At 55.3% G+C, this 56537-nt stretch carries 57 protein-coding genes (2 of these 57 cut by a window edge); 34 read left to right on the top strand and 23 right to left on the bottom strand.

The window, feature by feature from the left end; all coding sequences use genetic code 11:
• Positions 1–203 carry the 3' portion of a galactonate dehydratase gene (gene dgoD / locus ABLN87_RS18520; RefSeq protein WP_353013151.1) on the top strand. Its footprint begins 931 nt before the window's first position, so 203 of the gene's 1134 nt are visible here — the last part of the coding sequence; its start codon lies beyond the left edge, outside the window; the stop codon is at positions 201–203.
• A gap of 16 nt (positions 204–219) precedes the next feature.
• Positions 220–1725, top strand: coding sequence for an aldehyde dehydrogenase (NADP(+)) (locus tag ABLN87_RS18515; RefSeq protein WP_353013149.1), 1506 nt, complete (start codon positions 220–222; stop codon positions 1723–1725).
• A gap of 37 nt (positions 1726–1762) precedes the next feature.
• Here ABLN87_RS18515 and ABLN87_RS18510 read toward each other — a convergent pair whose 3' ends face one another.
• A complete protein-coding gene (locus ABLN87_RS18510) occupies positions 1763–2506 on the bottom strand; it encodes a FadR/GntR family transcriptional regulator (protein ID WP_353013147.1) in 744 nt (247 codons plus the stop codon).
• Between the two features lie 69 nt (positions 2507–2575).
• Here ABLN87_RS18510 and ABLN87_RS18505 point away from each other — a divergent pair, with 69 nt between their 5' ends.
• From ABLN87_RS18505 to ABLN87_RS18465, 9 genes are all read left to right on the top strand, one after another.
• A complete protein-coding gene (locus ABLN87_RS18505; RefSeq protein ID WP_353013145.1) occupies positions 2576–3346 on the top strand; it encodes an SDR family oxidoreductase in 771 nt (256 codons plus the stop codon).
• A gap of 122 nt (positions 3347–3468) precedes the next feature.
• Entirely contained in the window at positions 3469–4152 is a 684-nt protein-coding gene (locus tag ABLN87_RS18500; protein WP_353013143.1) for an IS6 family transposase, read from the top strand.
• A 402-nt stretch (positions 4153–4554) separates the two neighbouring features.
• Entirely contained in the window at positions 4555–5523 is a 969-nt protein-coding gene (locus ABLN87_RS18495) for a substrate-binding domain-containing protein (RefSeq protein ID WP_353013141.1), read from the top strand.
• A 68-nt stretch (positions 5524–5591) separates the two neighbouring features.
• The gene (locus ABLN87_RS18490) at positions 5592–7100 is read left to right on the top strand and encodes a sugar ABC transporter ATP-binding protein (RefSeq protein ID WP_353013139.1); all 1509 of its coding nucleotides are present in this window, start codon (positions 5592–5594) and stop codon (positions 7098–7100) included.
• Complete coding sequence (locus tag ABLN87_RS18485; protein ID WP_353013137.1) at positions 7093–7953, top strand: ABC transporter permease; 861 nt, start codon at positions 7093–7095, stop codon at positions 7951–7953. Before ABLN87_RS18490 ends, ABLN87_RS18485 begins: the two co-directional genes overlap by 8 nt.
• 163 nt (positions 7954–8116) lie before the next feature.
• Entirely contained in the window at positions 8117–8608 is a 492-nt protein-coding gene (locus ABLN87_RS18480; protein WP_353013135.1) for a VOC family protein, read from the top strand.
• 530 nt (positions 8609–9138) lie between these two features.
• Positions 9139–10182 carry a 2-hydroxyacid dehydrogenase gene (locus tag ABLN87_RS18475; protein ID WP_353013132.1) on the top strand — a complete coding sequence of 348 codons (1044 nt, stop codon included), beginning with the start codon at positions 9139–9141 and terminating at the stop codon, positions 10180–10182.
• 36 nt (positions 10183–10218) lie between these two features.
• Complete coding sequence (locus ABLN87_RS18470; protein WP_353013129.1) at positions 10219–11808, top strand: FGGY family carbohydrate kinase; 1590 nt, start codon at positions 10219–10221, stop codon at positions 11806–11808.
• Between the two features lie 4 nt (positions 11809–11812).
• Complete coding sequence (locus tag ABLN87_RS18465; RefSeq protein WP_353013126.1) at positions 11813–13087, top strand: class II aldolase/adducin family protein; 1275 nt, start codon at positions 11813–11815, stop codon at positions 13085–13087.
• On the opposite strand, the gene ABLN87_RS18460 is transcribed toward ABLN87_RS18465, so the two are convergent.
• The 9 genes from ABLN87_RS18460 to ABLN87_RS18420 all read right to left on the bottom strand — a co-directional run bounded on the left by ABLN87_RS18460 (position 13084) and on the right by ABLN87_RS18420 (position 23346).
• Positions 13084–13923 (bottom strand): sugar-binding transcriptional regulator, encoded by an 840-nt coding sequence (locus ABLN87_RS18460; protein ID WP_353013124.1) that lies wholly within the window; start codon positions 13921–13923, stop codon positions 13084–13086. The genes ABLN87_RS18465 and ABLN87_RS18460 overlap by 4 nt on opposite strands.
• Positions 13924–14389: 466 nt before the next feature.
• A complete protein-coding gene (gene istB, locus ABLN87_RS18455) occupies positions 14390–15127 on the bottom strand; it encodes an IS21-like element helper ATPase IstB (RefSeq protein ID WP_353013196.1) in 738 nt (245 codons plus the stop codon).
• Between the two features lie 383 nt (positions 15128–15510).
• On the bottom strand, positions 15511–16374 hold the full coding sequence (locus ABLN87_RS18450) for an SIS domain-containing protein (RefSeq protein ID WP_353013121.1): 864 nt from the start codon (positions 16372–16374) through the stop codon (positions 15511–15513).
• A 64-nt stretch (positions 16375–16438) separates the two neighbouring features.
• A complete protein-coding gene (locus tag ABLN87_RS18445) occupies positions 16439–17263 on the bottom strand; it encodes an aldo/keto reductase (protein ID WP_353013118.1) in 825 nt (274 codons plus the stop codon).
• Positions 17264–17356: 93 nt separating this feature from the next.
• On the bottom strand, positions 17357–18847 hold the full coding sequence (locus ABLN87_RS18440) for a xylulokinase (protein WP_353013115.1): 1491 nt from the start codon (positions 18845–18847) through the stop codon (positions 17357–17359).
• Positions 18847–19914, bottom strand: a complete 1068-nt coding sequence (locus ABLN87_RS18435; RefSeq protein ID WP_353013112.1) for an ABC transporter ATP-binding protein — start codon at positions 19912–19914, stop codon at positions 18847–18849. The genes ABLN87_RS18440 and ABLN87_RS18435 overlap by 1 nt, the downstream gene beginning before the upstream one ends.
• A gap of 69 nt (positions 19915–19983) precedes the next feature.
• Positions 19984–21423, bottom strand: coding sequence for an extracellular solute-binding protein (locus tag ABLN87_RS18430; RefSeq protein WP_353013109.1), 1440 nt, complete (start codon positions 21421–21423; stop codon positions 19984–19986).
• A gap of 31 nt (positions 21424–21454) precedes the next feature.
• The gene (locus ABLN87_RS18425) at positions 21455–22471 is read right to left on the bottom strand and encodes a carbohydrate ABC transporter permease (protein WP_353013106.1); all 1017 of its coding nucleotides are present in this window, start codon (positions 22469–22471) and stop codon (positions 21455–21457) included.
• Positions 22471–23346 (bottom strand): carbohydrate ABC transporter permease, encoded by an 876-nt coding sequence (locus tag ABLN87_RS18420; RefSeq protein WP_353013103.1) that lies wholly within the window; start codon positions 23344–23346, stop codon positions 22471–22473. The genes ABLN87_RS18425 and ABLN87_RS18420 overlap by 1 nt, the downstream gene beginning before the upstream one ends.
• A gap of 349 nt (positions 23347–23695) precedes the next feature.
• Between ABLN87_RS18420 and ABLN87_RS18415 the strand changes: the two genes are divergently transcribed.
• Genes ABLN87_RS18415 through ABLN87_RS18395 form a run of 5 tightly spaced genes read left to right on the top strand, consistent with a single transcriptional unit; the run spans position 23696 to position 27670 of the window.
• Entirely contained in the window at positions 23696–24316 is a 621-nt protein-coding gene (locus ABLN87_RS18415; RefSeq protein ID WP_353013100.1) for a glucose-6-phosphate isomerase, read from the top strand.
• Between the two features lie 16 nt (positions 24317–24332).
• Positions 24333–24980 carry a bifunctional 4-hydroxy-2-oxoglutarate aldolase/2-dehydro-3-deoxy-phosphogluconate aldolase gene (eda, locus tag ABLN87_RS18410; RefSeq protein ID WP_353013097.1) on the top strand — a complete coding sequence of 216 codons (648 nt, stop codon included), beginning with the start codon at positions 24333–24335 and terminating at the stop codon, positions 24978–24980.
• Positions 24977–25933 (top strand): shikimate dehydrogenase, encoded by a 957-nt coding sequence (locus ABLN87_RS18405; RefSeq protein ID WP_353013095.1) that lies wholly within the window; start codon positions 24977–24979, stop codon positions 25931–25933. Before eda ends, ABLN87_RS18405 begins: the two co-directional genes overlap by 4 nt.
• A complete protein-coding gene (locus ABLN87_RS18400; protein WP_353013093.1) occupies positions 25930–26865 on the top strand; it encodes an NAD(P)-dependent oxidoreductase in 936 nt (311 codons plus the stop codon). The genes ABLN87_RS18405 and ABLN87_RS18400 overlap by 4 nt, the downstream gene beginning before the upstream one ends.
• On the top strand, positions 26855–27670 hold the full coding sequence (locus ABLN87_RS18395) for an MBL fold metallo-hydrolase (RefSeq protein ID WP_353013091.1): 816 nt from the start codon (positions 26855–26857) through the stop codon (positions 27668–27670). Before ABLN87_RS18400 ends, ABLN87_RS18395 begins: the two co-directional genes overlap by 11 nt.
• 169 nt (positions 27671–27839) lie before the next feature.
• Here ABLN87_RS18395 and ABLN87_RS18390 read toward each other — a convergent pair whose 3' ends face one another.
• On the bottom strand, positions 27840–28265 hold the full coding sequence (locus ABLN87_RS18390; RefSeq protein ID WP_353013088.1) for a VOC family protein: 426 nt from the start codon (positions 28263–28265) through the stop codon (positions 27840–27842).
• Positions 28266–28369: 104 nt separating this feature from the next.
• Between ABLN87_RS18390 and ABLN87_RS18385 the strand changes: the two genes are divergently transcribed.
• The gene (locus ABLN87_RS18385) at positions 28370–28963 is read left to right on the top strand and encodes a TetR/AcrR family transcriptional regulator (RefSeq protein WP_353013085.1); all 594 of its coding nucleotides are present in this window, start codon (positions 28370–28372) and stop codon (positions 28961–28963) included.
• 225 nt (positions 28964–29188) lie between these two features.
• Here the strand turns inward: ABLN87_RS18385 and ABLN87_RS18380 are convergent, their stop codons facing one another.
• The gene (locus tag ABLN87_RS18380; protein WP_353013082.1) at positions 29189–29662 is read right to left on the bottom strand and encodes a YybH family protein; all 474 of its coding nucleotides are present in this window, start codon (positions 29660–29662) and stop codon (positions 29189–29191) included.
• A 33-nt stretch (positions 29663–29695) separates the two neighbouring features.
• Positions 29696–30505 (bottom strand): RNA polymerase sigma factor, encoded by an 810-nt coding sequence (locus tag ABLN87_RS18375; protein ID WP_353013079.1) that lies wholly within the window; start codon positions 30503–30505, stop codon positions 29696–29698.
• A gap of 276 nt (positions 30506–30781) precedes the next feature.
• Here ABLN87_RS18375 and ABLN87_RS18370 point away from each other — a divergent pair, with 276 nt between their 5' ends.
• The 12 genes from ABLN87_RS18370 (at position 30782) to ABLN87_RS18315 (ending at position 40168) form a co-directional block, all read left to right on the top strand.
• Positions 30782–30931, top strand: a complete 150-nt coding sequence (locus tag ABLN87_RS18370; protein WP_353013076.1) for a hypothetical protein — start codon at positions 30782–30784, stop codon at positions 30929–30931.
• Between the two features lie 61 nt (positions 30932–30992).
• Positions 30993–32168, top strand: a complete 1176-nt coding sequence (locus ABLN87_RS18365; protein WP_353013073.1) for a substrate-binding domain-containing protein — start codon at positions 30993–30995, stop codon at positions 32166–32168.
• Between the two features lie 69 nt (positions 32169–32237).
• Positions 32238–33002 (top strand): ABC transporter ATP-binding protein, encoded by a 765-nt coding sequence (locus ABLN87_RS18360; RefSeq protein WP_353013071.1) that lies wholly within the window; start codon positions 32238–32240, stop codon positions 33000–33002.
• Complete coding sequence (locus ABLN87_RS18355) at positions 32995–33717, top strand: ABC transporter ATP-binding protein (RefSeq protein ID WP_353013068.1); 723 nt, start codon at positions 32995–32997, stop codon at positions 33715–33717. Before ABLN87_RS18360 ends, ABLN87_RS18355 begins: the two co-directional genes overlap by 8 nt.
• A gap of 1 nt (position 33718) precedes the next feature.
• Positions 33719–34750: a branched-chain amino acid ABC transporter permease gene (locus ABLN87_RS18350; protein WP_353013065.1), complete on the top strand. Its 1032-nt coding sequence runs from the start codon at positions 33719–33721 to the stop codon at positions 34748–34750.
• Between the two features lies 1 nt (position 34751).
• Entirely contained in the window at positions 34752–35810 is a 1059-nt protein-coding gene (locus ABLN87_RS18345) for a branched-chain amino acid ABC transporter permease (protein WP_353013062.1), read from the top strand.
• Complete coding sequence (locus tag ABLN87_RS18340; RefSeq protein ID WP_353013059.1) at positions 35807–36592, top strand: alpha/beta fold hydrolase; 786 nt, start codon at positions 35807–35809, stop codon at positions 36590–36592. The genes ABLN87_RS18345 and ABLN87_RS18340 overlap by 4 nt, the downstream gene beginning before the upstream one ends.
• On the top strand, positions 36589–37185 hold the full coding sequence (locus ABLN87_RS18335; RefSeq protein WP_353013056.1) for a TetR/AcrR family transcriptional regulator: 597 nt from the start codon (positions 36589–36591) through the stop codon (positions 37183–37185). Before ABLN87_RS18340 ends, ABLN87_RS18335 begins: the two co-directional genes overlap by 4 nt.
• Positions 37182–37949, top strand: coding sequence for an enoyl-CoA hydratase/isomerase family protein (locus ABLN87_RS18330; RefSeq protein WP_353013053.1), 768 nt, complete (start codon positions 37182–37184; stop codon positions 37947–37949). Before ABLN87_RS18335 ends, ABLN87_RS18330 begins: the two co-directional genes overlap by 4 nt.
• A gap of 5 nt (positions 37950–37954) precedes the next feature.
• Positions 37955–39445, top strand: a complete 1491-nt coding sequence (locus ABLN87_RS18325) for an AMP-binding protein (protein ID WP_353013051.1) — start codon at positions 37955–37957, stop codon at positions 39443–39445.
• Complete coding sequence (locus ABLN87_RS18320; protein WP_353013048.1) at positions 39438–39794, top strand: MaoC family dehydratase; 357 nt, start codon at positions 39438–39440, stop codon at positions 39792–39794. The genes ABLN87_RS18325 and ABLN87_RS18320 overlap by 8 nt, the downstream gene beginning before the upstream one ends.
• Positions 39788–40168, top strand: coding sequence for a phosphate acetyltransferase (locus ABLN87_RS18315; protein WP_353013045.1), 381 nt, complete (start codon positions 39788–39790; stop codon positions 40166–40168). The genes ABLN87_RS18320 and ABLN87_RS18315 overlap by 7 nt, the downstream gene beginning before the upstream one ends.
• 180 nt (positions 40169–40348) lie before the next feature.
• Here ABLN87_RS18315 and ABLN87_RS18310 read toward each other — a convergent pair whose 3' ends face one another.
• Positions 40349–41200, bottom strand: coding sequence for a fumarylacetoacetate hydrolase family protein (locus ABLN87_RS18310; RefSeq protein ID WP_353013042.1), 852 nt, complete (start codon positions 41198–41200; stop codon positions 40349–40351).
• A gap of 60 nt (positions 41201–41260) precedes the next feature.
• The gene (fsa, locus tag ABLN87_RS18305; RefSeq protein ID WP_353013040.1) at positions 41261–41914 is read right to left on the bottom strand and encodes a fructose-6-phosphate aldolase; all 654 of its coding nucleotides are present in this window, start codon (positions 41912–41914) and stop codon (positions 41261–41263) included.
• 152 nt (positions 41915–42066) lie between these two features.
• Between fsa and ABLN87_RS18300 the strand changes: the two genes are divergently transcribed.
• A complete protein-coding gene (locus ABLN87_RS18300) occupies positions 42067–42822 on the top strand; it encodes a FadR/GntR family transcriptional regulator (RefSeq protein WP_353013037.1) in 756 nt (251 codons plus the stop codon).
• 17 nt (positions 42823–42839) lie between these two features.
• Here the strand turns inward: ABLN87_RS18300 and ABLN87_RS18295 are convergent, their stop codons facing one another.
• The 8 genes from ABLN87_RS18295 to ABLN87_RS18260 form a co-directional block, all read right to left on the bottom strand.
• Positions 42840–44345, bottom strand: coding sequence for an aldehyde dehydrogenase (NADP(+)) (locus tag ABLN87_RS18295; RefSeq protein ID WP_353013035.1), 1506 nt, complete (start codon positions 44343–44345; stop codon positions 42840–42842).
• An 18-nt stretch (positions 44346–44363) separates the two neighbouring features.
• A complete protein-coding gene (gene dgoD / locus ABLN87_RS18290; protein ID WP_353013032.1) occupies positions 44364–45497 on the bottom strand; it encodes a galactonate dehydratase in 1134 nt (377 codons plus the stop codon).
• On the bottom strand, positions 45494–46387 hold the full coding sequence (locus ABLN87_RS18285; protein WP_353013029.1) for an NAD-dependent epimerase/dehydratase family protein: 894 nt from the start codon (positions 46385–46387) through the stop codon (positions 45494–45496). Before ABLN87_RS18285 ends, dgoD (ABLN87_RS18290) begins: the two co-directional genes overlap by 4 nt.
• Positions 46388–46389: 2 nt before the next feature.
• Positions 46390–47394, bottom strand: coding sequence for an ABC transporter ATP-binding protein (locus tag ABLN87_RS18280; protein WP_353013026.1), 1005 nt, complete (start codon positions 47392–47394; stop codon positions 46390–46392).
• A gap of 3 nt (positions 47395–47397) precedes the next feature.
• On the bottom strand, positions 47398–48984 hold the full coding sequence (locus tag ABLN87_RS18275) for a glycoside hydrolase family 43 protein (protein WP_353013023.1): 1587 nt from the start codon (positions 48982–48984) through the stop codon (positions 47398–47400).
• On the bottom strand, positions 48981–49811 hold the full coding sequence (locus ABLN87_RS18270; protein ID WP_353013020.1) for a carbohydrate ABC transporter permease: 831 nt from the start codon (positions 49809–49811) through the stop codon (positions 48981–48983). The genes ABLN87_RS18275 and ABLN87_RS18270 overlap by 4 nt, the downstream gene beginning before the upstream one ends.
• A 1-nt stretch (position 49812) precedes the next feature.
• Positions 49813–50745: a carbohydrate ABC transporter permease gene (locus tag ABLN87_RS18265; protein ID WP_353013017.1), complete on the bottom strand. Its 933-nt coding sequence runs from the start codon at positions 50743–50745 to the stop codon at positions 49813–49815.
• An 81-nt stretch (positions 50746–50826) separates the two neighbouring features.
• A complete protein-coding gene (locus ABLN87_RS18260; protein ID WP_353013014.1) occupies positions 50827–52080 on the bottom strand; it encodes an extracellular solute-binding protein in 1254 nt (417 codons plus the stop codon).
• Between the two features lie 134 nt (positions 52081–52214).
• Between ABLN87_RS18260 and ABLN87_RS18255 the strand changes: the two genes are divergently transcribed.
• The 4 genes in view from ABLN87_RS18255 to xylA are tightly spaced (at most 11 nt apart) and all read left to right on the top strand, a layout consistent with a single transcriptional unit that may run on beyond the window.
• A complete protein-coding gene (locus ABLN87_RS18255) occupies positions 52215–53150 on the top strand; it encodes an SMP-30/gluconolactonase/LRE family protein (protein ID WP_353013011.1) in 936 nt (311 codons plus the stop codon).
• 11 nt (positions 53151–53161) lie between these two features.
• Positions 53162–54316 carry a fumarylacetoacetate hydrolase family protein gene (locus ABLN87_RS18250; RefSeq protein ID WP_353013009.1) on the top strand — a complete coding sequence of 385 codons (1155 nt, stop codon included), beginning with the start codon at positions 53162–53164 and terminating at the stop codon, positions 54314–54316.
• A complete protein-coding gene (gene xylB, locus ABLN87_RS18245; RefSeq protein WP_353013006.1) occupies positions 54313–55779 on the top strand; it encodes a xylulokinase in 1467 nt (488 codons plus the stop codon). The genes ABLN87_RS18250 and xylB overlap by 4 nt, the downstream gene beginning before the upstream one ends.
• Positions 55776–56537, top strand: partial view of a xylose isomerase gene (gene xylA / locus ABLN87_RS18240; RefSeq protein WP_353013194.1) — the 5' portion only. It continues 546 nt past the right edge of the window; 762 of the gene's 1308 nt are visible here — the first part of the coding sequence; its start codon is at positions 55776–55778; the stop codon falls past the right edge of the window. Before xylB ends, xylA begins: the two co-directional genes overlap by 4 nt.

The following is a 56537-nucleotide window of genomic DNA, read 5'->3' as shown; positions in this document are numbered from 1 at the left end:
TGCAGGAGCTCCCGAAACGACCCGGAGAAAGCCTTGGTGACCTGATTCAAACGGATCAGGTTTGGGAAGATGGATGGCTGAACTGCCAAGGCAAGCCCGGACTAGGTGTCGAATTGAATACAGGATTGTTGGACAAATATCCTTTCGAACACGAACATCTGCCGCTTCTGTGCCGCGCGGATGGTTCATTCACCAACTGGTAAACCCAAGGACACTTTCATGCTCACTGGAAAACACCTGATTGCCGGCCAATGGGTTGGCGCGGTCAAAACCTTTGCCAACGAACCGGTCCAAGGCGAGGCGGATCATTTCGCAATCGGCAGCGTAGAGCTTGTTGACCAAGCCGCCAAAGCCGCAGAGGAGGCGTTTTGGAGCTACGGCTACTCAACTCGTACGGAACGCGCCGTTTTCTTGCGCGCGATTGCTGACGAGATTGATGCGCGTGGTGATGAAACAACAGCAATCGGTATGAAAGAAACCGGTCTGCCCGAGGCGCGTTTGATTGGTGAGCTTGGTCGGACAACGGGGCAGTTGAAGCTGTTCGCGGATCATATCGAAAGCGGTGGTTATCTTGACCGCCGCCACGACGAGGCTTTGCCCGACCGTGCCCCTTTGCCACGCCCAAGCATCAAACTTGTACAGCGACCCATCGGTCCGGTGGCCGTGTTTGGCGCGTCGAACTTCCCACTGGCATTCTCGACGGCAGGCGGAGATACCGCTGCGGCGTTGGCTGCAGGGTGCCCCGTTGTGGTAAAAGGCCACTCGGCCCATCCCGGTGTGTCAGACATCGTTGCACAAGCAATCTATGCCGCGATCAAAGCCTGCGGTGTGCATCCTGGTGTGTTCAGCCAAATTCAAGGCGGCGATCGTGCAGTCGGGCAAGCTGTGGTGCAACACCCGCTGATCAAGGCGGTTGGTTTTACAGGGTCCTTGGGCGGTGGCCGTGCGCTTTTCGACCTTTGCGCCGCGCGCCCCGAGCCAATCCCGTTCTTCGGTGAGCTCGGGTCGGTGAATCCGATGTTCCTGTTACCTGGGGCATTGGCGGCGCGAAAAGACGCTTTGGCCGACGGCTGGGCTGGATCGCTGACCATGGGGGCAGGGCAGTTCTGCACAAATCCTGGAATTGCTGTGGCCCTAGCATGTGACGATGCCGAAGCGTTTATAAACGCTGTGGGTGCTGCTTTGGAAAAGGTTGGTGCACAAACTATGCTGACCGAAGGGATCGCCTCAGCCTATCACACAGGAACGGCCCGCGTTGCTTCCAGCGCCGGCGTGGAAAATGTGCTGTCCACCAGCTGCGACTTGCGAAATGCAACGCCATATCTGTTCAAGACGACAGCAAAGGAATGGCTCGCTAACGAGGAACTACGCGAGGAAGTGTTTGGCCCGTTGGGCATGGTGGTTGTGGCCGAAAACACCGAAGAAATGCTGAGCATCGCTAAATCTTTGGTTGGTCAGCTGACCTGTACGATTCACTTGGATCATGGTGACACTGAGATGGCCCAATGCTTGATGCCGATCCTTGAACGCAAAGCCGGACGTGTTTTGGCGAACGGTTTCCCGACAGGCGTGGAAGTCTGCGACAGCATGGTCCACGGCGGCCCTTACCCTGCGTCTACAAACTTTGGCGCAACCTCGGTTGGGACTTTGTCAATCCGACGTTTCCTCCGACCAGTTGGCTATCAGAATATGCCGGAAGACTTGTTGCCCGGTGATTTGAAGTGAACCAAAACAAAGTGGCGCTCTTTCCAAATTGGGGGCGTCACTTCATTCGAACTGCCACTGCCCGGTTTTGCTTGAGCATCGCGTGCATTGCGGATTTCGCGGTGGCATCGTCACCAATTTTGATCGCTTCAGCCACTTTGATATGGTTTCGACGAGAGACCTTTTCATCAGGCGCTGCTTTTGGGCCGGCGATGTAGGAAAACTGAAGCACGGCTTGGATCAACCCCTGCAACTGCGCCAGCATCACGTTTCCGGTGGCTTCCAGAATGGTCGCATGAAACGCATAATCCGCCGCAATCATGGCCTCGGCGCCACCAAGATCTGGTGTGATCGCCTTGGCAGCTGCCAAGATGGTCTCGCGTTGTGCAGGTGTCGCATTTTGTGCGGCCAAAGCGGCCGCTTCGGGTTCAACGATACAGCGCATGTCAGTAGATGCAGCGTAAATTTGCGCTGCCGCGGGGCTGTCCGGATCATGCCAACGGATCACATCCGGATCAAGCAGCGTCCATTCAGAGAAAGGGCACACGCGTGTTCCATATCGCCGCGCGGTACGTACCATTCCTTTACCCGACAGCACTTTGATTGCTTCGCGAATGACTGTTCGAGAAACGTCAAACTGCATCATCAGGTCCGATTCCATCGGGATCGTGGAACCTTCGGCGTAAGCGCCATTTGCGATGGCATGGCCCAATGCGTTGACCACGTCTTTGACCGCCCCAGTCGGCAAAGAACTGAGGTAAGGATTAGGCAATTGAAATAGTGTCGGAGCGCGCAAGTTCATTCAAATAGGATACCCCGTAACTTGCTGCATTGGCAGGGCAAAATCATCTTTTTTCGACAGGAGAGCAAAATGAAGCAGCTTGAAGGCAAGGTCGCCGTCATTACGGGCGGGACACAAGGGTTAGGAGCGGCCACGGCAAGGCATTTTGCTGGCGAGGGCGCTGCAGGGCTGGTGATTTGTGGCCGCAATCGGGACAAAGGCGCACAGGTTGCAAGCAGCATCAAAGAATGTCCGGTTCTCTTTATGTCTGCAGACTTGGCAGACTCGCAAGACTGTTGGGCCGTTGTAGACGCCGCAGAAAGAGCCTTTGGTCGGATCGATTGCCTGATAAATGCGGGCGCCACCACCGCGCGCGGCGGTATTTTGGATACCACGCCAGAATTATTTGATGAGATAGTGGCCGTGAACGTAAAGGGCCCATTCTTTTTGATGCAAGCCGCGCTGAAGCTGATGATCCGAGAGGGTATAGAAGGCGCAATTGTGAATATTGGTTCTATGTCAGCTTATTGTGGCCAGAGTTACCTGACGCCGTACAGCACATCTAAGGGCGCTATTTCTACGTTAACCCGAAATGTGGCCGCGACCGTGCTTAAGCATCGGATTCGCGTCAATGCGCTAAATATCGGATGGATGCAGAGCGATCAGGAAATGGCGCTTCATGCGGCACAGGGCCATGATGAGTATTGGTTTGCCGACCGCGCAAAATCATTGCCATTTGGGCGCTTGATACAGCCAGATGAAGTCGCAAAAGTCATAGGCTTTTTGTGTTCGACGCAAAGCGGGTTGATGACTGGTGAAGTGGTGAACTTTGATCAAACCATTTGGGGTAGTTCAGACTAGTAACTGTATTTCTCGGATGATGCGTGCACATGGAACGCTTTAGGTTCTGCCGCAAATCTGTTCCCACCTGTCAGGTCAAACGTAGTTTTGGTAGCCCATGCTCCAAACTACAGGAGCAGACCGTGACAATCTCATTCAAGTGTGCGCACTTTCCGAAAGAAGTGATCTTGTACTCTGTTTTCTTCTATCTCCGATACGGTGTGTCATATCGGGATCTGGAAGAAATCATGGCGGAAAGAGGCGTTAAACCGGATCACGCGGCGCTGAACCGCTGGGTGAGTCGATATGCCGGTCTCGTAGCCGATGTTTCTCGGTACAAAAAGCGTCCTGCCGACCGTTCTTGGCGCATTGACGAGACGTATGTGAAAGTAAATGGGGAGTGGGTGTATCTCTATCGCGCGATCGACAAGTGCGGCATAACGCTTGATTTCATGCTTTCCAAGCGCAGAAACAAAGCGACTGCGACTAAGTTCTTCGCTCGTGCGCTTGAGGCGAACGGTTTGCCACGGAAAATCGTCATCGACAAAAGCGGTGCGAACACAGCTGGCATCAAAGCAATGAACAAGAAGCTGAAAGGCTTTGGTTGTCCGGTACCGAATGAGATGGTCAGACGGAAATATCTCAACAACATCATTGAACAAGACCATCGCGTCATCAAACGTCGGATCAGGCTCATGTTGGGTCTCAAGTCTTTCGATTCAGCTGCATCTGCCCTGGCTGGCATCGAGCTGGTCAACATGATCCGCAAAGGTCAATTCACACCCGAACTCTCCCCGTTTCAGCAGTTTGTTCAACTGGCTGGATAATCAACCCACTTGCGCCATTTCCCCAGCCTTCAATGAAAATTGCGACAGAACCTCGGTCGACGGCTAGTAGCCTCACAGATAACTTTTCGTCAGTGACATCGTTCTTCCACCGCTTCAGAAAGGGTTTTCGTGCGCCGGCGCAACAGGTCAACAAAAGTTTTTGGCAGAGTCGATCTGCGATTCGCTATGTGGAAAGACGTTTTAGAGCATTGAATTTATTGGAAAGAAAGTCGGCGCTTGACAGCAAATGGGATAAATATCAATCTTGTAATTAATTGCAGTTGAGATTTTGAAACGTAGACATCGATCTCAGCGAGCTTGGCAAGCAATGAGGGGCTGAGGCGGAGGGTGCTCGCGTTGCAACAAATAAGACCAGCTTGGTAATTCAAAGAGGAGGAAAACATGCGACCATTCTTGAAACTTGCCGCTGCCGCAGCCTGCGCAGTAGGACTATCAGCGGGTGCGGCACTATCGGACAAGGATGTGCCCGAAATCAAAGAAGAGTACCGCTTCGTGATGATCCCTATTCTGGCACAAGCCTGGTTCGACATTGTGCACGACGCAGCTGCAGATGCTGCCGAACAGCTGAGCGAGCAGATGGGTACTAATATCACCATTGACTACCAGGCACCGGCCTCGGCCGATCTGGTGGAGCAGAACACTCTGCTGGAACGCGCCATCGCCACGCAGCCCGACGGTATTGCGATTGACGCCATCGATGTAAACGCCTCGATGCCCATTCTGAACGAAGCGCGCGATCGCGGTATTCCGGTTGTTCTCTTTGTGTCGACCGCGCCTCAGGGGTCGCAGTTCACGTATATTTCGAACGATTTCTACGTTCAGGGCCGGATTTTGGGCGAAGAGCTGATGAATCGCATCGACGGCGCTGGGAAGGTGGCCATTCTGCACGGTGTGCCGACCAACTCTGCCCATGCTGATCGGTATCAAACCCTCACGGATCTATTTGCGGAGTATCCCAACATCGAAATCGTGGATGAAGGCTTCGACTACGACGATGTAGCGAAGGCGCAAACGGAAGCCTCGCGAATGCTGGCGGCCAACCCGGATCTGGATGCCATCGCCGTCGTTGACGCTGCCGGTCCCGTTGGCGTCGGTCTGGCCTTACAGGAAGCGGGTCGCGTCGGTGAAGTCCAATATGTCGGCATCGACGATGTGCCCCAGCTTCAAGAACTGATGCGCCAGGGCGTTCTAGACTTGTCGATTGCCACCCGTCCGCGGATGATTGGCGAATGGTCTACCATCACCCTGATGTTGCAGAACATGGGTTTTGAGACGCCTTCGTGGATTGACACCGGCATCGGGTACATGACCCCAGATCTGGTTGCCGATGGAAACATCGACGGTTTCTAGGGCCACGACAAATTGATGTGCCGGATTCGCATTTGCGGGTTCGGCCGCCTACCAGGGGAGGAAATCAAATGAGCTTGCTGGAAGCCCAGAACATCACCAAACGGTTTCCTGGTGTCGTCGCGCTTGATCATGTTGACCTCGCCTTTGAACGCGGTGAAGTGCATTGCATTGTCGGTGAAAACGGTGCCGGTAAGTCGACCTTGGTCAAGGTGCTCACCGGGATCTACAAACCCGACGAAGGCACGCTAGCCCACGAAGGTGATGTGCATCCGACGATCGGCTATGTGCCGCAAGAATTAAATCTGTTCGACCACATGAGCGTGGCTGAGAACATTTTTTTACCCTACGGGAAAGAGTCTGCCGGTTTCGGCATCTTGCGCCGCCAATCGATTGAATTGGCTGCCCAACGATACATCGCGCAATTGCGGATGACTTGCCAGCCCAACGATATCGTGCGCGACATCTCGGTGGCCGAAAAACAACTGCTTCAGATTGCGCGCGCATTGGCCAGTGAAAGCTTGGACATTCTAATCCTGGATGAGCCCACGGCCTCGCTCACAAAAACAGAGATAGACCGGCTGTTTTGGATCGTGGAAGAACTGCAGGCTGCCAACAAATCCATTGTTTTCATTACGCATCGTCTGGATGAGGTGCTGCGGCTGCAATCTAAGGTGTCGATCCTGCGAAATGGCAAAGTTGTCGGCCATTCCGGCGGCGAAAAAGTCGATGCGAACTGGATCGTTGAGATGATGACCGGAAAAGACATGGACCTCTCCACGCTATACCGGTCCGAAAAGATCGGTGACCGCCGCATTCTTTCAGTCAAGAACCTTTCGGGAGACGGGTTCAACGACATTTCTTTTGATCTGCATGAGGGCGAAGTTTTAGGCTTTGCCGGTCTGGTTGGTGCGGGACGCTCAGAGGCGCTTCAAACACTTTTCGGTGTTCGAAAAAAGACATCGGGAGAGGCCTGGTTCGAGGATGAACCCTGGCAGTTTGGCAAACCGTCCTGGTCGATTGGGCGTGGCGTGTTCTACCTATCAGAGGAACGGAAGTCTCACGGCATTTTCCCGCATATGAGTGTGCGGCAGAATGTAGGGATTGGACTGCTGAAAGACGTTGCAAGCGTTGGGATTGTGCACGCTCAACGCGAACGAAATCTTGCCCGCGAAATTATTGGCAACTACAGGGTTAAGACTGCCTCCGAAGATACGTTGATCATGAATTTGTCTGGTGGCAACCAGCAGAAGGTTTTGATTGGTCGCAGCCTGATGGCAGGCCCGAAAGTTATGATCTTTGATGAGCCGACCCGCGGGATTGATGTGAATGCAAAGGATGAGATTTATCGCCTGATGCAGAACATCGCCGAGGAGCAAGGCATCGCGATCATCGTAATTTCATCAGAGCTCGAAGAACTGCTGAAATGCTGCAACCGAGTGCTGACGCTCTACGAAGGGGCCATCAACGACGAGGTTGATGGCGACGCCCTGACCGAAGAACGTCTCCTGAGTTCCATTATTGGCGCAGGCATCAAGGCTGGTGCTGCCCCATCAACAGGTGGAGAAAACCATGTCTGATAATGCGTTTAATGCCACAAAACCGCGGGGATTGAACCTGGGTGGTGCAGGGCAAATCTTGGGTGTGTTCGGCGCGTTGGTCGTGATTTGCGTGGTGGCAACCTTCGTGGCCCCGCAATTCTTGACTTCATACAACCTGACTATCATCTCGCGTGAACTCGCGTTCATCGGCTTAGTGGCTATCGCGCAGGGGCTCTTGCTGCTTCTGGGCGACATCGATGTCTCTATCGGCGCCATCGCAGGTTTGGCCGGCATCGTTTGCACCAAGCTTCTGGTGGATGTTGATCTTCATCCTGTGCTTGCCATCACCGCTGGCCTTTTGGTTGGCGCGCTGGCTGGTGCGATGAATGGGTTCATTGTCACGCTCTTCAACCTGAACTCCCTCGTTGTGACGATCGGGATGCTCAGCGTTTACTCGGGCGTCAGCCTTTTCATTACCAAGGGCCGCACCATCGTCGGTTTGGCTCCCGATGTGACCTTCCTGGGTGGCGGGTCGCTGATGGGGGTGCCGATCCCAGTCTACATAATGCTGGCCGTGTTCCTGATTATCTTGTTTGTCACGACCAAGACCATCTATGGTCGTCGCCTCTATGCGGTCGGCAATAGCCGAGAGGCTGCAAAGATCGTTGGTATTAACCAGCAAAAGATCAGGATTACAGCCTTCGCAATCGCTGGAGCACTGGCAGGTCTTGCGGGCATGTTGCTTTGCTTCCGGTTGGTTTCGGCTCAGGCGTCCATGGGTCAGTCATGGCTGCTGCCATCTATCGCGGCCCCGTCATTGGCGGCATCGCCACCACAGGCGGCATCGGAACGATCTGGGGTGCGCTTTTGGGTGCGGCGATCATCGCGGTGATAGGCAACGTCATCGTTTTGGGCGGCGTTAACATCTATTTGCAGCAAGTTGTGACCGGGTTGATCGTTGTGGTGGCCGTGGCCTTCGACGCGATTTCCCGAAGAATGGGCCGGTTTTAAGCACAGCTGCAACGTGCAGTTTGAATAAAGGAGGAGCGTAAAAAATGTCCAAAACGACAATCTCTCAGATAGGCGTGGTCGTGCGCGACTTAGACAAAACCATGAAGCTTTATACCGACTTGCTGGGTTGGGGGCCATGGAATGTATACGAACACAAAGAGCCGTCGCTGCATGGGACCCATTTGCGTGGCAAGCCGTCCAAATACTCAATGCTGTGCGCGGAAACCATGGTAGGGGATATGTGCTACGAGCTGATCCAGCCGCTGGAAGGCGACTCCATCTACAAAGAGTGGCTGGAAGAACATGGCGAAGGTCTGCACCACATCGCAGTAATGAAGCCGACGCCTAAGGACTCTGATGAATTCAAGGACTTGATGGCAAAAAGCGGCGCGAACATGCTGATGGGTGGGAAGATCGGTGAATCCATCGAATTCTATTACCTCGACAGTGAGCCGAACCTGAAGGTGATCATCGAAAGCGGAACGGGCCATGCGATCGACCTGAAGCCGGTGCGTGTCTATCCGGAACCCGAGTAGTCACGACCATGCGCCAAGACGTTGTTATTAATCGGAGTTTCTGGGATTGGGCGCGTTGCGCTTGCCCGTCTGATGGTGATCCAATGGGTATATCCGGGTCTCGGCGATGGGGTTCAGAATTGAGGGCAGCGCTATTGCGGCCACTCCAGGATGTCACTTCCCTAAAGGCTTCCTCCCTGAGCCTCGCGGCGTTGGCGAGCGGTTTCAATCGCCCTGCACCGCAAAGAGAAGTGACGAAGCGCCGGTCTGAATTCCTTCTGCTCCGAGTAATTCAGACCGTGCACTTCCCCTGCGACCCATGGAAACTTGCGGAAGGATCAGCCCAAACGACCGCGTGGAAGGAAAGGCAAGCGCCAGGCTAGAACGCGACCTGCGACACTAATAGAACGCAAGGCGAAAGTTGCACTGCGGACATGACCAAACCTTTTGATTGGCCCCTCGGACAGTGGGCTTTTCGGAAGAGTCGACACAAGCCGCCCATAGGTGGGATATATTCAATACACGTTATTAGTAACGGTGAGGAGGATAGAATGAATAAGCTCAAAATTGCCGCGATCGGGGATCAATTTATCACCTCGTCGGTATTTGAGTCTGCGATCGAGAAGCATATCGACCAACCCGTCGAAGTGCTGAAGCGAGACTTGGATTGGCCCGAGGTGCCATTCTTTGCCCATGACGGACCGGCAGGCAAAGAGATCAAGGAATATAGCGGAAGCCCTACTGATATCGCCGATATGCTGGCGGATGCAGACGCGCTGGTGACCCATTTGGCGCCGGTGACGGGAGAGCTTTTGTGTTCTTCGCCGCGGTTGAAATTTGTGGGTGTGCCGCGGGGTGGTCCCGTGAACGTGAATATTGAGGCCGCTCGGAAGAACGGGGTGACGATTTGCAACCTGCCAGGACGCAATGCATCGGCGGTGGCGGAATTCACCCTGGGAATGATCCTGGCAAACCTGCGGCGTATCGGCCTGGGCCATGTAGGTCTGAAACAGGGCGTCTGGCGGGGCGATCTATATCGTTATGACCGGACAGGGGATGAGCTTTGTGATCTGACGATCGGGATTGTTGGCTACAGCCATATCGGCCAGCGCGTCGTGCGGCTGCTGAAGGCCTTTGGCTGCAAAATTTTGGTCTGCGATCCTTTCGTCGGACTAACGGTGCAAGATGCGCTTGATGGCGTGCAGCAGGTTGATTTGGATGAGATGCTGACGCGCATAGATATCCTGACTCTGCACGCGCGGCTCACACCTGAGACGCACAACATGATCTCGTATGAACAGATCGCAATGATGCGCCCCGGCGCGGTGATTGTGAACTCTGCACGCGGAGAGTTGATCAATCAGACCGCTCTAGTCGAAGCTTTATCGAACGGGCATCTGGGTGGTGCGGCGCTTGATACGTATGAAACCGAGCCGCCGCCGCAAAATGATGAGCTGCTGGCGCTACCCAATGTTACGTTGACCCCACACATCGCCGGTGCGTCGAAACGGGTTGCCAATTTTGCCGCGGAACAGGTCGTAATGGATTACGGTCGTATGCTTCGCGGTGAAGCCCTTCACCACGAGTTTAAGTGAGGACCCGTCGTTTCGAGATGGGAAGGAGAAATGAAAGTGTCACACAGACACGTTGCAGCAATAGACGCGGGGACAGGAAGCGGTCGCTGTGTGATCTATGATCTCACCGGGGTGGCCGTAGGCTCCGCCCAAGAAGAGTGGACGCATTCTGCCGTTGAGGGTGTGCCCGGCGGGCTTGATTTTGACACCAGGCAAAACGGCGCTCTGATCGACCGGGTGGTTGCAGCTGCGATCCGGGACGCAGGGTTGGGCGCGACGGATATTGGGGCGGTCTCGACGACTTCGATGCGCGAAGGGTTCGTGCTTTACGATGCGAACGGAGAGGCGCTTTGGGCCTGTCCCAATATTGATGGCCGCGCGCGGGTCCAGGCTGAACGCTTGACGCAGGCCGGAATCTCCGAAGACGTGTTCCGGATCGCAGGCGACTGGGTGTCGCTCACTGCGCCTGCGCGCTATCATTGGCTCAAGGAATTCCGGCCGGATATTCTAGAGCGCGCCCGCTACATGGGAATGCTCTCTGATTGGATGGCAACGCGATTGACTCGGACCTTCTTCACAAATCCCTCTGTGGGTTCCTCAAGTGCTCTTTTCGATTTGAATACCAGACAATGGTCAGATCATCTTTTCGAACGATGTGGGCTTGATCGCGCAATCGCCCCGCAAGTGGTCGAGGCAGGTACTCTGATCGGCCATGTCACCCCAGAGAGCGCCAGTCGGTCCGGTTTGGCCGTAGGCACACCGGTCATCGCGGGTGGTGCTGACACCCAACTAGCGCTACTTGGCTTGGGCCGAAAGGCCGGGCAGGCCACGTTGGTAGGCGGTAGTTTCTGGCAGATGACGGTTTTGACTGACTATCCACTTGTTGATCCGTCACGCGCACCGCGCACCCTGTGCCACGCGCGTCCGGGCGAGTGGATGACTGAAGGCATTGGGTTTCTGTCGGGATATGCGCTGCGTTGGGTGCGCGATGCTTATTTCGAACCCATCCTATCTGCCGCCGGCAGCGACCTGGAGGCCTTCGATTTGATCGAGGCGATGGCAAGTGCTGCGCCTATTGGTGCGATGGGGGTTGTCGCCACAACCGGTGCGCCAATGCAGTCAGACAACTGGCGTCAACCGCCCCTAGGGTTCATCGGATTTGACGGAAACACGCCGGAGCACGCGCTTGGCAACCTTGCGCGCGCAGTGATGGAAACCGGCGCCTTCCTTGCCAACTCGCATCTGCAAAAGCTGGAGGAACTGACACACCAGCGCTACGACACCATTCAGTTCGCGGGGGGGTCCGCGCGGGGCGCGTTATGGCCGCAGATCGTGGCGGACGTGACAGGTAGAGAGATTGAAGTCCCTGTGGAAAAGGAAACCACGGCCCTCGGATGCGCCATGCTGGCTGCGGTAGGGGCGGGTATGCTGGATAGTATCGATGCAGCCTTTGCTGCGATGGCGAGTCCGATCGAACGCCACATCAATCCCGATCCTGAGCGCAACAAACTTTATCGCGACATCCAGAACAATTGGGCTGATGTCACAATGGCGGCCTCGAGGATGGCCGAGTGCGATTTGTTTGAACCGATTTGGCAACCACCCGGCGCCAAATTCACATCGATGACTGACATTCGGAAGGTATAGCAGTATGAGATCCAGATGGAATGATCTTGAAGCCCAGCATTTGATTGAGAACGCAGGCCCCAACCCGGCCGATGTTGATCTTGCGCTTCGTGTCTACACGTCGCGTCTGATCGGCAAAGAACCCGATCTGGTATTGCACGGTGGCGGCAACACCTCCGTCAAGACGCAACGGATGGCGCCGGACGGGAGCGAAAAGGATGTCATTCATGTAAAAGGGTCTGGCTGGGATTTGGCCACGATCGAAGGGCAAGGTCTGCCGGCCATGTGGCTGGACCAGCTTCTGACCGCCCGCACGGTGCCGAACATGACAGACGATGAAATGGTGGTTTTCCTACGCAACGAAATGCTGGACAAAAGCGGCCCAAACCCTTCGGTCGAGGCGCTCCTACACGCGTTTTTGCCCGCAAAATTTGTCGACCATACGCATTCCTGCGCCGCATTGGCCATTGCCGATCAACCAAACGCTGCAGAGCTATCGCGGGAGATATTCGGCGATCACCTCTGCGTTGTTCCCTACGTCATGCCCGGGTTTCGCTTGAGCCAAGAGGCCGACACCATATTTAGGGAGAACAGCACCGCCGCAAACGGCTTGTTTCTGGTGAACCACGGTCTCTTTGCTTATGCCGAGGACGCAAAGACTTCCTACGAGCGGATCATTGGCTACACTGATGAATGTGAAACATTCCTAGTCCGTTCTGGCGCAGCGCTGATGCCAGAAGAACAATTCACAAGGATCGAAAATCCCGGAGCGCATGCTGTTATCACCGCTCTTCGGGAAGCTCTGTCCACTTGGGGCACGTTCGGCACCGATGGTCCCGTCCTTGACCTGCGTATCGGTTACGCAAATGACCGCTACTTGGCGCTTGCCAACCTTGAAGATGTGTCGTCTCGCGGAACCGCCACGCCAGACCACGTTATTCGAATCAAGCCGCGTCCGATGATTGGTGAAGCGAACTTCGGGGTAACGGATTGGCAGACCGCTGTGCGCGACTACGCAGATTGGTACGAATCCTATTTTGCACGCAACGCGGTTCACGCTAGGGAAAGCAAAACGATGCTTGATCCCTTGCCGCGCGTTTCCCTGATCCGCGGTCTTGGAATCGTTGGTATCGGACGAAACAGCAAGGAAGCTGGCATCGCTGCCGACTTAGCCGAGCAAAACGCTCGGATCATCCTTTCTGCCGAGGCGCTGGGTAGGTTCACACCGATCAATGAACGCGACCTATTTGACCTGGAATACTGGTCCTTAGAACAGGCTAAGCTGAAAGCGGCGGCCTAAACGGCGTCTTCGTCAAGAATACGTTCCGCGACACGGCGAGACGTCACAAACCCATTCAGGCAGCCAGTGCGCAGTGCTGCGCGGGCTGCCTTCCACTTTTCCATGCCTGCGCAAACTGCGATGACGTCCCGTGAGCGGAGAAGTTCTCGTTCCATGCCGAGCATTCGACGCGCGATTCCAGTGTCAATGAAATTTCCTTCGCCATCGACCAGGTTTCCAGCCAAATCAGTGGTGACATTCGCACGAGCAAGATCCGCCTGTTCCTCATCGTTCAACAACCCAAATTGTTGAAAGAAAGATCCCGGACCAAGATGTCCGATGCCGATCATGATAAAGGCCGCGCTACGCAACATAGCGAAGGAGCGTTGCACGCTTTTCTGGCGGAGAAACAATTCTCGGTCATCCGGTTCGTCGACAACCAATGGTGCGGTAAATGCGAAGCCTTTCCCATGAGTCTTGTCTAGCAGCGCGTGTATCACTTCAAACGGATTGGCGGCACTGAGCGTCGCGAAGTCGCCGGTGGCAGAAACGAATTCTGCCTTCTGCCGCTTGATGCGCGGCAACATCCTCACAACCTCGGACATTGTTCGACCGGACCCGATTCCAATCACCATAGGTTCTGTTTTTTCGAGCCTGCCGTGAAGAAAACGCGCGCCCGCACTCGCCACAACTGACATTGTTCCATCCATGGTCAGTGGCATGTCAGAATCCGGGACAACAGTACAACTGGTGAGCGAAAACTGCTTGAGCATTCGAGTTTCTAGCTTGATGCAATCGCTTGGCACACGGTCGACAAAGATTTTGACAAGATCGGCGTCGTGGGCGGCCTGCACCATGCGATGCACCTTCATCTTGCTTAGGCCTCTACGCGTTGCAATCTCGGCCTGCGTAAGGCCGCCAACGTAGTGCATCCAAGCAATTTCGCGGATCTGATCTTTTGCCTCTTGATCTCGTTGCATTGTAGATATCCACAAGGTTTTGTTGGATTTTCTTATGCCACACATCCGTGGGAAAACGAAGTCGAATGCTGGCATCCGATTGTCATTCCAACCTGTGCTTTTAATGTCGCCTGTTGAGGTCTGAGATTGGGCTTTGTTGCAAGCCTTGGGGAGGTTTCAAGCAATCGCACTTATGGGAAAGTTTGTCCAACGAGCTTTGTGTCAATGGCGGTAAGAAAGTCTGCCATTGGGCGAAGCAAAAGTCGTCCACTGTTTGGGTGACCGGCGCCTTGGCAAACGCGCTCCCATATAGCTGGCGGTTGCCGAGGTGTCTTGGTCCGTCAAGACCAGTCTCTTCTGTATTTTAGGAATTCTGCCGAGCCCTGCTCTGTGCGAGGCGATAGCTTTCTCCGTTCATCTCAAGAATGCTGACGTGGTGGGTCAGCCGGTCGAGCAAGGCACCGGTGAGGCGCCCTGATCCGAGTGTTTCGGTCCATTCATCGAACGTCAGGTTTGAGGTGATCAGGATCGAGTCGCGTTTGTATCGTTGGGAGATCAACTTGAACAGCAACACAGCGCCAGTTTTCCTGAGGGGTACGAAACCCAGCTCGTCGATGGTCAAGAGCTTCTGTTTCACGAGTTGCTTTTGAAGCCGCAGGAGCTGGCGCTCGTCGCGGGCATCCATCAAGTCGTGGACGATTGCGGCGGCGATTGTGAAGCGAACTGTCAGGCCCTTCTGGCAGGCAGTCAGACCGAGGCCGATCGCCACGTAGGTCTCGCCGTTGCCGCTGGGACCGAGAGCGATGACGTTTTCGCAGCGGTCAATCCTTTCACCGCGCGCCAACTCCAGAACCTGCATCATGTTCAAGGAAGGGATCTGGGCAAAATCGAAGCTGTCGAGACTTTTGGTCGCCAGAAATCTCGCGGCTTTGCTCTGGCGTTCGATCATCCGTCGTTGCCGGTCGATGAGTTCGAGCTCGATCAGACGGGCCAGGAACTGGACGTAATCTCTCACTTCAGCAGCGCAGAGCCGAGCCTGCTTGTCGTATTCCCGCAGGATGGTCGGCCGCTTCAGGTTCTTGAGTTGGTGGTTCAGCAGGATCTGTGGGCCTCCGTCATGTCGAAGCCTCGGTTGTCAGGCACATGTAGCTGGCCGGAGATGTCCTCGCCACTTGCCAGATTAGCGCGGTGCTGTCGCCGTTCGCGTACTGAACCCGCATGGAGGGCGACGAGATGAGGCTGTATATTGGACTGGATGTATCGCGCGCGAAGCCAGTGAACTGCGTGATCAGCGAGCAAGGCAAGACTGTGAAGGGATTGTCTTGCAAAGTTTCTTGTTAGCCGAAGAGATCACGGTGACTCTTTGAGTTAAGCGGTCAGTTCCGCGAACTTTTGAAAGGGACAGAGTCCGGGCGTGAGCTGGCCTCTTCCGATTGCCCTCCGGGCGTTTCTTTTGGTTCATACCCAACAGGCTCCCCGGGCGTTTCATAGAATTCCGGACGACCGGTATTCGCTTAGGAAGCGCTTCATATCATTAATTTTCTTGCGATGTTCCGGCGTCCGGCAAAGCGCGACATAAGTTGACAGTATGTCGACGACCACAAGCGCAGCGACTCGGGAAATTGTCGGCGTGTAAAGGTCAGTGTTCTCCAGTGTCTCGACTAAGATATTGATATTGCAGTATCGTGAAATGGGGCCTTCGTGACCGGTCAGCCCGATAGTAAGAGCACCTTGATCACGTGCCGATTTAACGCATTGGGCAATTTCACGTGTCGAGCCCGAGTTCGAGATCGCCATCAGAATGTCGCCTTCCCCCATCATCGAAGTTGCGATTAGCATTTGGTGGAAGTCGGTCGTGGCCTGACAATTCACACCAAAAAGGGGAAATTTCTGTTGCGCGTCCAAAGCAACAATAGAAGAGGCCCCAAATCCCACGAAATGCAGACTGTTGGCCGACAAAATAGCGTCGACCGCAGCTTCGATCGCGTTCAAGTCTAGTTTGCTGCGAACCCAATCGAGACTTGAAAGGTTAAAGTCAAACAGCTTCGAAACAACGGATGAAAGTTCGTCTTCTTCCTGGATCGCCGCGTGTGCGCTAGGCATTCCGAAAGCAAGCGAACCTGCAAGACGGATCTTGAAATCCTGAAATCCGCTGCATCCAACGGCGTTGCAGAATCGGATGACAGTTGGCTCACTCACTTCGGCCAACTGAGCAAGTTCGGCAAGCTTGAGTTGGGTGGCAGTTGAAGGATCCGCCAGAATGACCTCCGCGACTTTCTTGTCAGACTTGCGCAGCGAGTCCACGGATTTGGAAACAACTTCCAGTAAGTTTTGCGCTTCGTTGGGCATTCCGGCTCCAATTGTTGGCACGTCTCTCCACAGGTATAACTATGTTCGGGGTGTTTACAAAAGCTCACTCGTCTTCGAATTCTGCCGGGTCCGGGCCGCAGCGCACACCTTCGTCCAGAGCAGAGATCGCCACCATATCCTTTTCTGTCAGTTCAAAGTCCCAGATCTCTTGGTTCTGTTTCAAACGCGACAGATCTGTGGAACGCGGAATCACTGAAACACCTTGTTGCAGGTGCCACCGTAAGATGACTTGAGCTGGCGAGCGGCCTAAGCGATTGCATATTGCCTGAATAGCCGGCGCATCAAAGGACGCCAGTTGACCGAGCGGAGTCCAAGCCTGCGAAACGATGTTGCGCTTAGCGTTTTCAGCGCGCATCGCCGTCTGAACCAGGCGTGGATTCACTTCGATCTGGTTCAGAACCGGGAGAACACCGGTTTCGCCAATAATGCGATCTAAATGATCCGGGTCAAAATTGGATACTCCGATTGATCGAACCTGCCCATCTTTCTGAGCGTCGATTAGGGCCCTCCAGGTCTCAACGTACTGGTTCTTGGTCGCGCAGGGCCAATGGATCAGGCAAAGATCAAGATAATCCAGCCCAATGCGTTCAAGGCTGTCTTCGACCGCTTTGCGGGCCTCGTCATAACCTTGTTCGCTATTCCAGACCTTTGAGGTGATAAACAGTTCGCCGCGATCGACGCCAGATTGTTCAACGCCCTTACCCATGCCAACTTCGTTGCCATAGATGAAAGCCCCGTCGATCAGGCGATATCCCGCCTTGATCGCCGATGAAACGACGCCAGCTGTATCTTCGTCAGGAATCTGCCACACGCCGACGCCAAGGCGGGGAATGACGTGTCCGTCACTTAATTCGATTGCCTTGTCCATCTTTCTGCTCCTGTATCGAACAATTCGGTCTACCCCGCGCACCCTTATGACAGCGCAGAGCAATTCTACACCAGAGGTCAGATCACCTCCGGCTTAAAGGGCATCAAGGTCGTCATAGAACGCCTTGGAACTTTCATAGAGGCGGGCATAGATCGGCATCATGCGATCGTATCTTTCCGCCCATTTGGGGTTAGGTTGGATTTCGGAGGAATAAGAGACCATCTTAGCTGCAGCCTCTTCGCAACTGGTGACATCTCCTGTCGCTTGTGCCATCAGCATAGCCGCCCCGACGATGCCGCACTCCAATTCATCGGGAATCAGATAGGGTGTGTTGTACATGCTCGCTTTGATTTCCAACCAGAGCGTGTTTTTTGCGCCACCACTTGCTGCAACAATGCGGTCCGGACGCCCGTGGTCCCCTTGAAGGGCATCTAGTTTTTGGCGCACTGAAAACGCAACGCCTTCGAGTACGGCGCGATGCAAGTCAGCGAGCCCATGTGAGGCAGTCAACCCAAAGAATTGAGCGCGTGCATTGCTGTTTGCACCAAACCTTTCCCCTGACAAATAGGGAAGGAAGAACAGTTTGTTGACACCAGGGTCGGCCTCAGCAGATTTTTGGGCGACTTCGGCATAAGAGCGCTTGTTTTCATGAAAGGCACGGCGCGCCCATCTCACAGCATCTCCCCCTGCATCAAGCAGAGTGAACGCTGCCCAAAGACCACTGGCTGAAATCACGTTTGAAACCTCGGGATCAAGCACCGGGTCTTTGTGCATCAGCGAGATGATGGTCGAGGTTCCCGTCACGTCTGAGCCCATTCCTGCCTCGACCAGCCCAGAGCCAGTTAGGGCCATTGGGAAGTCACCTGCACCAACGAGTACAGGGATGGAGCGATCCAGTCCTAGTTCGTCGGCGGCGCTACTGCTGAGTTTTCCCAGAATCTCGCCTGGCTCCAGCAGTTCCGGTAGCAAGGCTGTTGGAACGCCAGCGCAATCGCAAAGCTCGGGCGACCATTTTCTCGTTCTCCGGTCCATCAAAAAACTGAGTGAAGCTTCAGTCACATCTTGAGCGCGCTTACCCGTCAGTTTGAAGTTGATCCAGTCCTTGGGCATCAGGACGGTTGCGCTTTTGCCAAATGCGTTGGGGTCGTTTTGCGCAATCCAGGCCAGCTTTCCAGCAGGCCAGGCCGGAGCCGGCAAGTTCGCCGTCAGATCAAGGTATTCCCGGTCCGTCCGAACCCTATTCATAGCTGCGACTTGCGGTAGGGTGCGTTTGTCGTTCCAAAGTGGCGCGGTGTCCCGGGTCAGGGCGCCATTGTCGTCTATAAGTACAGTGCCATGCATTTGCCCGCAGCAGCAGATGGCGGCAATACGGCCAGCTGCGCCATCAACTTTTTGCAGAACGTCATAGATCGTCTGGACCGTACCCATCCACCAGTCATCTGGGCGTTGCTCGGACCAGCCGAACTTGCGAACAATCTGTTCATGTTCCTTGTGACTGTAGGCTAAGATCTTACCATGGCGATCCACAAGAGCAGAGCGCAGTCCACCCGTCCCAACATCAATCGCAAGATAGAGATCGCGCATTAGAGCCGGACTTCCGTTTCAGAGTCAAAGAAATGCGCCATCAGCATATCAATCTTGACTGTGCATGGCTTGCCGGTTTCCGCTGGGAATCGCGGATCGACCTGCGCAGTGATCCTTTCACCTGCAACATGGCCAAGGATAAGCGTGTGAGCGCCAAGTGGCTCCAGAGCATCAGGAATCAATCTGAGGTCGGCGGTATGCTCGGATTCGCGCATATGTTCCGGGCGAATACCAAAGACCACCTTTTCACGGTTGCCAAGTTCGGCAAAGCGTTCGGCGGGCATGGGCAGTTTCTGATCCCCAAGAATAACCGCGCCGTCTTTGATTGAGGCGTCAAAGAAGTTCATCGCGGGCGATCCAATGAAGTTTGCAACAAACTTATTTGCAGGTTTTTCGTAGAGCTCGATTGGGGCGGCAGCTTGTTCAATTGTCCCGCTGCGCATGACAACCACGCGGTCGGCCATGGTCATGGCCTCGACCTGATCGTGGGTCACGTAAACGGCAGTGGTCCCAAGGCGTTTTTGCAAGAGCTTGATTTCGGTGCGCATCTCTACACGTAGCTTGGCGTCGAGATTCGACAGAGGTTCGTCGAACAAAAACACTTGCGGGTGACGAACAAGAGCACGGCCAATGGCTACACGTTGGCGCTGGCCACCTGAGAGGTTCTTGGGCTTGCGATCCAGATAAGGTTCAAGTCCCAGCAGGTTGGCCGCTTCATCGACACGCTTATTAATTTCCGCCTTGGCGGTGCCATGCACTTTCATGGCATAGCCAATATTGTCGCGCACGCTCATATGCGGGTAAAGCGCGTAGTTCTGGAAGACCATTGCACAGTCACGCTCGCCCGGGCGGACATCGGTTACATCTTTTCCCGCAATCGTGATATTGCCGCTGGTGACGGTTTCTAGGCCGGCCAGCATCCGCAAGGTTGTCGTTTTTCCACAACCGGACGGGCCTACAAGAACGATGAACTCACCTTTCTGGATTTCCAGATCAAGAGGAGGAATGACTTGCACCGAACCGAATGATTTGGCGATGGAGCAGAGAGTAACGTGAGGTTCGGCCATATTGGTGTCCCAGGTCAAATTTACATGGCGAAATGCGCGGGCCCGGATCCACCTAGCCCACGCAAAGCCTTAGTTCAGTGCGGGCAGGCCCATCGAAGCACGGTATGCTGCTAGCTGATTTTCGCGGCCAAACTGATCCGTCAGCTTGTTCCATTCAGCCGCGATAGTGTCCAGCGCTTCTTGCGGTTCAACTTCTCCGGCTAGTGCCTTGCTAAGCTCAATCTCCAGAATCTCGGTGTACGAGAAGAAGCCAGGTAGACGCAGATCGAGTGCAACGTTTGGCGCATCCAATGAGGCACGTTGCGCACCGAGATAGCTTTCAGCTTCTTCTTCCGTAAATACCGAAGACCAGTTCTCTAGGTCCTCGTAGTGGCTGAAGCGATAGGGGTTAACGCCGGTGTTGGCGGTAACGATCGCCTTGCCTGAGACCTCAGGGCTGATGACTTCTTGAACATAGGACCACGCGGCCTCAGCGTTCTTGCTGTCGCTTGGAACGGCCAGCTGCCAGCCGCCAAAGGCTAAAAACGGCGAGGCCACGGGTTCGTCAAAAGTGTCCCATTCGTTGGTTTTCGAGTTCCAGAATGTGGTTGAACCGGGCAGCATAGCCGTACGCACATTGCCCTTGATAGTGCCTTCAGTCGCCCCCATCACACCGGAATCCGCCCAGTCGATATTCATCGCAACGGAGCCCCCAGCATAGAGTGGACGCACATCGCCCGAACCGCTGTTCAGAGAACCCGGGGGATTGAAGTCCAAGCCGCTCTTGTAGTCTTCCAGTGCCTTCAGCCAACCTGGGTTGTTGATCTGCGCATCCATGGTTTCTGGATCAAAGAACATGGAACCAGGCTGGTCGGGGTGGTTCGTGTAGCTGGCTGCGTGGCTAAAAAAATACCAGAATTGTTGACCACCACGTCGATAAGCTTCCGCAGTGCCAAACTTAACCGCGTCACTGGCCGAGAAGAACTCAGCGATATCGTAGTACTGGTCCCAAGTAACCGGAGCAGTTAACTCATAGCCGTATTTTTCTTCGAACGCTGCCTTGTTGTCAGCGTCTTCAAACAGATCTGCACGGTAGTTCAACATGTGCATGTCGCCGTCCATGGTCGCGGACTTAATTTCACCGCCCCAGGACATCAGGCGTTCACGATAAACTGGATGGATGTCGTCCCACGCATCGCCGGATTGCATCTCTACTGGCATCGATGACAGATAGGGTGCGAAGTCAGGAACCCAGGCAGGGATGAAGCCGATAACGTCAAAATCACCGGTTTGCTGGTTCATCGCGGTCAGGAACTTGGGATAAAGCTCAGAGAAAGGGAATTCCACCAGTTCGATCTTGCCGCACGTTTTCGCTTCCCAGCTTTCGGCTGCGGTTTTGAGCGCTGAGGCAATAAACGGACCATTTTGGGTCGAGACCGTTAGTGTTACGCCAGAATAATCAGGCGCACACGCAGCGTGGGCCCCAGCTCCGATCGGCAGCAACGCTGCGGTCAAAAACAACTTCTTCATTCCATTTCCTCCTTAGTTGAATAGCGCCGATTCATTTGATGGATCCGGCAAGCAGGCCTGAGCGCATCATGCGGCCCAGAAAAATGGCGACGATGATCATAGGAATGATCGAGATGAGAGCTGCGACTGAGATCGCCCACCACTCATCGCCGCGGCTGGAATTTTGGCCAGCCAACAGGATCGGGAGTGTCTGCCATTTGGACGACGTGAGAAGCAACGCGAAGAGAAATTCGTTCCAAATGAATGCCAGAACAATCATTGAGGTTGCGACCAGACCAGGTTTAGACATCGGCATTACGATCTGAAAGAAAATGCGCATGCGGCCGATATTGTCGACCATGGCGGCCTCTTCGACCTCGACCGGAATGGTGCTGAGGAAGTCGCGCATCAACCAGACCGCGAAGGGCAGACCAAAGGCAGTGTAGGCAAGAACCAGGCCCGGGAAGCTGTCGAGCATACGTAGACCTGTTTTGTTCAGTTCGGCATAAAGAAGGAACAGCGCGAAGGCAGACACAATCGGCGGGAACATGCGCTGCGAGACGAACCAGAAGGTTACATCGTTGTTTTTCATGACCGGCCCGGGCAGATTTTTCGTGTTAAGCCAAACAGAAATGGCCAGGGCCAGGACAAGCATGGCACCTAGGGCGTGCGGAACTTTCCAACCAAGAACTTCAGTCACGACTACGAAGCCGCCTATCGCTACTACTGCGAAAACCACTCCCGCAAGCAGCTTTATCCGAAATTCGAAGCGGACAAGCGCATAGGCAGCCATTGAGCCGAGCAGAACCGACAAGGCTGTTGCGGTAATGGAAACTGCCAGTGAACTGAAGATCGGCGAGGCAAAGTCACCCCTGATGCCGCTGAACGCATCGCGGAAGGCCTGCAGTGTCGGATTGAAATCGACGAATGGAATATAGGTTGCACCCTGACTGACAGCGAGAGGCGGTTTGAAGGCGGTAACCACAATCCACCACAGAGGGAAAAGACAAATCGCGAGCCAAAAGAGTGCGCCAATCAGGCCAATGCGGCGATAGATACGGTTTTCCATTATTGATATCTCTGCGTCAGGCGCTGAGCAGCAGCCAGGTAGAAGGTTCCGAACAGGATCACGACGATCAGGAATAGGAAGCTAAGCGCGGACGTCATCCCGATGTTGAACTTCTTGAAGCCCTCGTTATAGGCAAAGAGAGTCAGGGTTTCTGTCGCGGTGCCGGGTCCGCCCCCGGTCAGAACAAAGATCGTGTCGATTACTTTGAAGCCTTCGATCAGCCGGATGAAAATCACCGCAACCGATAGGGGCAGCAACATTGGAAAGGTGATGTCCCAGAAGCGGCGCCAAGTTGGAATGTTGTCGACCCGAGCCGCCTCGAAGACTTCGCTTGGCAAGCCCTGTAATCCAGCGAGCATTAAGAGCACGACAAACGGTGTCCATTGCCAGACTTCCACGGTGATCAATACAGCGACTGCCAGTGTCGAGTTGGTAAGGAAAGGGACATTTTCCAAACCGAACATCGTAAACAGCTCATTCACTGGCCCAAGTACCGGGTGAAAAAGCATCCGCGCAATCAGCGCGACGCAAACCGGGGCCAGAAACATGGGCAACAGAAAGGTGACTCTATAGAGAGATGCGCCTGGAACATTGTGATGCAAGGTCAAGGCAAGGGAAAAGCCGACGACATATTGGATGGCGACCGAAATGAAGACAATCGTGGCCGTTGTTCCGATGGATTCCCAGAACCTGTCGGAAGCGAGGATGTCCGCATAGTTTTGCAGGCCGACAAACTGCGGCGGGATTGGGGGCACTATCCTGATAGACTGAAACGACACCGTAAGTGCGTAGATCAGCGGAAACAGTGTGACTAAAAGCACGATCAGAAACGCTGGCCACATGAATGCGTGCTTGCTTAGCGTGTCGCGGTTCATTCGCAGCCTCCCTGTATTAAGTTGCTTCTTTTTAGGGCTGGATTGCGGTGTGCGTCAAGTTAAAAAAGTAGTTCAACTACATTTTTGTGGTATAATTCTAGAGAATGTGGCGCTTTTTGTGGGTGTGTGAATCAGTCACTGTGGAGCCTTTTCTTTCTGACGCCACGCTTGCTGATGCGGTCAGAATGATACGATAAATGCCTGGTAATACACAATGTAGGGAGTTTTGCGGGCGCTGAAAAGTGCTCGCTCGATGTCTTATTGGAGTTCAAGGCCGCGTTCCTTAAACTTTCGGGGTTGAATAATATTGGCGAACAAGGTAGTAAGACTACCAAAATTGGAGATCTTGATGCTGGTAGAGCCCACGGCCCATGAAATTAATCCCGAAACCGGCGCGATGTCCGGTGCTTCGGGTCACTACGAGAAAAAATTGCGGGATTTAGAGGGGCTCTATGCCGATGCCGCGGCGTTTGAGACGCACGTCATCGAGCAGGGTGATAGCGTTGTCTATCAAGTGGACGAAATGCGCCCGGCCCAAGTGGCGGGCGACTTGATTTTCGGAACCACTTGGATGCGCCCGGGGCGTATTGGTGAAGAATTCTTTATGACACGCGGGCACATCCATGCGCGTGGCAACCGCCCTGAAACCTACTACGGCGAATCGGGTGCGGGGCTGATGCTGATGGAAAACCCCGAAGGTGAAACCAGAATCGTTGAGATTACCCCGCAAGTGATGGTCTATGTACCGCCCCTGTGGATTCACCGTTCAGTCAACACAGGCGCCGTGCCCTTAGTAATGAGCTTCTGCTACCCAAGTGACTCAGGACAGAACTACGATATCATCGCCCGCTCTGGCGGCATGGCCACTCGCATTTTTGCGAATGCCGATGGTTGGAAGGCGATCCCCAACACATCCTATCGCAAGCGAACCAAAGATGAGGTCGCTGCGGTTTACGCAACATGTGACTAAATCCGGAGAATTTACTATGGCGATTTTTGACGCGCTTTCCAGTTATGGCGTTGTGCCGGTCATCGCAATAGACGATGAAAAAGATGCTCTACCGCTAGCGGATGCATTGCTGGACGGTGGACTACCGATTGCGGAAATCACTTTCCGCACCGCGGCCGCGGCAGATGCAATCGCGGCTATAGCGGCACATCGGGCTGACATTCTGGTCGGTGCTGGAACAGTTTTAACAGAAGAGCAACTGGATGCGGCGCAAGCCGCTGGTGCTCAGTTTGGTCTGGCCCCGGGGGTTGACGCTTCGGTACTCTCCCATGCCGCTGCAAAAGGTTTACCCTTTGCTCCCGGGATCATGACGCCAAGTGATCTTCAGATTACGCTGCGCACTAGTTGCAAGATGGTCAAGTTCTTCCCCGCCATGCCTGCGGGCGGTCCAAAAATGCTGAAGAACATCGCGGCACCTTACAGCCATACAGGTGTGGGCTATAACCCGACCGGTGGCGTCACATTGGACAACCTTCCCGACTGGTTGGCAATTCCCGAGGTACGCGCTGTCGGGGGCACTTGGATCGCTAGGCGCGAAGACATTGCCGCAGGCAATTGGCAAAGAATCCGCGACAACGCCTCGCAGGCCGTCGCCCGCGTCAAGGAAATCCGGGGCGTCAAATGAGCTTTCAACCTGCTACAAAGCCTACCTTCCACTTTATCGGTGTCACGACGGGAAAATCTTCGATCATGAAGGTTTTTCCGGAATGGGCCAAGTATCTGGGTCTCGGTGATGTTGAAATGAGCGGGATCGATTTGGTGCCGCATGACACTGTCGATAACTATCGCACTGTTGTTCAGTTCCTAAAACACGATCCTTTGTCGCTAGGCGCTTTGGTCACCACCCACAAACTGGACCTGTTTGCGGCCGCCCGGGATATGTTCGACGAGATCGATCCCCATGCCGAATTGATGGCGGAAACAAGTTGCTTGTCAAAACGCGATGGGCGATTGATCTGTCATGCCAAGGATCCAATTTCATCCGGCCTATCGATTGACGGGTTCCTGCCTGAGCAGCATTTTGCCAAAACGGGCGCCGAGGTGTTTTCCATGGGGGCAGGTGGCTCCACGATAGCGCTTACTTGGCATCTGATGCAGGAAAGCCGTAACAGTAACCGGCCCACCCGCATCGTCGTGTCAAATCGGTCGCAGGCGCGGCTGGATCACATCCGGCAAATCCACGAAACGATCGGCAGCGATGTGCCCTGCGAGTACGTGCTGGCGCCCACACCGGAAGACAATGATAAGGTGATGGCGGGGCTTAAACCCGAGTCATTGGTGATCAATGCGACAGGCCTGGGGAAAGATGCGCCGGGATCGCCACTGACCATCGATGGAGTTTTTCCTGAAAAAGCTGTTGTCTGGGAACTGAACTATCGCGGTGATTTGGTATTTCTGGATCAGGCCGACGCTCAGCAACAAGCAAAAGCGCTACAAATTGAAGACGGATGGACCTATTTCATCCATGGTTGGACCCAGGTTATTGCTGAGGTGTTTGACGTTGACATCCCCACGAGTGGTCCGAAATTCGACGACATCTCTCGGATCGCCGCCGAAGTGACGGGGCGTGTGTTATGAGCCGAATTCTCGTTACGCCTCGGTCTCTTTCTCGCGGTGGGCATCCCGGTCTTGAGCCATTGCTGAAGGCTGGTTTTGAATTGGTTACCCCCACTCCTGGAGCTACACCATCTGAATCTGACCTGATCAGGGTACTACCTGGCTGCGTGGGCTGGATCGCTGGCGTCGAACCGGTCTCGGAAAAAGCTATCGAAGCAGCAGCAGACCTGCGCGCGATTTCCCGAAATGGTAGTGGGGTAGACAATCTACCGATGCATATTCTGGAAGCCAAAGACATCACCGTATGCCGTGCACAAGCTACCAACGCTCGTGGCGTCGCCGAATTGGCGCTTACCCTAGCGATGGCCGGGCTGCGCAATGTTGTTCCGACCCACGTCGGGATGAAATCTGGTGACTGGCCGCGACGGATAGGTCGTGAAATTCAAGGTGCAAAGGTTGGTGTGATCGGGCTCGGTGCAATTGGCGCCGAATTTGTCGATTTCTGCCTGATGCTGGGCGCCGCGGTCCATGGGTTCGATCCATTCGCGCCGGAGGACTTGATTATTCACGAGAATTTCGGGCGCAAGAATTTTGATGCAGTTTTTGACGGCGCGGATGTTGTTAGCCTGCACGCTCCGATGCAAAAAAATGGAAACCCATTGGTCAACTCTGCGAATTTGGCGGCTATGGCAGAAGGCGGTGTTTTGGTCAACACGGCTCGAGCCGGTCTTGTAGATGTAGAGGCCTTGTTGAACGCGTTGGATAGCGGTCAGATTGGGACATATGCAACTGATGTCTTTGAAGCTGAGCCACCCGAACCTTCACGTTTGCTTTCGCATCCAAGTGTCATCCTTACGAGCCATATAGGTGGCTTCACCAGGGAATCTGTACAACGCTCAACGGAACGCGCGGTCAGCAATCTGCTGAAAGTCCTGTCGACCGATGCTGATTGAACGGACCCCCGGGTTTCCCAAAAAAGGCGTGCCCGGCCTTTTTTGGATGGGTCAGGCGGGGTTTTGGATTGAGACAGGGCGCCACTCGGTCTTGATCGATCCCTACCTTTCAGACAGCCTTGCCCGAAAATATACGGGCAAAAAAAACGACCACAAACGCATGATGCCGGCGCCAGTCCTTGTGGGCGACCTACCGGAACCGGATTTGGTACTGGTTACGCATTCTCACACAGACCACATGGACCCAGAGACACTGGGGCCTTTGCTTCGGCGATTTCCTGAGCTGACTTTTGTGGTTCCGGCCGCTTGTCGGGATACCGCCAAACAAAAAATAGGCCCATTTGCCAATCTGCTATTGGCAGATGCGGATCAGGACTTGTCACCGCTTGAAGGATTGAAGCTGCGCGTTTTCCCTGCCGCCCACGAAGATCTCCGACGAGACGAATTGGGGCAGCACTTTTTTCTCGGCTACGGGATCGAGGCAGCTGGACTGAAGATCTATCACTCTGGCGACAGCATTCCGTTTGTGGGGTTGGACGAACGCATACGGCATTTTGCACCAGACATCGCGCTTTTGCCGGTCAACGGGCGGGATGCGATCCGGCTGGCGAACGGTATCCCTGGCAATTTCACACTAGAAGAAGCGATAGAGATAGCTAGAGATGTTCCTATCCTGATCCCACACCACTGGGGTATGTTCTCCTTCAACACGCGGGCTAGGAAAGAAATTGAGCAAGCGGCGGATGTTTTTTCCGCTCCCAGAATAGTTCTGCCGCAGGTGGGCGAAACCCTTATGATCGGGTGATGGTGAGGTGCCTTGAGTTTTGGTGCATCTCGTTGTCCGTCGCTTGATTACTATTTCCCGCGTCGGCAGGATCGGCGAACTGAGTATTGTGGTATTGGTCGACTATGATTGCGCGACCTAGGTCGATCGCGCAATCTTCATCAATCATTGGGTCTTGGGACATTCTGAATCACGACGGTACTGCGTCGGCTGCATATTGCGAGAGGAATTCCTCTGAGGGTGGAATCTGAGTGATAACATCGATCAGCACCCCGTTTGGATCGCGATAAATCGCATGGCGCTGGCCAAACGGCTCGCTCACAAGTGACTTAGCAACCGGAACGCCTTCCGACCGAAGCCGTTCGTCCACTTTGTCGACATCCTCGACTTCAAAATTGAGGATCATACCCTTAGACGCACCGCGGGAAACCTCTGGGATCGTCTCGTGGTCTGACTGGACGACCGCGAGATTGACCGACGGATCCGCTTCACTTTGTAGATGCACATACCAATCCGCCTCGAATGCTGCGCGGAAGCCAAAGTGACGTTTGTAGAACTCTGCCGTTTCAGAAACCGTTTCAGACTGAATGACCGGGTAATATTGAGTAACACGCATTTCTTTATCTCCCTAACTTACATGCACTGTGTATGTAACATCGAATTGTAAAAACATGCAAGATGTATGTAAGGTATTTGTTGTGACAATCGGAGTTGTTGGTATTGCCCCCAGAAAAACCCGCCCGACGCAGCCAGGCAAACCGACGCGCCGAAACGCGTGCCAAACTCGTAGAGGCTGCCAGAGAACTGTTTGTGAATTCGGGATTTGCCGATACTGCAACCCCAGACATCGTGCGTAGGGCCAGCGTAACTCGAGGCGCGCTGTATCATCATTTCAAGGACAAGGCTGACCTTTTCCGCGCCGTCGCAGAAGAGGAGGCCAAAGCAATCTCACACCATATTGACCAGGAAACGCGCAATGTGGCCGATCCCGAACAGGCCCTGGTGACAGGATCGAATGCCTTTTTTGAAGCGATGTTGGTCCCAGGCCGAGTACGCCTCCTGATGGAAGAGGCCCCAGCGGTATTAGGGCACAGCACCGCTGTCGCGTTGACCCGGGCCAATGGAACAGAAGAACTTCGTGAAGGGCTTTCGCGGGCTCTTCCTGAGCATTCCCCGAAGCGAATCGATGCTTTGACCAATCTGTTGTCGGCTGCGTTTGATCGCGCCGCGCTAGAGATCGCCTATGGGGGCGATCCGAACGTCTACAAAGAGGCTATGAACTACTTGGTCGGCGAAGTGCTCAACGGAAAATGAAAGACACACAGGTAGTCTGAGAGATAGAAGAAACACTTGTCCGAATAGGCAGGTTAGACACAGCGGTCTTTGATCCTTTTCAAAAACCAGCCGTGTTCACTAAAACTAAGCATGAAGAACGCCAGGGGCATTGAAGTCATCGATGCATTGGTTTTCACGTTGATGTCCTAGCCTCTACCGCGGCAGAGGCCGGGCAGGGCCACCTAGGCCTTGCCCAGCAAAATCTCACTTCGTTGCCAGCAAACGAGCGCCATGGGGGTTGTCGATAACCATTTTCCAGCTGCCATCTTCCTGTCGACGCAGGACCGCAATCGAAAGCCCGTTTTGAGCCACAGCTTGTCCATCCTGCGTTTTACCAGCCATCGTCCAGGGTGAGATGTGGATGGCAATATCGCCGTTCACGACCACATCGTGACCCGACGGATACTCAAAAACCGGGTTCAACGCCGCCATACCAGCGAACATTTCTTTTAGCATTGTATTCTCTGTAATGGGCACTGCCGGCTCGAACAGCACTGTAGCCTTGGGTTCATAGCTGTCCATAACTTCGGGGATGTTGTTGTCCATGAAGCTTTGAGTCATGTGCTCCACAGCGGCTAGCACGTCTTGTTGATCTTGTGTCACGTTTTGTCCTTCTGCTGACAAGATTTGAGGAAGAGAGAGAGCAAGAGTCGTCGCCCACGCAAGTGCATGTTTCATAAAATTCTCCTTTTGGGTTTAGGTGAGGGGGCCTTAGCCAGGCGGGTCGACAATCCGTAGAATGTCGACAGCGAAATCCTTCACGGCGCGCAGTGGGCCAGTGGCGCGCTGCAGTTTGGCCGTGATCAGCTTCGATTGGGTTTGATGGGCCCAAGTCTTGACGTCCGAATAAGCCGGGGTGTGGATGAGTTCTGCCGTCGGTGAACGGCCCACGCGGCCTGATGCCATCGCTTTGCTCAATCGGCGCGGGCAGCTGCAGACCTTGGAACCACCCGCCAAACCACAACTTGATGCGGTGAACTCCCGCACCTTTTTGCGCGCGCGCGACAATCGCTGGCGGAAATTGGCGCTTGAGATACCCAGGACCTCTGCCGCCTCGCTGTGTTCCAGCTCGAGAATGTCGCCCAGAACATAGGCCGCGCGGTGGTCCCGATCGAGGCATAGTAGCATCGCCATAGTGCATCTAATGCGCAGTTCGTTGATCATGATGTGATCTTCAGGCGCGGCCTGAGTTTCATCCACCAAGCCGTCTTTAAGATCATCAAGGAACATCGGAAATGTCAGGCTGGGATCGTTTGCGACGACTTTCCGGGCCGTCAGCAAATAGTTGGTAGCGACGCGGTAAACCCAGGTCTCGAACTTGCTGTCTCCACGATATGTCGAAAGCTTTGTGACAATGCGGATCAGGATTTCCTGCGTGGCATCTTGGGCTGCTATAGGATCGGCCAGCATTCGAGTGGCCAGGCGGTACACGCGATCTTGCACCGCGCGTACTAGATTTTCGAGTGCCAAGGCATCACCGTCTCGTGCCAATTCGATCTGCGAATGTGTTACGTCGCTCATCTTTGTGCCTTATGTCCGTGTCATTTGATCAGTTTAGACAACCAGATCGCGAGATGTGTGACAAATTCTTGCATAAAATCTTGTCCTACCGGAGTTCGGCCTGGTTACGCACCGGCTCACACTCCGCTTAACCATATGGTACGATTATGGTTTCATGACCTCTGCGCGCGGCATTACCAACACTGTCTACTGTCATTGCTAGTGTTTCGTATCCTCTACGTGACTTTCTGGTGCACCTGCTCGCTAAGACTGAAAGTGACCCGAACGATACGGTCAATGACCACTACTACAAACAGGTTCGCAAACCCTCAATCGAACATCGGGGCCATCGGTGGCGTACGTGTCATTGCGAGTGGGAACTTGGATGAAGCCCGCGCCATAGAAGTGTTCGACTCGACTATTCCCAAATTTGTGGTTGCCAAATGAGTTGACATGAATACTGATTCATGTTTCATGTTAGGCAGGAAGAAAACAGGGAGGAGCCCCCATGTTGCGCATGTTTGCGTTGACGGTTGCCGGTGCGTTAGTGACGTCCGCAGCCTCTGCAGAAATCCGAATTGCCCATGTCTATGGCAAAACCGGCCCGTTCGAGGCTTATGCGGCGCAGTCGCACAATGGTCTGAAACTGGGCCTGGAATACGCCACTGGTGGAACCATGGAGATCAATGGCGAAAAGATCGTCCTGATCGAAAAAGACACGCAGCTGAAGCCCGATATCGGTCGCGCCCAGCTGGAAGAGGCCTATGGTGACGATGACGCGCATATCGCGGTTGGCCCGGTCAGCTCGGGTGTTGCGTTGGCAATGCTTCCGGTGGCCGAAGAATACGAGCGCGTTCTAATTGTCGAACCGGCAGTAGCTGACTCAATCACCGGTGCAAACTGGAACCCCTATATCTTTCGCACGGGCCGTAACTCTTCGCAGGACGCAATTGCAAACGCAGTTGCCCTGGGCGGTGAAGGCGTGACCATCGCGACCTTGGCGCAGGATTATGCTTTTGGCCGGGATGGTGTCGCGGCGTTCAAAGAAGCGCTGGAAGCCACGGGCGCGACTGTCGCACATGAAGAATACGTGCCCACCGACACGACAGATTTCACCGCTGCAGCCGAGCGGATTTTCACCAAGATGGGTGACATTGAAGGTGAGAAAAAGCTGTTCATCATTTGGGCCGGTGGCGGCAATCCGATGGGCAAGATCAACGCGATGGAGCCCGAGCGCTTTGGCATCGAGATCGCAACTGGCGGAAACATTCTGGCCGCGTTGAAGGCCTACAAAGAACTGCCAGGTATGGAAGGTGCGACCTACTACTATTACGAGATCCCACAGAACCCGGTGAACGACTGGCTAGTGAAAACGCATTTCGAACGCTTCGACAGCCCGCCTGATTTCTTCACCGCTGGTGGCATGGCCTCTGGTCTGGCGATTGTCGAAGCGATCAAGAAAGCCGGTGGCGCGGACGATACCGAAGCGCTAATCGAAGCGATGAAGGGCATGATCTGGGAAACCCCGAAGGGCATCATGCAGTTCCGCGCCGAAGATCATCAGGCCATGCAGCCCATGTACCATTTCCGAACCGAAGTGCAGGACGGCAAAGATTATGGCGTTCCGGTGCTGGTGCGTGAAATCGGCATGGACGAAATGAACATCCCTGTCCGTAACCAGTAAACGGCAGCGTGATTCCTATCTACGCCGGGGTGGTCCAACAGGCTGCCCCGAGGATATGGGAAGAGATTCATGACACAGACACTTCTGCAAACCGAAGCACTGACCGTGCGTTTTGGCGGCCATGTGGCGGTGGACGCGGTCTCATGCAGCTTTCACGCGGGTGAACTGACAGCAATCGTTGGTCCGAATGGCGCAGGAAAAACAACCTATTTCAACCTGATTTCGGGACAAATCCCCGCAAGTTCAGGCCGTGTGGAGCTGATGGGTGAGGATATTACCCGGTTGGGCGTGGCCGAGCGGTGTGATCGCGGTTTGGGTCGGGCGTTTCAATTGACCAACCTGTTCCCCAGCCTGTCGGTTCTGGAAAACGTGCGTCTTGTGATCCAATCCAGACGTCACAAAGGGTTTGGCCTATTTTCCATGGCTGACAGCCAATCTGAATTGACAATAGCCGCGATGGCCATTCTGGAGCGTGTGCGGCTGGACACCCAAAAGGATCAGCTTGTATCCGAGCTGTCGCACGGCGATCAGCGCAAGTTGGAAGTCGCGCTTTTGATCGGTCTGGACCCGATGGTCTACATGTTCGACGAACCGACCGCGGGGATGAGCGTCGACGAAGCTCCGGTGATCCTCGACTTGATCGCCGAGATCAAAGCGGACCGGGAACGCACCGTGTTGCTTGTCGAACACAAGCTGGATGTTATTCGCAGCCTCGCGGACCGCGTGATCGTTCTGCACAATGGAGAATTGGCCGCTGACGGTGCCCCCGCGGAGGTCATGGCCTCGGCCGTTGTTCAGGAAGCCTATTTGGGGAAGGAGTTGGACCATGTCTGACCTGATCCTGTCATTGAAAGATGTGCATACCGACATCGCGCAATACCATATTCTGCAAGGCGTAGACCTGCAGGTGCCACGGGGTCAGGTCACCATGCTTCTGGGGCGCAATGGCGTCGGCAAGACCACGACGCTTAAGACCATCATGGGGCAATGGACCGCAAAGTCGGGCGAAATTCTCTATGATGGTCAGGATATTACCCGCAAGCCGGTGTTTGCACGGGCGCGGGCAGGTATCGGCTTTGTCCCCGAGGACATGGGGATTTTCAGCGATCTGACGGTTGAAGAGAACATGGCGCTTGGCAGCCTTTCGGGCAAGCTGGAGCCCAAGCGAAAAGACTGGCTTTTGAACGCTTTCCCGGCGCTTGGAACATTCTGGAAAAGTGAGGCGGGCAACCTGTCGGGTGGGCAAAAGCAGATGCTGTCCATCGCACGGACAATGGCGGAAGATCGCGCATTGTACCTGATTGACGAGCCCACCAAAGGTTTGGCCCCGGCCATCATCTCGACCATGGCGCAGGCGTTGCGCGAACTGAAGGCTCAGGGGGCCTCTGTCCTGCTGGTCGAACAGAATTTCTCGGTTGCCAAGGCCCTTGGGGACAGCGCCGCCGTCATGGATGACGGCCGGGTGATCTGGACCGGGGTCATGGCCGAGTTGAGCGAAAACAAGGGCCTGCAAGAACGTTTGATGGGTCTCAGCATGGAGGCGCATTGACATGACCGCAGCCCCCGATCACAGACCGACCTTTGCCAATGTCAGCCTGACCGAACGGCTGGACGAGGCGATGCCACTGCTGTTGATCCCGATCCTGGTGGTTTTGGGTTTCGTTGCCATAGGGGCACCGGCCAGTTGGCTGACCCTGACGGTGTCCGGCCTGGCGATGGGGATGATGATCTTCATCATGGCCTCGGGTTTGACGCTGGTATTTGGCCTAATGGACGTGATCAACTTTGGCCATGGCGCCTTTGTCTCGGTTGGCGCTTTTGTCGGGGTTTCGGTCCTGATTGCACTGGGCGACTGGACGGGCGCGGCATCGTTGCTTTTGAACATGTCTGCGGTCCTGCTGGCGGTGATTGCCGCGATGGCGGTTACAGGGATCATGGGCTGGGGGTTCGAGCGGATCATCGTTAAGCCGGTCTATGGTGCCCATCTGAAACAGATTCTGGTCACCGTCGGCGGTTTGATCGTTATCGAGCAGTTGATCCATGTGATCTGGGGCCCGGACGAGATTTTCATCAACCGTCCCGAGACCCTGAAAGGTGCCGTCACTTTTGCCGGGGCTGCGATGGAGAAATACCGCCTGCTGGCTGTTGGGATCGGTCTGGTTCTTTTCGTTGCCATGCGAGTTGTTCTGAGGCGCACAAAGATCGGCCTGATCGTTCGCGCCGGAGTGGAAAATGGCCCCATGGTCGAAGCGCTAGGCTATCGCCTGCGGCTGGTGTTCGTAGGTGTCTTTATCGCCGGTTCAGCTCTGGCCGGGCTGGGGGGCGTGATGTGGGGCCTGTACCAAGAAGTCATTACCGCCGGGATGGGGGAAAGGATGATGGTTCTGGTCTTCATCGTGGCCATTATCGGCGGGCTGGGGTCGGTCGAAGGGGCCTTTATCGGTGCGCTTCTGGTGGGACTGTTGCAGAATTACGTGGCCTTTCTGGAACCCAAACTGGCGCTGGTGTCCAACATTGCGCTGATGACGGCAATTCTGATGTGGCGGCCGCAAGGCATGATGCCCGTAGTGAAGGCGAAGTAAGATGCTGGTAAAACTACTTTCCGGAGATCAACCGCGATCTGCCATCCTGACGGCCATTCTGCTGGTCATCCTGATTTGCCTTGCGGGCGCGCCCTTTATCTTTGACGGGGTGCGGGCGCTGGATACGGCTGCCAGGATCTGTATCTTTATCCTGCTGGTGGCAAGTTATGATCTTTTGCTCGGCTACGGCGGCATCGTCAGCTTTGCGCATACGATGTTCTTTGGTTTGGGAGCCTACGGTGTCGCGTTGGCGTCAACCTATATGGGGCGCGGCTTTGACGCGCTGCTGCTGGGGTCGGTATCGGGCGCTTTAGCCGCTGTTGTCCTGGCCTTGCTTATCGGTCTCTTCAGCCTGCGCGTGCGGGCGATCTTTTTTGCCATGATCACTCTGGCCGTGGCCTCGGCCGTCGCGGTTCTGGTGTCGCAATTCTCGGGGCTGACCGGGGGTGAGGATGGGCTGACCTATAAGATCCCACGGGTTTTGACCTCGGCCAACCGCATGGGAGATTTCTTGGGCACACGTATCAGCGGCAAGATACTTAACTACTATCTGGTGTTCTTTGCGGCGCTGATCTTGTTCCTGTTGTTGCTGCGCATCGTAAACTCGCCGTTTGGCCGCGTGTTGCAAGCGATCCGCGAGAACGACTTTCGGGCCGAGGCGATTGGATACCGGGTCGTCTGGTATCGCACCGTGGCGACCTGTCTTTCGGCTGCGACCGCGGCGCTGGCGGGCAGCCTGTTTGCCATCTGGTTGCGCTATGTCGGGCCGGACACCACGCTGAGCTTTGAGATAATGCTCGACATTCTGCTGATGGTGGTGATCGGCGGTATGGGCACGATGTACGGCGCGGTGATTGGCGCAACCTTGTTCATTCTGGCGCAGACCTACCTGCAAAACCTGATGGGCACCGCGTCCGAGGCCACCTCGGCCCTGCCGCTGATCCCCGATCTGCTGGACCCGGACCGCTGGCTGATGTGGTTGGGTATCCTCTTTATCCTCAGCGTCTACTTTTTCCCGACAGGTATCGTGGGCCGATTGCGCGCGCGTCGTGCTTCATGACTGTGCCGGTCGTCTTTTTGCACGGGTGGGCGATGAACGGGGCGGTGTTTGATGACCTGGCCCGACGCCTGGGGTCAGATTTTGACTGCCACGCCCCGGACATGCCCGGTCACGGCAAGCATAGCAAGGCGGTCTCCAGTCTGGACGCCTGCGCAGCCGTCGCCAAACACTGGACCGACCGATTGGACCGACCCATTCTAGTGGGCTGGTCGATGGGGGCAGGAGCCGCCTGGCGATACGTGTACCAGAACGGAACCTCTGCACTGCGTGCGCTGGTAACCATCGACATGAGCCCACGCATGATGCCGGGCCCGAATTGGGACCTTGGGCTGTTGGGTCAGAGCTCGGCTTCGATTCAGGCAACTGCAGACCGGATCATCCCCGATTGGCAGAATATGGCGGGGGGCATTGCGCATTTGATGTTTGCGCCCGACAGTTCCCCCACACTCAGCCGCAGCGAAATCCAAGCGTTGTTGCTGTCGCAAAACCCGGTTCACCTACAACCGATGTGGGAGGAACTCAAGTTGATGGATGAGCGGGACACCATCTCAAGAATCGACATCCCCTATCTGATCTGCGCCGGAGCGCAAAGCCGATTGTACCGGCCCGAGGTCGCGCGCTGGACCGCTGCGCAGGCTAAACATGCGCGTATTCAGAGCTTTGCGAATTCCGGACACTCGCCACATCTAGAAGAACCTGACGCTTTTTGTGATGCGTTGCGCGGCTTTGTTGCGGCAGAAAGGCTGGCAATGCAACACCAGGACCAAGAAGTAAGCCAATGACCAAAGCCACAAACGCCAAACCCAAAACAAAACGCGGGATCGAGCGCCGGGCACAGATCCTTGCCGCGGCTGAAAAGGTGATCGGTCAACAGGGTTTTGCAGCTGCGTCCATCGCTGATATCACCCGCGCCGCCCAAACCGCACTGGGCACGTTCTATATCTATTTTTCGGGCAAGGATGAGGTCTTTCGCGAGCTTGTACAGGAAATGGGCCACGCCACACGTGCGCAGGCTGCGGAACGTGTGGCCGGAGCGAAAAACCGGCTTGAATCCGAACGGGCCGGTTTGATGGCCTACCTGACCGTTGTTCGGGATCGTCCGATGCAATACCGCATCGTTGAAGAAGCGCGCTTTGTCGATCCGCAAGCCTATCGGGAGTATTACACCGAGTTTGGCAAAGCCTATGCCGATCAGCTGGATCAGGCCGTCGCCAAAGGCGAGATATCGCCGGGGGATGCCGAAATTCGGGCCTGGGCGCTGATGGGCGTGGCCAAAACCTTGGGGGAACGGTTCGTACTTTGGGAAGACGACGTGGATCTTGAGAGGGTCGTGGATGAAGCTCACAAGTTCATATGCAACGGATTGGCACCATGAGTGAACTGGTTGTCTGCGATCAGCTAACGCTGCAAAATGACGAACCCTGTTTCCGCATTCGGATGCAAGCGCCACGAGCCAACGCCCTTGAACCTGCTTTGTTGCAGGAATTGCACCATGCCTTTGATGCGCTGGAGCATTCGGGTTGCAAAAAGGCGCTGATGACCGGTGGGCGAAACTTCTCAACCGGGGGCGATGTCGGTCGTTTTTTTGACGCTGCGCAGCGTGGCGACGCAGCAACCTATGCCGACGCCGTAGTGCCCGCACTGCAAAAGCTGATCCTGGGGATGATCAGTCTGCCGGTTGTCATTGCCTCGGCCATTCAGGGTGCGGCAACCGGTGGATCAGCGGGCCTTGTTTTTGCATCCGATATTGTCACCGCCGCGCCGGGTGCCTTTGTTCAACCATACTACGGCGTCATGGGCTTTGCCCCAGACGGAGGATGGACCGCGCTTTTGCCCGAGCTGATTGGGACAGGGCACGCGCAAAGCTGGCTTATGACCAATGCCCGTCATGGCGCCGACAGGCTTGAAACCATGGGTCTGGTGCAAGCTGTGGATGCTGATCCCGAGATGCGGGCACTGGCCGAGTTGGGCGGGATAGAAACAGGGTCGGCCCTGGCCACCAAATCCATGATTTGGACCGAGGCGCGGCGCGCCACGGTGCAAGCCGGGCTGGATGCTGAAGCGGCAGGATTTCAGAAGCTCATCGGGCGACAAGAGACCCTGTCGCGCATGGCTGTGTTTCTGCAGGAAACGGGATAGTTGTGATGTTCGACGTGATTCCAGATATGGCCGCCAAACGGGCCGAGCTGAGCCCTGCGGATGTGGCTTTTCATGACACCGCGACCGGGCGCAACTGGAGCTTTGCGGCAATCAACGCAGCCGCCGACGCCGTAGCCGCAGGGTTTCGCGCACGCGGGTTGGTCGAAGGCGACAGGGTCGCCATCCTGTGCCACAACCGAACCGAGTTTTTCATCACGCTTTTTGCCTGCCAAAAAACGGGGGCGATCCTGTGCCCTCTCAATTGGCGTCAACCGGTGGCGGAATTGGTGGATACGGTTGAACAAGTGGGTCTATCGCTGCTTTTGACCGACGCAGATTTTGCAGACACGGCGCATGGGCTGGGTCAAGCAATTGGCGCGCCCGTCCTTACACTGGAACGAGACGTGGCGGACTGGATCACTCAGGGGGGTGCCGCCCTGACGGCTCCGATCCCGGCAGAGCGCCCCTGGTATCTGTTGTTTACATCCGGGACGACCGGTCTGCCAAAATCCGTGATCCAAACAGCACGTATGGCTTGGGCCAATACCGTTAACATTGGGCAGGCCATCGACATCACCTCGAAGGATCGCGCGGCGTGTTTCCTGCCGTTGTTTCATACCGCCGGGATCAATCTTTATACATTGCCGATTTTTCTGACCGGCGGGTGTTCAACAGTTTTGCCAAAATTCGACATCGAGACGATCCATCCCCTGTTGCAAAGCGGCCAGATTAATCAGTTCTTTGCGGTTCCTGCCGTCTATCAGGCTTTGTCTTTGTCCCCCGACATCGATCAGATTGATTGGTCCTCGATCTGCTGCGGATGCGGGGGCGCGCCACTGCCGGAACCTTTAATCCATTTTTTCGCAAAAAGGGGGGCCAAGGTCCTGAACGGCATGGGTATGACCGAAACCGGTCCCACGGTGTTTCTGATGGACAGCGCCCATGCGGCAGAAAAAATTGGCTCGGTCGGCAAACCGCAAAGCCTAGTCGAGGTGCGGTTGGACGGTGTGGTGGTCGGCGCCGAAGGTTCAGGGGAATTGCAGTTGCGTGGACCGGGTGTCACGCCGGGATATTATGCCAACCCTTCGGCTACCGAAAAGACGTTCACCGAAGACGGCTGGCTGCGCACGGGCGATGTCGCGCGACGTGATGCTGACGGGTATTATTTTATCGTGGACCGGATAAAGGACATGTTCATCTCGGGTGGCGAGAACGTCTATCCGGCCGAGGTTGAGCGGATTTTGAATGCCCATCCGTCCATTCTGGAAAGCGCTGTTCTGGGTGTGCCGGATCTGAAATGGGGCGAAACCGGAGCCGCCTTTGTCATGCTGCGCCCCGGAGAAACGCTTGAGCCTGAAACCTTGTTTGATTGGTGCCGGGAACGTCTGGCTGGGTACAAGGTCCCGGCTCATCTACGCATCGTTGACGATTTTCCGCGCACGGCCGCTGGTAAAATCCGCAAACCGGACCTGCGAGAGGGGTTTCACAGTGATTGAGTTGCAAGAAAGTTGGACCCCAACCCAGGCAGAATTCGATGCCTTTGCCGCCGTTTCGGGAGACAATAACGCCATCCACGTGGATCCAACCTTTTGCGCAACGACCACCTTTGGGCGAACGGTCAGCCATGGAATGCTGATCTACACAAAGCTCTGGGGGATGTTGAAACGCGACAATTCTGCGATCCGGCAGGTCAGCCAAAAGCTGATGTTCCCAAACCCGGCGTTCACCGAAGAGGAACTTGAACTGAAGATCACGGAAAAAGCGCCCGGGCTGGTAGAGATGCGCGTAATTCGATTAGCTGATGGTGCTGAATGCCTGCTTGGCGAGGCGGAAATTTCATGCTGAGCATCGGTCAGACGGCCCAAATCACTCGCACTTACACCCCTGCCGATTTGGCGGCTTTTTCAGTCCTCAGCGGGGCCGAGGTCACCGAGGTGCCGGAGCCGTTGATCGCGGCCTTGTTCTCTTACCTGCTTGGGGTGGAATTGCCCGGATCGGGCACGAACTACCTGAAACAAGAGTTGAGTTTCAAAGCCCCAGCGCCAGTTGGCCAGCCTTTGACCGCCAAGGTCGAAATCATCCGCTTGCGGGACGACAAGCATTTGGTCGATCTTTGGGCCAGCTGCACTTCGACGGGTGGCAGAGTGATCTGCGAAGGTCGCAGCCTTGTGAAAGCCACAGACGTAGAAGGGGCATTCATGGCGGCTTGGAAAGTGTAGACGCACTACTGACCTCGTTGTGCCATTGTCGCAAATCCGACCGCGCCCCGGTTGGAATTGGTTCGGTAGCATACCCAACTCAACTAAAGCTTGGTTCACGTAACACCCTTCTCAGGGAACCGCCACCTCGTTGAACCACGGGAAATGGTCGATTGCCGAGGAGGTGTTCCAACAAAAACATCAATCAACTCGCCCGGCAGACACAATCTGTCTTTGCACACCAAGGCCCGTCACACCCAGCTCTATCTGATCACCCGGTTTCAGATAAATCTCTGGGTCGTGTCCCATGCCCACGCCCGGAGGCGTGCCGGTTGAAATCACGTCACCTGGTTGCAGGCTCATGAATTGAGAGAGGTGGGAGATCACAGTGGCGACGTCGAAATGCATCGTCTTTGTGGACCCATCCTGAAATCGGCGACCGTTGACTTCAAGATACAAATCCAGGTCCTGGGGATCAGCAACCTCGTCCCGGGTGACCAACCAAGGACCTATCGGTCCGAAGGTATCGCAGGATTTGCCTTTGGTCCATTGTCCGGAACGATGGAATTGGAAGTCGCGCTCGCTCAGGTCGTTGACCACGCAGTACCCTGCAACGTGGTCCAGCGCTGTCTCGACCGGCACATATTTTGCCTCTTTGCCTATCACCACGCCCAATTCGACTTCCCAGTCGGTTTTGACGGATCCGCGCGGGATCACCACGTCATCGTTTGGGCCGGCAATTGCCGAGTTCGCCTTGAAGAAAATCACTGGTTCCTCCGGCAACTCCAGGCCGCTTTCAGCGGCGTGGTCGGCATAATTCAACCCGATGCAAAGGAATTTACCTACCCGCCCGACGCAGGGACCGATACGTTGATTGCTTTCTACAATGGGAAGGTTCGCAGGGACTATGGTCCGAAGGGCCTCCAGACTCATATCGCTCAACACTTCTCCGGCGATGTCCTCGACGACATTGGACAAATCACGGATTTGACCGTGGTTATCCAGCAGTCCGGGTTTTTCAGCGCCGACTGGCCCATAACGAAGAAGTTTCATTGGTATGGCTCCCTGGTCTTCCTGGTTCGTAAGACGAAGTTTGGTGTTGCGAAGCTAAAGTCAGAGGATTGTTTGACCGGTTGCGACCCAGTCCTTCGTGAACTGGTCTATGCCTTTGTCCGTCAAAGCGTGGTTTACCAGCGCTTTGATAACTTGCGGAGGCACGGTTGCGGCATCTGAGCCAGCAATTGCTGCGTCCTTCACGTGATTTGCGGTTCTAACAGAAGCTGCCAGGATTGCTGTCTCGAATTCAAAATTGTCGAAGATCGTTCGAATTTCACGGATCAACTGCATCCCATCGATGTTCTGATCATCAAGCCTGCCAACAAATGGCGATACATAGGTGGCACCAGCCTTCGCCGCCAATAGCGCTTGATTGGCCGAAAAACACAGTGTCACATTGGTTTCGATACCTTCGGATGCAAATAGCCGACATGCTTTCAAGCCATCAAGCGTTAGGGGCAGCTTGATCACAACGTTGTCGGCGATCTTGGCCAGATGTCGGCCTTCCTCCACCATCCCGTCGAAGTCAGTAGCAGCGACCTCTGCCGAATCCGGTCCGGTAACGACGGTACAGATTTCCGCGATCACTTCTTTGAAATCCCGGCCAGATTTGGCGATCAGAGAGGGATTGGTGGTAACGCCGTCAAGCAAACCAAACGCGGTTAGATCTTTGATATCTTCAATGATTGCTGTATCAGCAAAGAATTTCATTAAGTGTCTCCTTGTTCGTCGTTTGGTGGGATTTGAACTCCCGAGTCGTGGAATTGCCCTGCCATGTTGTCGTCGTTCTTTCGCGGATCAGGGTGAAACGGGCTGGCAACATCTTCTTCTTTCAGATAGCATCTAGAAATGAGGGAACCACAATGAACATTGCATCGCAGCCACCATTCACGATTCCGGACATATATCTCTCCGAATTGCCGACCGGTGCCGCGAAAAGTGCGGTCAACACGCTTGGAACGAAGATCGCCAAAGGCGAGTTTCCGATTGGCGCGACCATTCCGAAAGAAGCGGATCTGGCACAACTTCTTGGGGTTTCGCGGACCATTGTCCGCGATGCAGTGAAGGTTCTCTCCGGAAAAGGCATGGTGCGTACGGCGCGACGCTATGGCACCCGAGTTCTGCCGTTTGAAAGCTGGAACCTGATGGACCCCGACGTGATCAGCTGGCATGACCCGGCGAGTCCTGCGGCCACACGCGTGTACCGCGACTGTACACAGTTGCGGTATATCGTGGAACCGGAAGCTGCGGCATTGGCGGCGATCAACGCGACCGCCGAACAGCGGCAAACAATTTTGCGCGCAGCCGAGCACATCAGTCTGGACAAGTCCGGTCCGCATGGGATGATTGCGGCGGACTATACGTTTCACGCAACTATCCTTGAGGCAACCGGCAACGTCATGTTGCGCCAAATGCAGGGCTTTATCCTGGCGTTGCTGCAGTTCTCGTATCCAACTGGAGCGCAAGTGGCTCCTGAGGAGAAGGTCTCTCGCCGCAAGCATATTCTTGTTGCCGAAGCTATCGCCGCGAGGGATTCCGGGGCCGCGCGTAACCGGATGGCCGACATGCTGAAGCAGAACAAGATGATCGCCGACCTCATTGACGGCAGGGACGGTTAACGCGGTTGGAGGAGGAGTCATTCCAACGTCACCGGCAACAGGTCGGAAGGCACATTTTGATAGCAAACCGGTCGCAGAAAGCGGCGGATCGAAAGGGTTCCAACCGAGGTTGCCCCGAAATTTGTAGTGGCAGGATATGGGCCACCATGTACCATGCTGCCACAGACCTCGACGCCCGTGGGAAATCCGTTGACCAGCACCCTTCCAGCTTTGCATTCCAGAACCGGCAAGAGGCGACCTGCCAGTTGGTTATCGCCTCGGTCCATGTGGATCGTGCAGGTTAACTGGCCCTTGAGCGACTTTGCGACCGCCAGCATTTCGTTTGTGTTCTTTGCAATGACAATCAATCCCAGCGGGCCGAAGACTTCTTCGCCAAGCGCCTCGTTGGCTAGCCACTGTTGCGCCGTGGTCTGGAAGAGCTGGGGCGCGGCCTGTCGTGGGCCGCAGGTGCTTGCGAGAAGTTCCTGAACTAGTCCATTGGCCGTAAGACGCTCGGAACCGGTCTCGTAGGATGCCGCGATACCGGAAGTGAGCATGGTTTGCGGGTCGACCCTTCTGAGTGCCTGGCTTGTGGCATTGATGAATGTCGGCGCCTCATCTCCGTCGACCAGCACGACCACGCCGGGATTTGTACAGAATTGCCCTGCACCCATTGTCAGCGAGGCCGCCCAGCCAGTCGCAATGTCTTGTCCCTTGGCCGCCACTGCGTTCGGCAATAGAAACATCGGGTTGACTGACCCGAGTTCTCCGAAAAACGGGATCGGCTCGGGTCTTGCGGCGCACAGGTCAAAAAGCGCACGCCCGCCGCGATGCGATCCGGTGAACCCGACCGCCTTGATGGACGGGTGCTGAACCAATGCCTGACCGACTTCGAGTCCACCACCTTGAATCAGGCTGAAGACACCGGGAGGCATATCACAAGCCTTGATCGCCGCATCAATGGCCTGGGCGACTAAATCTGATACACCCGGATGGGCATAATGCCCGCGGACAACAACCGGGCAGCCGGAAGCGAGCGCGGCGGCAGTGTCACCACCCGCAGTGGAAAATGCCAACGGGAAGTTCGAAGCGCCGAATACCGCCACCGGGCCGATCGGGCGCTGAATGAGATGCAGGTCAGGACGCGGCATTGGCGTCCGGTGCGGCAAGGCTGGATCATAACGCAAGTCAAGGTGATCGCCCTTTTCAATGTGGTCTGCAAAGAGTTTGAGTTGCCCAACCGTTCGTCCGCGCTCTCCTTCGAGACGCCCTGCAGGCAGCCCGGTTTCCTTCACGCCCTGTTCCGTGATTTCCGATCCCCGACGATCGATTTCGTCAGCAATTCGACAGAGAAAGGCAGCCCTCTTGGCCGTGTCAGCCCAGCCAAAGGTCCAAAACGCCTCTTCAGCCGCCCTTGCAGCCTGGTCAATCAGCGCAACTGTCCCGGCTGCAAACTTATCCTGCGCGTTGGAAATCGGTTCGTTGGAAAAAGTGTTTTCTCCGCCGGTCCATTGACCCGCGATCAGATGTTGCCCTTTGAGCATTATCGGTTTCTCCGGAAGTTACCAGTTTGCGAAAGATCCATCTTTTCGTTTGAGGATCGGCAAGTGTTCGTGGGTAAAGGGATAGTTCTCAAGCGCTTCAGCCTGCAGAGTTACACCCAACCCCGGTTCGCCTAGGCAGGTTAGCCATCCATCCTCCCAAATCTGATCGGTAGCAATCAAATCCGGGACGCATTCACCGGGCCGCCTTGGCAGTTCCTGAACCAACACGTTGGGACTGCTGAGGTTGAGGTGCAGACAGGCGGCGGTGGAAATCGGCCCGATGGGGTTATGAACCGCCAGATCGATCATATGAGTTTCACACTGGCCAGCGATCTTTTTCGCTTCGGTCAATCCACCGGCAATGCACAGATCGATGCGCGCATAGTCGATAAGATTCTGTTCCACAAAGGGACGAAATTGCCATTTATTTGCCAGTTGCTCACCAGCAGCGAGCGGCACGGAAGTTTGTTGTCGCAACCCAGTGTAGCCTTCTGCAAACTCCGATCGCAGCGGGTCCTCGACGAACATGGGTCGGAACTCTTCAACCTGACGGCAGAAATAGGTTGCTTCCGTAGGTGTGAGTTTTGTATGCGCATCGAAGACCAGTTCTATATCGGGCCCGAGTTCTGCACGAAGCAATCGAAACTCCTCGATTGCCTTGTCCACGGCCCAACGCCCGCGCATGACCATATCTGGTTTGTAGGAGGGCTCCCATCTCAACACTTTCCAGCCTTCCGAAACAGCATTTCGGGCGGCTTCTAGTGTTTCTTGAGGCGTATCGCCCCCGATATGGCAATAGCTTAGGACCTTTTCGCGTGTTGAGCCCCCCAGCAACTCGTAAACCGGCACACCCAGAGCCTTACCCTTGATGTCATGTAGCGCTAAATCAATAGCGGCAATCGCACTGGATAGCACCTGGCCCGACGGGTGAAAGCCAGACCGCCACATCGTCTGCCAAAGATGCTCGATCCTGAACGGATCCTGACCAATCAACAGGCTTTTCAGGTCGCGGATCATACCTTCGACGGCGTATTCTCGGCTGGTTAGCCCGCTTTCACCGAGCCCGTAGATGCCCTCGTCGGTCTCGACTACGACAATCAGAAGCGTGCGCCACTCTTTGAGGAAATGGGTTTTGATGTCAGTAATCTTCACGATGCATCATCCTTGTTAGTCGCGCTCGGATCGATTTCCAATATGGAAGACCACGTGTATTCCGGCTCCCAGCCCAGCAGGATACGCGCCTTGTTGCAGTCAAGCATTGCGTGGCGACCGGTCAGGCCGTGATGGATTTTGACTTCAGGCATGGTTTGCTCGACCAGTTCCCGGCTTGGCTGTTTCATGATCGTGTCGACGGCGGCAATGTTGAACACCTCGGCCCCGGACAGGTCTGCCTCCAATGCCAGCCGCACGGCCCGCGCGGCATCGCGGCAGTCAATGTAGCCCCAAAGATTAAACTTGCGGCTGTTGAGATCGTCCCAGTAGCCTGGGATCTTCTGGAAAGACGGCACTGCGGCGACATCGTCGTAAAGAACATTGGATAGTCGCAATCCGATAATGGTCATGCCATGCATCTCAGCCATAAGCTCAGCGATGGTTTCCGAAGCCGCCTTGGACACGGCGTAGCCCGTCTGGGGCGCCGGCGTCGCGGTTTCGGTCAGAGGAACCTCGGGCGGCTGGTTCTCGATAAAGGGGAACCCGAAGATAGTTTCCGAGCTCGCCCAAACAATGCGCTTGATACCAAGTGCTGCAGCCGCGTTGAAGGCGTTGAACAAGGCCACGGTATTGTTAGCAAATCGATCGGCCGCACCGCGATGATCTTCGTCGGGATGCGGGTTGCCGGCCATATGCACAAGCATGTCGCTACCCGTCATTGCCTCGAGAACCGCGTCATAGTCGGTCATGTCGAGCTGAGCGAAGGGGCAAAGCTCTTCATTCGGCGGATTTATATCGAGATTCAGGCAGTCGTAGCCTTTCGCGAGGAGATCGCGAATGATGGCATTGCCCGCACCGCCGCTTCCTCCGGTCACACAAACTTTTGTCATGTTCAGGCCCGCTCAACTGCGCCGTCAGCATGGAACAGGTGTATGTTTCCAGCCCGTGGCGTCATGAAAATCTTGTCCCCGGTCGAGATTGGCACCTCACCCGGAAGGCGCACGGTGATGCTGCCCACACTTTCACTATCGACATAGGCGACCGTGTCGGATCCCAGGTGTTCCGCATATCGCAACCGTCCTTCCCATTCGCCGGCGTCAGGTGACACGTCGATATGCTCTGGTCTCACGCCAAGGATCCTGGATTTTCGGGCTTCCGCGATGCGGCCTTCGATCAGGTTCATTTTGGGCGAGCCGATGAATCCGGCTACAAACGGATTACCCGGCGCGTTGTAGAGATCCATCGGGCGGCCAACCTGTTGGATTATACCGTCCTTCATGATCACGATCTGGTCTGCCATCGTCATCGCTTCGACCTGGTCGTGGGTGACATAGACCATCGTCGCGCCGAGTTTGGCGTGTAGTTCCGCAAGCTCAACACGCATCTGGGTGCGAAGCGCCGCATCAAGATTGGACAAAGGTTCGTCGAACAGGAAGACCTTGGGCTTGCGTACGATCGAACGCCCGATGGCGACCCGTTGCCTTTGGCCGCCCGACAGTTGGCGTGGTTTACGTTCCAAAAGCGGACCGAGCTGCAGGATTTCGGCGGCCTCTTCGACCCGGCGGTCGATCTCTACCTTGGGGGTTTTGGCCAGTTTCAGACCAAACCCGATATTCTGGCGAACGCTCATGTGTGGATACAGCGCGTAGCTTTGAAACACCATGGCAATCCCACGGTCAGACGGTTTTGCGCGGGTTACGTCCTCGCCGCCAATATGTATTGAGCCATCGGTCACGTTTTCCAGCCCAGCAATCATTCGCAGCAGCGTTGATTTTCCGCAACCGGAGGGTCCGACGAGAACGCTGAAACTCCCGTCAGGAATTGTCAGCGACAAATCCGGAATAACTTCGACAGACCCGAAGGTCTTTTTTACGTTGCTCAGATGAACTTCAGCCATCGGTCATCCTTTCCTGTTGCAATACGAGAAGCGGCGGAAATCTGCAGGATGTGCCCGGCCGCTTATGTCTTGGGCAGCCATTCCAATGAAGGCGCCGGTGAAATTTGCGTGTTCTCCGCGACCCGCCTCATCCGAGAGCAAAGAGGCGTCCAGTCTTGGCCCGACTTCGACCCAGTCTTCCCCTTGAGCCCGCCAACGGAACTGCAAATCGCTTTGGTCGACATCGACGCCCAGTTCGAGCGGTCCATCGGGAACCAGAAGCCCCATGTCGATTGGGAAGGTCAGTTTTGCTTCGGGCCAGTCACCGTTGCAGGACTGGATCGATAACCGGCGCTGCCCGCCATCGTCGGCGGCCAGGTAGAGGTAGTGAAACTGAAAGCGGTTGTAATATGCGATCAGACCCGCCATCGACTGCTCGTCACGAGGCTGAAAGTCGATTTCGGTTTCGGCGGTGTAGTGCCAGCCCGTCTGTCGTCGGGCAATGAGGGCCTGCTCGAACCAACTGCCTACACTCTCCCGGCCAATAAGACGCAAGTGACCCGGGCGCTGGCTCAGTGAGTAAATCCTGTCAGCTTCCGGAGTCCGCAACCATTGAAAATCGCCGGGCAAATGCCCGTCAAAGAAATACTCGTGCTGGTCTTCGACGTTGTCGTCGGTTCGATCATCAAATTCCGGCGGTTCGCAATAGAGCCAGCCATCATCTTGCCAGAAACATCGGGCTATGCCGGTTTCGCGCCCAAGTGGTGACCGCCGTGACCCTGGCAAAGGTCGGGAGCACAGAAACGTGTGCCAGACCTGTCCATCCTGATCCTTTGTCAACTGCCCGTGACCGATACGCTGCAGCGGGGCCGCGGCGTTGTCTTTCGCCGTCAGGACATGGGCGTGCGGGTGCAACTCATACGGCCCTTCGATCCTGTCGGCGCGAGCATAGGTAACCGCGTGATCATATCCGGTCCCACCTTCGGCTGTGCAAAGGTGATAGCGTCCATCATGGCTCAACAGATGCGGCGCCTCAGTGAACTTCAGGTTTGAGCCTTCGAAGATCCGATGAACTGGGCCAACCAACTGGCCTTTGACGTGGTCAAACTCCTGCAACAGTATGCCCGCAAAGAATCCGCCATGGCGCGGCCCATGCGCACCACGATAGTCCCAGCCCATATTGACCAGCCACTTGCGCCCATCCGCATCATGAAACAATGACGGATCGAAACCCGAGGAGTTCAGGTAGACCGGATCGCTCCACGGCCCTTCAATAGAGGGCGCTGTGGTTAGGTAATTATGGGTGTCCTTGTAATTGCCGTCGTAGCGTTTGACGTCGGTGTAGATCAGCCAGAACAACCCCTCAGCATAAGACAGCGCCGGGGCCCAAACCCCGCAACCATCAGGATTACCACGCATATCCAATAGGGCTTTCCGGTCCAGCGGGCGTGCGGCCAATTGCCAGGTCTTCAAATCCTTCGAGTGGTTGATTTCCACGCCCGGGTACCATTCGAATGTTGAGGTCGCGATATAGAAATCGTCACCGACCCGGCAGATCGACGGATCTGGATGAAATCCTGGCAAGATCGGGTTTTGAATTTGCAAGTTCATCCTTTGACCGCCCCGCCTGTCAGGCCAGCAACAATGTACTTCTGTGCCGCTAGGAAGAAGACAATTGCCGGTGCCAGCGTCGCTGAAACAAAGGCCAGCGTTCGGTTCCATTCGGCCGCGTATTCACCGCGGAAATCCATCGCGCCCAGGGTCCAGGTATAGCCATCGCGATCATTCAGCATGATCAGCGGCAAGAGGTAATTGTTCCAGCTTTGCACGAAGACAAACACCGCAATGGTCGCAAGGATCGGGGTGGAAAGCGGCAAGGTAAAGGTAAAGAAAAACCGGATGTAACTGCAGCCATCCACTCGGGCCGCATCGAACAGCTCGGCGGGCATCTCCTTGAAAAAGGTCCGAAAGAACATGATCGAAAAGGCCAGACCAAAGGCAACTTGAGGCAAGATCACGCCCCATGCCGTGTCCAGCAGCCCGAGATCACGGACTGTCAGGAACAGCGGCATGATTGCGGCCGCCACCGGGAACATTAACCCCAACAACAGATAGCCAAAAAGGAAACGTGATCCGAAGAACTGGGTCTGGGCGAAGGCGAAGGCACACATTGACCCCAGCAAAAGTGTCAGCACCACAGTCAGAACCGAAATCAGAAAGCTGTTGCCGAGATAGATCCAGAACTGCTTGCTGCCTAAAATCTCGCCGTAAAACTCAAAGTGCCAGGTCTCGGGAATGCCGAATGGCGATACCCGCAATTCACCGTTGGTCTTGAAACCACCAAGCACGGTTGCAGCGATCGGCATCAGGATCACGAAAGTGACGGTCAACAGGACGATGATCCGCCCGGCTTCAGCCCAAGTGAACATCCGGTTCATCTTACTGTCCCCTCTGCACTGTGTTGCGATAGACCAGAGCGAAGAGCACACCTGTCACGAAAAGGAACACACCCACAGCCGAGCCAAAGCCCACGTCCAAGCGGATAAACCCGAAATTGTAGAGATAGCTGACAAGCGTATGAGAACTGTTCGATGGCCCACCGGCGGTCATGGGCATAACGAGGTCGAATACTTGCAGCGCGCCAAGAACCGAATAGAAAATGGACACGGTGATCGCCGGCCAGATCAGCGGGATTTTGATGTACCAGGCCTTTTGCCAGTTGGTTGCACCGTCAATTTCCGCACTTTCAAGAAGCGCAGAACTGATGGATTGAAGCCCGGCGATGTAGATCATCATGTGAAAGCCGAAATACTTCCACACCAATGCGGCGAGGATGGAGTAAAAGGCCCATGGTTTCTCTGCCAGTGGAAACCATGCCTCTTCCATGCCGAAGAGTTGGCTGAACCAGGCTGAAAGACCATAGTTCCCGTCCAGCGCGAAGGCGAAAATCAAACCTGTGGCGACCTCGGCCAGAATATAGGGAAGAAAGAAGATTAGCCGGAAAATCGTGTTAGCACGGGTGGATCGGTAGATCATCAGCGCCAGCATCAAAGCCAATGGCAGCTGGATGAGGAGCGACACTGCGATCACGAGCGCCGAATTCCAGACGGCTTGCTGAAAGGCCGCGTGTCCGAACATGCGCTCGAAATTCCGCTCCCCCACCCATTTGCCAAAGGTCGCATCAGTGGCTTCGTTCAGCGCCCAGGGCGCTGGTCCGTAGCCAGACCATTTCCACGGAGCAAAAAACCCGGCCTGCACCATCGGCATCATCACGAAGATCGTGAAGACGAGGATCGCTGGGGGAACGAAGATCAGGATCATGCGCAGTTGATCGTCATGGACGATGCGCTGCCAGAATGATGTGCGTGTCATGACTGGTGCTCCGCGTGGGGCCGCTGAGGATTACGCATCCCGGTCAGGGGAGGTCTGACCGGGATGCAGGTGGGCGCGCCGTTACTGGAAGGCGCGCGTATCTTCGAGAAGCTCCGCTGCGGCTTCAGGTGTGATGTCGCCGGTCGCCATTTGAGCCGAGACATCGTTGATCGCTCCACCAAGCGAAGATCCGAAGTACTGGTCGAGGAACAACTGGTGGTAGGTCGACGCACCACCAATTGCCGCGAATTGCTTCAGGATCGGATCTTCCACAAGATCTCCGGCCGATGGAACCGTCGGAATGTAAGTCGCTTCGCGTGCCGCCCGTTTCTGCGCTTCGACGCCCATGAAGACCTTGAGGAAATCGATCGCTTCAGGGCTGGCCTTAGACGTCAGAACGAAACCGGACGCACCGCCAAGCGTATCGGTGACAGCACCTTTGCCGCCTTCGACCATCGGGAACGGGATGACACCCAGTTGGTCATTCGTCAGGCCGCCGTTGGACGCTGCACCGCGGCTAGCGCCCAGATCCCAGTCACCCATCAGGTGGAACAGGCTTCCGCCGTCTCCCCAGAGGCCTGTGGCCTGATCGTATTTCACGCCCATGAAACCGTTCTGGAAGGGCTCAAGCTCGATCAGCCGCATGTACTCCTGGCCGGCGCGGATCCAATCTTCGTTGTTGAAGCCACCGTTTTCACCAGCTGCCGAGGCGGCCATACCTTCCTTACCCATGATCCGCATGGCGAGGAAGGAATAAAAGAAGTGAAGCGGCCATTTGTCCTGACCACCTACAACAAACGGGGTCACATCGCCTGCTTTAGCGGTTTTTACCATTTCGAGCAGGTCGTCATATGTCTTGATGGTTGTCGGATCGACTCCCAGCTGCGCTGCGATGTCTTTGTTGTACCAGATCGCTACATTCTGCGAGGCCTCGGGGGCGCCGTAGAATTTTCCGTTGTGCGAAAGTGCGGCCATACCACCGGGCGAGAGCTCTTGCTGCCATTCCGCAACGACGCTGTCCGGCAGAGCGCCTAGGAAACCCTGTTCCGCTTGCTCGTAGAAAACACCACCGGACCAGCTGAAGAACATATCAGGGGCTGCGGCAGACTGAAGAAGAGTCGGCAGTTTCTGCTTAAAGGACTCGTCTTCCATATATTCAACAACGACAGTCACATCGGGGTTGTTGGCATTGTAGTCTGCGACAACGTCATCGTAGAGCGCCCGCCAGGTTTCACTGTCGCGGTTGATAGACAAAATTTTGATTTCGGTGTCAGCAACTGCAGTCGTCGTTGTCATAAACACGACCGCACCGGCGGCAAGAATTCTCTGTTTCATGAAAGCATCCTCCATCTGATTTCACCTGTATTTCGGCGAAGGATTCTCTCTCCTGCAAGAACCCTAGATATTATCTATAGACTTTCTAGATAGTATCTGTAAAGTAAAAACTCACAACGCTAAGGAGGGAGCGGGTGAGGCCAATTCAGCCTAACAAGGGTTTTTCCAAAGATTTCGACGGGCGGGTGCACGATCCGAAGGCTTTGACTGCGCACTTGCTTGTGGACTGCAAGTGTGAACTGGGCGAGGGCGTCCAGTGGAACGACGCCCTTGGTCGGCTTTATTGGACGGATATATTCGGCAACGCGCTTTGGTCGTGTGACGAGAACGGCTATTCCGTTGAGCGCCTGGAATTGGGTGCCCGACTGTGCGCATTTGTCTTCACTTCGGACGTACGGGTATTGGCGGCATTTGCAGACGGCTTGTATTGGCTGGAGCTTAGTAGCGGACAACGCGATTTGATTCAGGAATATCAGCCGGAGCTTCCACAAACTCGAATGAATGACGGCAATCTGGACCGCCAGGGGCGCTTCATTGTGGGTGGGATGGACGATGTTGACGGGGCCTTGATCACTCCGGTTCTGAGAGTGTCGCCCTCCGGGATCGAGTGCATTATCGAGAACGTCGGCTGTGCAAACTCCATCGCGTTTTCTCCCGATGGACGAAGCATGTTTTTTGCCGATTCTACAGGCCACGAAATCTATCAATACGACTATGATCGAGTCTCCGGAAAGCCGACGAATAAGCGCGTCTTCGCTGCAATGGAGCCGGAGTTCGGGGTACCAGACGGCTCAACGGTGGATTGCGAAGGTGCATTGTGGAGCGCACGGTTTGGAGGGAGCTGCGTACAGCGGTTCCTGTCGGACGGATCGCTGGATCTATTGGTTTCGCTTCCTGTTCCGAACGTGACCTGCTGCTGTTTGGGTGGCGGTGAAATGAACCGTTTGTTCATTACTACCGCCCGAGCCGGGATGACTGGAGCCGAACAGGCAGCAATGCCGGAGGCCGGTGGCATATATGCGGTCGATGTCCCGGTCCGCGGTCTGCCACACGGAAGGTACAAACAATGAGGAATACAAGGATGGCGAGCTTCCTGACAGAAGACGAAATGTCCGGAACCTGGCTGGGTCGGGTTTGGTTGCGCGATGCAGGCGGGCCTTGTGTTGTGACCATTCGCAACGGAGACGTTGTTGATTTAACAAACAAACTCGCTCCGACGGTCCGTGACATCTGCGAAATGGATGACCCGGCCGGATACGTGAAATCCACAAAAGGAAGGGTGGTCGGCCCGCTCGTGGCAATTGGTGACGCACCTGTTGGCGACACAGACTGTGATCATTTTCTTTCTCCCTGCGATTTGCAGGCGATCAAGGCCTGTGGCGTGACATTTGCCAATTCGATGGTGGAGCGCGTGATTGAAGAGCGCGCTGCCGGAGACTCTTCGCTTGCGCAGTCAATTCGCGAAAAGGTCGGAGCAATCATTGGCAGCAGTTTAAATGACGTCCGACCCGGGTCAGAAGAAGCCGCGCGCCTCAAACAGGCATTGATCAAAGAAGATCTCTGGTCACAATACCTGGAAGTTGGCATCGGACCAGATGCAGAAGTGTTCTCTAAGGCGCAGGTTCTGTCATCTGTGGGGCCCGGTGCCGACATTGGGCTGCATCCCGTCTCGAACTGGAACAACCCGGAACCTGAAGTCGTTCTGGTGGTATCTTCCAGGGGACGGATCACCGGCGCGACCTTGGGCAATGACGTAAATTTGCGGGACGTTGAGGGACGATCGGCGCTGTTGCTGTCAAAGGCCAAGGACAACAACGCATCCGCTGCAATTGGCCCGATGATCCGGCTGTTTGACAAGTCGTACGGGCTCAACGATGTCAGGCAGGCCGAGTTGACCTTACGGGTGCAGGGCAAAGACGGATTTGTTCTTGAAGGACATTCCTCAATGCGCGAAATCAGCCGCGATCCGGAGCAGTTGGTCGCACAGACGATCGGGCCACATCATCAATATCCAGATGGCTTGATGCTGTATTTGGGCACACTTTTCGCGCCCACCGAAGACCGCGACGTCCCAGGGGAAGGGTTCACCCATAAAATCGGTGATCGGGTCGCAATTTCTGCGCCGGGGCTTGGCACATTGCATAACAAGGTCCACCTGTCGCCGAACTGTGCTGCTTGGACCTTCGGGGCCAGTCATCTGATGCGCAATTTGGCGTTGCGGGGACTTCTGCAATGAGCGGGCTTGGGACATATCTGGGATTTGATCTTGGAACCTCCGGGCTTCGTGGTCTTTTGATGGATGTCGCGGGAGGAGTGATTGGTGTTGATGAAACCTCTTTTGAAGTGGCGCGCCCGCACCTAGGCTGGTCAGAACAGGAGCCGTCGGACTGGATCAAGGCAGTCACCAAGGTTGTCTTTGCCCTGCGATCAGCTCATCCCGACGACTTTGCCAGGCTCAGCGGGATTGGAGTTTCCGGGCACATGCATGGCGCGACACTCATTGATAACGATGGCGAAGTTCTTCGACCATGTATCCTGTGGAACGATACGCGGTGTCACGAGGAAGCAGCGGCTCTCGATGCTCAGCCCGAAGTCAGGCGGCTTTCTGGGAACGTCGTGTTTCCGGGGTTCACCGCTCCTAAACTGGTCTGGGTCGCACGGCATGAACCGGAAATATTCCGTCGGGTTTCGAGGGTAGTTTTGCCGGCGACGTATCTCAACTTTTGGCTGTCTGGAAACTGCATTGGCGACATGTCCGATGCAGCTGGTACCAGTTGGTTGGACGTCGGGCGCCGCGCCTGGTCTGACCGGCTACTGACCGCAGGCGGCATGCGTTCCGGGCAGATGCCTGATGTTGTCGAGGGTTCGCAATCGATCGGAACCTTGCGGGCAGATTTAGCCGTAGAATGGGGTGTTTCTAAAAACGTAACCATCGCAGGCGGAGGTGGCGATAATGCGGTTGCCGCTTGCGGAGTAGGGGCGTTAAACGAAGGTGACGGGTTTGTCTCTCTTGGTACCTCGGGTGCGTTAGTGATCGCGCGTGAAAGGTTTGCGCCGATGCCTGAAACTGCTGTGCATACGTTCTGTCACGCAGTTCCTGAACGCTGGTACCAGATGGGTGTGATCCTAGCAGCAACGGATTGCCTGAATTGGTTGTCAGAACTAACTGGGCGTACACCGTCTGAATTGACCGGTGATTTAAGTACAAAGATATCCGGTGCAGGAGAAATCCAGTTTCTGCCGTATCTGTCAGGTGAACGTACTCCTCACAACGATGCGGGAATTCGTGGCGGGTTTCTGAACATCGACGTCGCTGACGGTCTGAAACAGATGACCCGCGCCGTGCTCGAAGGTGTTAGTTTCGCGTTACGCGACAATTTGGAAGCGCTCAAGGCAACAGGCGCGCGGCCCAAACGATTGCTAGCCATTGGCGGAGGGACTGCATCGCAGTTCTGGCTTGAGCTTTTGGCAACCATTCTCAACTTACCACTCGACCTACCGGCACAGGGGGAATTCGGAGCGGCGCTTGGCGCGGCCCGGCTAGGCCTCTGTGCCGATACCGGCGCAAACCCCCAAACAATCATGACCAACCCCAAGATCGCGCGTAGCGTGCAACCCCGCGCCGACCTCATCGAAAATTACGATGCCGCATGGCGTAGGTGGCGGCGTCTCTATCCAGCCCTAAAGGAACTGACATGACCACTGGCTTTTTTGACGGCATCTCCAAAGCTCGCTTTGAAGGGCCCGACAGCACCAATCCATTGGCTTTTCACCACTACAACCCGGACGAGCTTGTGCTGGGCACGCGGATGGAAGATCATCTTCGCTTTGCGGTTGCCTGGTGGCATTCTTTTGCCTGGGAGGGCGGGGATCCGTTTGGTGGGCAGACCTTTATCCGTCCTTGGCATCCTCTGGACGACATGTCCGGTGCCAGATTCAAAGCTGATGTTGCCTTCGAGATGTTCGATCTCCTCGGAGTACCATATTTCTGTTGGCACGACGCAGATCTCCGTCCCGAGCAGGGCAACTACACCGACAACGTTCGCACTCTGAATGAGATCACAGACTACATCGGTGAAAAAATGGAAGATGCTGGCACCAAGCTATTGTGGGGTACTGCCAATATGTTCAGCCATCGGCGCTGGATGTCCGGCGCTTCAACCAATCCCGATCCGGATGTTTTCGCCTTTGCCGCAGCGACGGTTAAGTCCTGCATGGACGCAACCCACAAACTGAATGGCGAAAACTACGTTCTCTGGGGCGGGCGCGAAGGATATGAGACCCTGCTCAACACCGATATGAAGCGGGAAGCCGACCATATGGGGCGGTTCCTTAACATGGTCGTCGAGTATAAGCACAAGATCGGGTTCAAAGGTACTATTCTGGTCGAACCGAAACCACAGGAGCCTTCTAAGCACCAGTATGATTTTGATGCTGCGACTTGTATCGGATTTCTG

The organism is Ruegeria sp. SCP10, assembly GCF_040329495.1.
Classification (GTDB): Bacteria; Pseudomonadota; Alphaproteobacteria; order Rhodobacterales; family Rhodobacteraceae; genus Ruegeria.
This window is presented reverse-complemented; position numbering and strand designations above follow the sequence as displayed.

What these genes read in the sequence shown, in the direction of transcription:
- ABLN87_RS18515 (WP_353013149.1), top strand. Translation starts at nt 220, where the DNA reads ATGCTCACTGGAAAACACCTGATTGCCGGCCAATGGGTTGGCGCGGTC.
- ABLN87_RS18510 (WP_353013147.1), bottom strand. Translation starts at nt 2,506, where the DNA reads ATGAACTTGCGCGCTCCGACACTATTTCAATTGCCTAATCCTTACCTC.
- ABLN87_RS18505 (WP_353013145.1), top strand. Translation starts at nt 2,576, where the DNA reads ATGAAGCAGCTTGAAGGCAAGGTCGCCGTCATTACGGGCGGGACACAA.
- ABLN87_RS18495 (WP_353013141.1), top strand. Translation starts at nt 4,555, where the DNA reads ATGCGACCATTCTTGAAACTTGCCGCTGCCGCAGCCTGCGCAGTAGGA.
- ABLN87_RS18490 (WP_353013139.1), top strand. Translation starts at nt 5,592, where the DNA reads ATGAGCTTGCTGGAAGCCCAGAACATCACCAAACGGTTTCCTGGTGTC.
- ABLN87_RS18485 (WP_353013137.1), top strand. Translation starts at nt 7,093, where the DNA reads ATGTCTGATAATGCGTTTAATGCCACAAAACCGCGGGGATTGAACCTG.
- ABLN87_RS18480 (WP_353013135.1), top strand. Translation starts at nt 8,117, where the DNA reads ATGTCCAAAACGACAATCTCTCAGATAGGCGTGGTCGTGCGCGACTTA.
- ABLN87_RS18475 (WP_353013132.1), top strand. Translation starts at nt 9,139, where the DNA reads ATGAATAAGCTCAAAATTGCCGCGATCGGGGATCAATTTATCACCTCG.
- ABLN87_RS18465 (WP_353013126.1), top strand. Translation starts at nt 11,813, where the DNA reads ATGAGATCCAGATGGAATGATCTTGAAGCCCAGCATTTGATTGAGAAC.
- ABLN87_RS18460 (WP_353013124.1), bottom strand. Translation starts at nt 13,923, where the DNA reads ATGGTGCAGGCCGCCCACGACGCCGATCTTGTCAAAATCTTTGTCGAC.
- ABLN87_RS18450 (WP_353013121.1), bottom strand. Translation starts at nt 16,374, where the DNA reads ATGCCCAACGAAGCGCAAAACTTACTGGAAGTTGTTTCCAAATCCGTG.
- ABLN87_RS18445 (WP_353013118.1), bottom strand. Translation starts at nt 17,263, where the DNA reads ATGGACAAGGCAATCGAATTAAGTGACGGACACGTCATTCCCCGCCTT.
- ABLN87_RS18440 (WP_353013115.1), bottom strand. Translation starts at nt 18,847, where the DNA reads ATGCGCGATCTCTATCTTGCGATTGATGTTGGGACGGGTGGACTGCGC.
- ABLN87_RS18435 (WP_353013112.1), bottom strand. Translation starts at nt 19,914, where the DNA reads ATGGCCGAACCTCACGTTACTCTCTGCTCCATCGCCAAATCATTCGGT.
- ABLN87_RS18430 (WP_353013109.1), bottom strand. Translation starts at nt 21,423, where the DNA reads ATGAAGAAGTTGTTTTTGACCGCAGCGTTGCTGCCGATCGGAGCTGGG.
- ABLN87_RS18425 (WP_353013106.1), bottom strand. Translation starts at nt 22,471, where the DNA reads ATGGAAAACCGTATCTATCGCCGCATTGGCCTGATTGGCGCACTCTTT.
- ABLN87_RS18420 (WP_353013103.1), bottom strand. Translation starts at nt 23,346, where the DNA reads ATGAACCGCGACACGCTAAGCAAGCACGCATTCATGTGGCCAGCGTTT.
- ABLN87_RS18415 (WP_353013100.1), top strand. Translation starts at nt 23,696, where the DNA reads ATGCTGGTAGAGCCCACGGCCCATGAAATTAATCCCGAAACCGGCGCG.
- eda (WP_353013097.1), top strand. Translation starts at nt 24,333, where the DNA reads ATGGCGATTTTTGACGCGCTTTCCAGTTATGGCGTTGTGCCGGTCATC.
- ABLN87_RS18405 (WP_353013095.1), top strand. Translation starts at nt 24,977, where the DNA reads ATGAGCTTTCAACCTGCTACAAAGCCTACCTTCCACTTTATCGGTGTC.
- ABLN87_RS18400 (WP_353013093.1), top strand. Translation starts at nt 25,930, where the DNA reads ATGAGCCGAATTCTCGTTACGCCTCGGTCTCTTTCTCGCGGTGGGCAT.
- ABLN87_RS18395 (WP_353013091.1), top strand. Translation starts at nt 26,855, where the DNA reads ATGCTGATTGAACGGACCCCCGGGTTTCCCAAAAAAGGCGTGCCCGGC.
- ABLN87_RS18390 (WP_353013088.1), bottom strand. Translation starts at nt 28,265, where the DNA reads ATGCGTGTTACTCAATATTACCCGGTCATTCAGTCTGAAACGGTTTCT.
- ABLN87_RS18380 (WP_353013082.1), bottom strand. Translation starts at nt 29,662, where the DNA reads ATGAAACATGCACTTGCGTGGGCGACGACTCTTGCTCTCTCTCTTCCT.
- ABLN87_RS18375 (WP_353013079.1), bottom strand. Translation starts at nt 30,505, where the DNA reads ATGAGCGACGTAACACATTCGCAGATCGAATTGGCACGAGACGGTGAT.
- ABLN87_RS18370 (WP_353013076.1), top strand. Translation starts at nt 30,782, where the DNA reads ATGACCACTACTACAAACAGGTTCGCAAACCCTCAATCGAACATCGGG.
- ABLN87_RS18365 (WP_353013073.1), top strand. Translation starts at nt 30,993, where the DNA reads ATGTTGCGCATGTTTGCGTTGACGGTTGCCGGTGCGTTAGTGACGTCC.
- ABLN87_RS18360 (WP_353013071.1), top strand. Translation starts at nt 32,238, where the DNA reads ATGACACAGACACTTCTGCAAACCGAAGCACTGACCGTGCGTTTTGGC.
- ABLN87_RS18355 (WP_353013068.1), top strand. Translation starts at nt 32,995, where the DNA reads ATGTCTGACCTGATCCTGTCATTGAAAGATGTGCATACCGACATCGCG.
- ABLN87_RS18350 (WP_353013065.1), top strand. Translation starts at nt 33,719, where the DNA reads ATGACCGCAGCCCCCGATCACAGACCGACCTTTGCCAATGTCAGCCTG.
- ABLN87_RS18345 (WP_353013062.1), top strand. Translation starts at nt 34,752, where the DNA reads ATGCTGGTAAAACTACTTTCCGGAGATCAACCGCGATCTGCCATCCTG.
- ABLN87_RS18340 (WP_353013059.1), top strand. Translation starts at nt 35,807, where the DNA reads ATGACTGTGCCGGTCGTCTTTTTGCACGGGTGGGCGATGAACGGGGCG.
- ABLN87_RS18335 (WP_353013056.1), top strand. Translation starts at nt 36,589, where the DNA reads ATGACCAAAGCCACAAACGCCAAACCCAAAACAAAACGCGGGATCGAG.
- ABLN87_RS18330 (WP_353013053.1), top strand. Translation starts at nt 37,182, where the DNA reads ATGAGTGAACTGGTTGTCTGCGATCAGCTAACGCTGCAAAATGACGAA.
- ABLN87_RS18325 (WP_353013051.1), top strand. Translation starts at nt 37,955, where the DNA reads ATGTTCGACGTGATTCCAGATATGGCCGCCAAACGGGCCGAGCTGAGC.
- ABLN87_RS18315 (WP_353013045.1), top strand. Translation starts at nt 39,788, where the DNA reads ATGCTGAGCATCGGTCAGACGGCCCAAATCACTCGCACTTACACCCCT.
- ABLN87_RS18310 (WP_353013042.1), bottom strand. Translation starts at nt 41,200, where the DNA reads ATGAAACTTCTTCGTTATGGGCCAGTCGGCGCTGAAAAACCCGGACTG.
- fsa (WP_353013040.1), bottom strand. Translation starts at nt 41,914, where the DNA reads ATGAAATTCTTTGCTGATACAGCAATCATTGAAGATATCAAAGATCTA.
- ABLN87_RS18300 (WP_353013037.1), top strand. Translation starts at nt 42,067, where the DNA reads ATGAACATTGCATCGCAGCCACCATTCACGATTCCGGACATATATCTC.
- ABLN87_RS18295 (WP_353013035.1), bottom strand. Translation starts at nt 44,345, where the DNA reads ATGCTCAAAGGGCAACATCTGATCGCGGGTCAATGGACCGGCGGAGAA.
- ABLN87_RS18285 (WP_353013029.1), bottom strand. Translation starts at nt 46,387, where the DNA reads ATGACAAAAGTTTGTGTGACCGGAGGAAGCGGCGGTGCGGGCAATGCC.
- ABLN87_RS18280 (WP_353013026.1), bottom strand. Translation starts at nt 47,394, where the DNA reads ATGGCTGAAGTTCATCTGAGCAACGTAAAAAAGACCTTCGGGTCTGTC.
- ABLN87_RS18275 (WP_353013023.1), bottom strand. Translation starts at nt 48,984, where the DNA reads ATGAACTTGCAAATTCAAAACCCGATCTTGCCAGGATTTCATCCAGAT.
- ABLN87_RS18270 (WP_353013020.1), bottom strand. Translation starts at nt 49,811, where the DNA reads ATGAACCGGATGTTCACTTGGGCTGAAGCCGGGCGGATCATCGTCCTG.
- ABLN87_RS18265 (WP_353013017.1), bottom strand. Translation starts at nt 50,745, where the DNA reads ATGACACGCACATCATTCTGGCAGCGCATCGTCCATGACGATCAACTG.
- ABLN87_RS18260 (WP_353013014.1), bottom strand. Translation starts at nt 52,080, where the DNA reads ATGAAACAGAGAATTCTTGCCGCCGGTGCGGTCGTGTTTATGACAACG.
- ABLN87_RS18250 (WP_353013009.1), top strand. Translation starts at nt 53,162, where the DNA reads ATGGCGAGCTTCCTGACAGAAGACGAAATGTCCGGAACCTGGCTGGGT.
- xylB (WP_353013006.1), top strand. Translation starts at nt 54,313, where the DNA reads ATGAGCGGGCTTGGGACATATCTGGGATTTGATCTTGGAACCTCCGGG.